Genomic DNA, 41,268 nt, shown 5'->3' on the forward strand with positions numbered 1-41,268 from the left:
CCTCTTCGGTGACCTCGAAGGTGCGAGCACCGCGGCGCTGGAGTTCACCGAACAGCCGATTCATGTGGCGCATCTGGTATTCCACGGTGTTAAACCACGATAATCCCACCCATGCGTACGGGCTCGCCATCGACAAGAAGTTCGGGAAGTGCGGCATCGAAATGCCCTCATAGGCCTGGAATTGCGTTTCCCGCCACCACTTTCCGAGGTTGCGGCCTTCGCGGCCGATCACCTCGATCGCCGGCAGGTTGGCCTCCCACACGTCGAACCCGGTCGCCAGAACTAGGGTGTCGATCAGCCGTTTGGTGCCGTCCCTGGCGATGATGCCATCGGGCTCGATCCGCTCGATGCCGTTGGTTTCCAGATGCACATGCTCCTTGGTGAAGGCCGGGTAGTAGGTGTTCGAGATCGTCGGGCGCTTGCAGCCAAAGTCGAAGTCCGGGTTGAGCTTTCTGGAGAGTTCCCGGTCGCGCACCAGCATCAGCCGGTATGCCCTCGAGAACTGCGAGATGGCTTTGTTGACCAGCTTGAAGTACCGGTACTTCCACATCGTAATGACCATGGAGAATTCCAGAATGGTGTCGGTATACCAGCGCAGCAGGCGCTGGGTTTTCGGGAACCGGGCGAAAAGCCGTTGCGTCAGTGGCGAGAACGGGACATCGACTTTGGGCAGCACCCAGATCGGCGTGCGCTGATACACGGTGAGCTCGGCAACTTCCTTAGCTAGCTCCGGAACGACTTGCACGCCGGTGGAACCGGTTCCGATGACTGCGGCCCGGCAACCGACGAGCGAAACACTGTCGTCCCACTGGGCGGTGTGCAGGACGCGTCCGGCGAACGTGTCGATGCCCGGAATGTCCGGGGTGCTTGGCTGGCACAGAAAGCCAGTGGCAGCGATCAGAAATTGCGCGCTCAGCGTCTCACCACCCGCGATGGCAACCCGCCAAACTTGAGCGTCCTCGTCCCACCGGGCGCCCTCAACGGTGGTGTTGAAGCGCATGTACCGGCGTACGTTGTACTTCTGCGCCACATCCACGGCGTAACGCTTCAGCTCGGCGCCGGGTGCATACATCCGCGACCAGTGCGGGTTCGGCTCAAACCAGTAGGAGAACGTGGGTGACGGTTGGTCGACGGCAAGCCCCGGATAGTGGTTGACGTGCCAGGTTCCGCCCAAGTCGTCCTCGCGGTCGACGATCAGGATGTTGTCATAGCCCAGCCGGCTGAGCTGGATGGCCGCGCCGATTCCACCGAACCCCGCCCCGACGATGATGACATCGAACTGCTCGCCCATAAGCATTAGACGGTACCCTCCGTCTCACCCAGACGACCGGCCGTCACCCCGATTGAGATACCGCCATCCCAACGGCGGCTTTGCTCGAACGCTTCGAATCCCCGGCTTGCCCTCCAGTGACCTAAAACTGTTCCCGCTTTCTGGTCAACGGGGTTCCGCAAGGCACCGACTCCGCCATCGCCGATCTGCCCAATCCGGCCCACTACCAAATCCCCTCAGTACTCGACAACCCGACGTTGACGCCGCTGGTGGATGCGGCATAGCCGGCTGGGCTGATCGGCACCCTGCAGCCAGGATCGCAAGAGCTCACACAACTGGCGATCCGATCGCGGCAGACTGCGCCTTGATGCCATTTGTGCTCTTCCTAGGTGCCGGCCCGATCGCGGATGGGATCGAAGGCACCCTGCTCAACGTTACGAAGCTGATCCCGTAGCGTAGGGGGCCGAGCAGCCAACCACTGGCCAGCGGCACGCCCCCTGTCTGATGGAAATGGCTGCTCGGGGGCACAATGGAAGGTGATTGCGGGCAGGGCTGACCTGGAAAATGGTCACGAGATTGAGGCCCTGCTGTGCTAGGTCTTTCACCTTTGCGCCGGTAGACTTCGGTCGCGATTGTGCCCAACGAAGCGCATGTGCCAAGCAAGCGCATCGACTCGAGCACCCGAGGGGAGGTTCGGATTGCCGGTCGTATTGGGCAACTTCTGCTGGCTACTGGGCGCCGTAATGTTGGTGAACCTGCTGCTCGTGGCGTGGATACGCATGGTCAGGCGGTGGCGACGCAATATGGACGTCAGCGACGACCCCGAGTACGTTGCGACCCTCGCGACCCTTTCCGAGGCTTCCGTGCGCCGCCACTTCAATCCCTACACCGATATCGACTGGGAAGCGCCGGAGCTCGCCGTCAACACGAATGACCCCCGCTGGGCTCTGTCAGCCACCGATGCGCTGGGACGACATCCGTGGTACCAGGCGCAACCATTGGAAAAGCAAATTGAGATCGGATTGTGGCGCCACGCCAACACCGCAAAGGTGTCCCTCCAATTGGAGAGCATCCTGATTCGCGGTCTGATGAACTACACGTTCTGGGTGCCCAACGGATCACCCGAATACCGTTACTGCGTGCACGAATCCACCGAAGAGTGCAACCACGCCATGATGTTCCAAGAACTGGTGAACCGCATCGGGGTGGATGCTCCGGGCATGCCGCGGTGGCTGCGATGGATATCACCCGCGATCCCGCTGTATGCGGGACCGCTGCCCGGCACATTTTTCTTCGGGGTCTTAGCCGGTGAGCTACCGATCCACAACATGCAGAAGAGCATGTTGCGAGAGGACAATTCGCTGCATCCCATCCTGGAGAAGGTGATGGCGATCCACGTCGCCGAGGAGGCCCGCCACATCTCCTTCGCCGATCAGTTCCTTAGCAAGCGTGTGCCCAATATGGTGCGGCGGAGCCGGTTTGCGCTATCGCTGTACGTGCCGATCGTGATGCGGGTGCTGTGCCAGGCGATCGTCGTGCCGTCGCGCAGCTTCTTCCGACAGTTCGACATCCCACGCTCGGTGCGCAAAGAGTTGTTCTTCGATGCGCTCGCCTCTCGTCAGGCGTTGCGCAACATGTACGGCGACGTGCGAATGTTGTGCGACGACGTGGGCCTGATGAATCCCGTTGCCCTGCTGCTGTGGCGCATTTGCAAGATCAACGGTCAACCGTCGCGCTACCGCGGCGAGCCACAGCGTGCGCACCTGCCGAGCACTGCCACCGCTGCCTGAATTTTCTTGCCCAGCACGTCGCGCAGCTTTACGGTGAGATCCACGAGCGCCGTTGTGCAGTAAAGCCGTTAAGAGTGCCATCCCACAACCGCGCCGTATCGTGCTGTGCGATACTTCCAGCATGGTTCGCAGCCCCTCCCTGGACAAAGTCGGCGCAGGCCTCGTCTACCGCATTGGCTCGACGGCGACTTACAAAAAAATCTTCCGGTACTGGTACCCGATGATGACCCGCCGGCTCGGTCAGCAGGATGATGTTCAATTCCTGAACTGGGGCTACGAGGAAGATCCGCCGTTAGGCCTGCCGCTTGACGAAGCCGACGAGCCGAACCGGTACAGCATTCAGCTTTACCACCAGACCGCGACGCAGGCCGATATCAGCGGCAAGAAAGTCCTGGAGTGCAGTTCTGGCCACGGCGGCGGCGCCTCCTACCTGACGCGCACGTTGAAGCCGGCTTCCTACACGGGGCTTGACTTCAACGCTGCGGGAGTCGAATTCTGCCAGAAGAGGCACAACCTACCCGGTCTCAACTTCGTCCACGGCGACGCCGAGAACCTGCCCTTCCCGGACGAATCCTTCGACGCGGTGATCAACGTTGAGGCCTCACACATCTACCCGCACTTCGAACGCTTCCTCAGCGAGGTAAAGCGGGTACTTCGCCCCGGAGGGCATTTCCTGTATGCCGATTTCCGCAACCGCGATGGCTTCGGCGACTGGGAAAAAGCAATGGCGGAATCCGGCCTGCGGCAGGTCTCCGAGCGGGTCATCAACACGGAGGTTTTGCGGGGTCTCAAGAATAACTCGCCGCGGTCCAACGAACTGATCAACAATCGCCTGCCGGCGTTCTTGCGCCGCTTTGGCCGTGAGTTCGCGGTAGTGGACGGCTCGTGGTTCTACAACGACCTCGAGCGCGGCGAAATCGACTACCGCGCATACCACTTCATCAAGGATTGAGGTCTGTTCGGCGGGCCCGGCAGACGCCGCAGCGTCATAGCCGGACACACTAGACGTGCGTTCGCCTCGGTACCTACAGCGATGCAACCATCGCCGAGAACGCTTGGGTCGAGGTCAGCTACCGAAAAGGGCAGTCATTCTAGCGCTCCGATGATTACTACGAGTGCCAATTTTGAACTCAATTCTTGCCGGTCCGGCGGTCCTAAAGGTGTCGGACAAAACCGCATACCCACAGCTCGGGCAATCGGATTAGCCGGGCTCGTTTTCGATCAGGGACACTGCTGAAACCGTAAGGGGCCGTCGGTTACGGTAGCTGCCGTAACTCGGCACGATTCCTCACGAAGGGGTGTAACCACATGTCGTTGGCTCGCATGCTCCGCTTCCGCGCCAGCCTCATGAAGGTCGGAGTCGACGGCCTGGTCGGGGTGGCTCGGGACAAAGCCACTTCGTACGGCTACACCTTGACCGGTCGGAAAACCGCACCCGCCACGGACTTCGACCCGTTCTCACGAAAGACGATGCGCGATCCGTACCCCGGCTATCGTGACTTGCTGACCGGGCCCGACGTGCCGAACGTGTGGTACAACCGCAAGCGCGGTATCTGGATCATCGCCGGTTACGACGATTTGCGAAAAGCGTTGCGCGACAACGAGGCATTGTCGTCGGCAGAGAGTCAAAGCCGTTTCCGCGTCCACCTGCCCTCGATGAATGCGGTCGACCCACCGGAACACACTCGACTTCGCAAATTCGTCTCCCGCGCTTTCACCCCACGGGCAATGGCGGCCTGGCAGGCCAACATCAACGAGGTCGCCGACGAGCTCGTGGACGGCGTCATCGCCCGCCGCCACACCGAGGCGGTGTCCGAGTTGGCCAAACCGCTGCCGACCCGGCTGATCGCGATGATGCTCGGCATACCGCGCCACGATCAGCCTCAATTCGTGGAATGGTCAGATGAGATGGTCGCGGGTTCCTTTGTGCCGTTGACCCCTCGCGGTATGACGCTCTCCGCGCGCTCAGGCTCCGCGACCGCGGCGATGCGCCGCAACCTCAATCCGCTCATCGCGCAGCGCCGCCGAAATCCCGGTGACGACCTAATCTCGATGATGACTCCCGCCGACGCCGACGACGTGCTTACCGATGACGAGATCTTTTGGAGCGCAGCGATGCTGATCGGCGCCGGCAGCGAGACGACAACAAATATGTTGTCGGGGCTGCTGTTAACCCTCGCTCAGCGCCCCGAACTGTATGCCCGGCTGCGCGCGCACCCTGAGCTGGTACCCGCCGCCATCGAGGAGCAGTTGCGCTTCGTTGCGCCGGTGCAAGGGTTCTACCGCACCGCAACTCGCGACTACACCGTCGGGGCGAACACGATTCCGGCCGGCGCGCGGGTGCTGCTGCTGTTCGCCGCGGCCAACCGCGACCCTCGTCACTACGACAATCCGGACACCTTCGACCTCGACCGCAACCCGACCGACCATCTGGCATTCGGTGGTGGCGTCCACTTCTGCCTTGGCGCACCATTGACCAGGTTGGAAGGCGCCCGGGTCTTCTCACAGTTGCTACCGAGGGTCGAGACGATCCGCCTCGCAGGGGACTACCGTTACCTCGACAACCCGACAATGCGCGGGCTGGAGCATCTTCCGCTGGAGTTGGTGCCCGCCTGAGCGGAAAGGCTCAGAGCCCGCGCTTGCTCAACCAGGTATCGATGCGTTCGGCAACAGCAGCCCATCCCGGCTCGAGCATCATGTTGTGGCCCATGTCGGGGAAGAACTCTGCTTCGGTGCCATATGCACGTGCGGTGGCGTGTATTTCGTTGCGGGTGTGCGCCCCATCCTCGTCGGCGCCGAGCACCAGCAGCGGCGTCGTCACGCGTTTGGGCCGGGGTAGGCACAGCAGCAGGCTGTCAATGCCGATGCGCGAGCTGTCTTCTTGCAGCCGGGCCGCGTACTTGCGGACGTCGGCCTCCGGTGTGTGCGCGGAGAAGAACCGCTCTCGGGCCAGGTGCGGAGGATTGATGTACGGCAACGCCTTGCCGGTCAACGTCATCCTGGCGAAATGTGACGGGCGATGCCTGATCCAACGCAGCGCATTTCCGAGGTTTCCCCGCGGCGGCACGGACGTCATCAAAATGCCAGCCGGAGCAGTGTGCGTCTCCAGATACTTCTGCACGACAAGACCGCCCATAGAGTGACCGATGACCACCGGTGGACTGGACAGACGGTCGGCAACCGAGCTGACATCCTGGACGTAATCGGCGACCGAACAGCGCCACAACGGCTTGTCACTCGAGCTCTCGCCGTGACCGCGGAAACTCAAGGCCAAAGCACGATAACCTTTATCGGCGAAAAAGCTGAGGAAGTTCTCGTCCCAGCACCATGCTGCATGCCAGACCCCGTGCACGAAGAGCAGCGGGACGGGATGCGCCTCGCTGACATACCCCTTTTCGATCACCTCGAGCACGGCGTTAGCCTATCTGTCCGCGTAGCTGGACCCCTGAGATGTCCAATAATCCAGATACCGTCGCGGCAAGCCATGCCGCTAATTGGGTTTCGGCGGCAGGGCGCGTCGCGCGAGCAGCGGCAAAAGCCGCTCCTGGGGCGCAACCCGACAAAATGCCGCAACGAGCCGATTGGCCCGACCCGGGACCACCCGCGGCTTATTGTCTGCCAAACCATCGATGGCAGCCCGTGCGACCTGATCGGCGGACTTCCACATGAAGCTGGGTAACACCGCTGCACGTTGCCCGGCGCTGAACCCGGCGACGTCGTCCAATCCGGTGGCGACCGGTCCCGGACACAGTGCGGTAGCCGTTACACCGGTGCCGCGCAATTCGCTGCGCAGGCTTTCGGTGTAAGACAAGATAAATGCCTTGGCAGCACCGTAAGCGGCTTGCCCGGGCAGGGGGTAGAAGCCCGCCAACGATGACACGTTCAGCACGGCGCCGCGTCCGCGCTCGACCATCCCCGGCAGGAACCTGGTGCACAAGTCCACCACGGCGACAACGTCAACTTCGACGAGGTTAAGTTGTTGTTCTGGAACTGATTCCGCTACGAGAGCGCCAACCGACAGGCCTGCGTTGTTGATCAGAATGTCCGGCGCCAGGCCCAGCGCCGCGACGCGGCCCGGCAGCTCGGCACGATCGGTCCGGCTGGATAGGTCGGCCGGTAGGACATGCGCGCAAGCCCTCAGCCTCTCGGCAAGCGCCTGAAGGCGGTCGGTACGTCGAGCGACCAACACCACTTGATGGCCGCGTTGCGCAAGCTCCCGGGCGATGGCCTCGCCGATACCTGACGATGCGCCGGTGACGATGGCAGCGCTTTTCTCTCCAGGTGTCGGAAACCCCACAAACCGACCTTAACCGGCTTGCCGAGCGCGCATGGACCAACCGCTGCCAAAAAGTGCTCCACAAAATTCCGACACGCCAATGTTGTCAATGTCTGCACGTGAACGCGCGACCGAATGCAAGATAGGCATCGGCTTCAGTGCTAGAACCAATCGGCTGCCTGCGGACGCTCGGCCGAGATCTACATGCTGAGCAGGGTTGTTGACGTGACATGAATCGAGGGGGCCATGACACGACGTAGCTTCCGTTGGCTGGGAGTGGGACTGCTGGCGAGTGCCGGCGCCGGTCTGCTGGAAGTGGCATCGACGCTGCACCCGGCGCCTGCCATCGGGGACGATACCGCGCTGATCATGGGCTACGCCGGCACGCCCGACCCGGACCAGACGTATGTATCACAGGTGATGGACCTTTTCGTAAACCCGACCCCGCCGGAATTCCCAGGACAACCGGTGTTCACCGGGTACTCCCCGGTCATTCAGACCACACCTGAGGGCGCTGATTTCCAGCAGGTCATGACCCAGGGCGCCAGCGAGTTGAACCAGGGGATCATGCAGCAACTCGGGGAAGGAAATAAAGTCGTCGTCTTCGGCTACTCCGAGAGCACCTCGATCGCCACCCAAGAGATGGTCAATCTCGCCGGCCTGCCTGCCGACCAACAGCCCAATCCGGCGGATCTGCAATTCGTGCTCCTCGAAGATCTCAACAACCCCAACGGCGGCTTCGGCAACCGGTTCCCGGATCTCCTCAACATGAGCTTTCCCGCAACCCCGGCAGACACTGCCTACACCACCGACATTTACACGATCGAGTACAGCGGAAGCTCCGACTTCCCCCAGTACCCCTCGGACCTGCTGGCCGACGCGAACGCCGTCGCCGGGTTTATTGACCTGCACCCCTGGTTATTGCCGGGCTGGCCAACGGGTTTCAACTCTTCAGAGATCGCTGGCGCTGTGTTAGAACCGACATCTCCCGGATATGCCGGCAACACCGACTACTTCTTGATTCCCACCCAGGATCTGCCGCTGCTGGACGGGCTGCGCGCGGTGAACCCTGCGATGGCAGACTTGATCCAACCCGACCTGCGGGTGATCATCGACCTGGGCTATGACCGGACCGGGGGTGCCGATATCACCACCCCTGCCGACATGTCAATGCCGAATATCGACTGGACAACCGTCAACGCTGAGCTTGCCCTCGGGGCGCAACAAGGAATGACGGCCGCCGAGGTCGACCTCGGAATGTTACCGACCTCCGACCTGCCGAATGCCTACCCTTACCTACCGGATATTCCGGGATTGCAATCTGGCTCGGTCGGGGCGGCCGCCTCAGTGCTGCCCGCCGCCAGTGCACTAGCCGGGGATATGAGCGGACAGCCGAACCTCAGCGCATTGCTAGCCGACCTCAGCACCTACACAACAACAGAGCTCAGTGCGCTGTTCGGGTCAAACACAGCGGCGGACGTCACCTCAGCGTTGAGCGCCGACCTGCTATCCAGCCTCACCGGGTTATTCGCGAACCCGGCTGACTTCCTTTCTTTCTGAGTCGGCGGTCCAACGGCATTTGAGGCCTTTGCACTCGCGCCGTCTCCATGCCCCGCGCGGTGACTAATTCGCTACGCTGACATCCGCACGCAACTCCGGATCGCCAAGTCGCCCGCCGGATTGTCGATATCGTTGCAAGGAGCCCTGATTCGATGACAGCCAAGTCAGTTGCTCTGGTCACGGGAGCGACGAGCGGTATCGGTGAGGCGACTGCTTACCTGCTGCATGCCCGGAACTATGTGGTGTTCGCGGTCGGCCGTAATCCGACTGCTCTGGAGAGCTTGCAGTCACGGGGCCTGCAGGCCCGCGCCCTCGACGTCACCGACGAGGCCGCGGTGACCCGACTTCTGGAAGAAATCCACACCGCCCACGGAGGCGTCGACGTTTTGGTCAATAGCGCCGGATTCCCGCTTCCCTGCCCTCTCGAGCAAGTGACGTTGGACCAATTGCGAAACCTTTTGGAGACCAACGTGATAGCGACGCTAAACCTCTCACAGGCCGTGCTACCGAGCATGCGCGCTCGAGGAACGGGCACCATCGTCACCATCGGGAGTACAGGCGGGCGGTTCACCAGTCCGGGCGCGGGCGCCTACCACATCGCCAAGTACGGCGTCGAGGCGCTTTCGCTTGCTCTCCGGGCCGAAGTAGCGCAGTTCGGGGTCCGCGTTGTGCTGATCGATCCGACCGGGGTGCGTACCAGGTTTGTCCAATCCCAACTCGAAGCCACGCACTCGTACTCCGATGACGATCCGTACGGCGAGTTCAAACGCCGCTACGCCGACACCACGCGGGCCCTGACCAAGATGCCGGGCATGATGGTCAGCGCCGACAGCGTCGCCCGCGCGGTGCTCCGGGCCATCGAGGCAAAAAACCCCAAGCCTCGCTACATCGTCGGCGCGTCGGGAAAGGCCTCTGTGCTTGCCCGAGCGCTACTGACCGACCGCATGTGGGATCGGGTCATGGGCAGGGGCTTGAGCGCGTAGCCCGTGAGCCACAGCGTGGTCGGACCCGCCGTGCGCTGTGCCCACCGCGGGTTGCGGCTTAGAACAACGTCAGCAGGTCTGCCGGCAAAGTGCTCGCGAAGTTGGCAGGCAGGTCTGCGGCGAGGGACGCCATCATTGCGCTGAGGTCCGCTTGCAGTTGCGTCGTGAGGTCCGCCGTCAGCGTCGATAAGAGGTCCGAAACCGCGGACGTACTGAACATCGCCGTCAGCGCGCTCATGTCCGCCGACAACGTGGTGGGATCGACGCTGGCCGCCGTCGCCGCCGGGTAGGCGCCCGGGTCGTCCAGCGGTGGAACGGTGAAGCCGAGTTGCTCCCAGAACTGGTGGAATTCGGGTGCCAGCGTGGCAAGATCGAAGGTCCCCGGCGTGTTGTTGCCAACGTAGGGCGCGTCTTGGAAGTCCCAGAAGTTGTGGTTCTGCAGCAGCGCGATGGAGTTCAGGATCGTTGCTTCGGAGGGAACGTTGGCTCCGCCGTCGGGTGCACCCGCGCCGCCGGCGTAGTCGGCCAGCCACTCGTTGATCACCGGGTTGCCCGGCATCATGTTCCCGATTTCCTTGATCAGGTCCGGGTAGTCCATATGAGCGCTGGTGATCGAAGAGCACGTGTCCGGGCAGAATGGGCTGCCCGGAGTGACCGGATCGAAGAACATCAAGCCCGCCAGGAAGGCCTGCATGGTCTGCGCGATCTCGGTCGGGTCGCCATAGATCGGGTCGATACCGGTGCCGTCTAGGCCGGTAGTCGTGGGCGCCGCCATCAAGCTGTTAAAGAAGTTCTCGAATGGCACCCAGGGCTGGAAGGTGTAGGTGTCCCCGGACCATGGCATCGAGTTAGGGATGCCGTCAACGGTAGTGGTGCCCGGGATACCTTGGCCGCCAAGAAGACCAGTCGAGGATGACCAACCGTCGAAGTTAAAAACCTGACCGCTGGCCACGCTGTTGGTTGGGTCAACGCTGCCGTCAGCATTGGGATTGAAATAGAACTCGCCGTTCGGGGTGTACTGGGCGTTGAACCAGTTGTCAAACAGCCCCATCTTCTCCTGCCCGGTCAGGATTTGGCCCAGCCATGCGTAGAAGTCGACCCCTTGCAACCCGGTGATGGGACTTGAGGGCTCAAAGGGCAGACAGGACGCCTCGGCGCAGCCCGAATTCGTCGGGAGCTCGGACGCCACGAAGCCCCACAGCTGCTGGCCGAGGCCCCCGCTGAAGTCGGTTTCGGGCGCATTCATGCCGCTCAGCTCGGGGAACGGAATCAAGAAGTTTTCGACCGACATGAAGTGGGTCGGGTCGCCGGGGTCGACTCCCCAAAGGTTCGTTGGGCTGACGACGAACCACGGGCCGGCCATAAACAGGTTGTCGGTGAAGAATTGCGTTGCATGAAGCTCGTTGGCCGGAATATTGACCAGGTCGTAGAACAAGTTCAGCGGGATGTTGGCGATGGATGAGTCGACCAGACGCGTCGCCATGCTGACGACGGGGAGCTCCGAGACCCGCGGCACGATCGGAGTGACGGCAACAACGCTGGTCGCCGCGAGTGCGGCAGCGGCCATGGCGTATCGACGCGAAACAGCCTGCATGACGCCCCCTACATCTGTTCGATTGATCCGTGAACGCTGAACTTACACTAAGAGAATCTAAGTCCGGACAAAAACTGAAGGAAATCGCTAAAACGCATCGTGATCAGGCTCACATAATATTTACGTGCTGTGCAATAAGTGATCGAATGTCCAACTTATTGGACAAATCATCTGGCTGATGCCGAGCCAGGATCGAACCAGGGGCGGTTGCCATAGACGTCGAGATGCGTCACCTGCTCAACCGGCTTGCGGCTGGTCGGGCCGTACCGACCGCGCGGCCAGCCGAGCGCTACCACGCAACACGGCTTCACCGAGCGTGGCAGGCCGAGAATTCTGCGTGCCCGCGCCGGCCGCCACAGCGGCAAGGTGATCAGCGACGCACCCAGCCCCATGGCCCGAGCGGCCAGTAACAAATTCTGCACGCTCGGATAGATCGATCCCCAGTATCCCGACACCGCGGCATGGGGCATGACCGAAAACGGCACCCGCCCTTCGCGAACGGTGAGCCGCAGGCAGGCCACCACCAAGACCGGGACCTCGGTGAAGTGGTCGACCTGCCATTGGGCTGCGCGGATGACCTTCGCTACCGACTCGTCGCGGTCGCCGGCACCCTTGAGCAACCCGCCGTAGGAGTACTTCCAGCCGTCGCGGTAGCGGCGCGCGAGCTTATCCATCACGCGACGGTCCTTGACGACAATGAATTCCCAATTTTGTCCATTGGCACCCGTCGGTGCGCGTAGCGCCAATTCGATGCACTTCAACACCACCGCGTCATCCACCGGGTCGGGATGAACGCGTCGCACGGCCCGCTGGGTCATCATCGCGTCAAGCATTGGCATGTTCAGGCCGGCGAGCGCCTCGGCGGTGGCTGGCGCTACCCGAAATGCATCGGAGTATGGAGAGCTGGAGCTCGGCGTGTCAGTCATGTCTGTCGTTTACTCCGTCACAAAATTCGAACTGCTTTCAGGCGTGCTCCGTTACCCACTTCGCGGTGAAATTTTGAATATTCGGAATCCCTTGGGAGAACTCCCGCACGATAAAGCTCTCGACTGTTCCGCCAACCAGCGGAACTTTAAATTCCACGGTCCCAGTAAAGGTCATCAGTGAGCCGCTCTGGGTGGGCGCGACCGCCGCGGCGCCAGAACCGGATCCCGGCGCCCCGAGCACCGCGACACTGATCTCCCCGCGAAGTTGACTGTCGACCGGTCGCCACATCTCGGTGTGCCGCACTTTCAGGTCGCGGCGATAGAACTTGGACACGATCCCGGGCAACAGGTCGCGGCCCAGATCCTGGGTGGTGACCACCCGAACGCTCTGGTCATCATCGACGTTTAAAGATTCCAGCGCGGTGGTGCCGTTAAGGGTCGCAAGCCGGGCCAGCCAATAGTCCTCGTCGCTAAACGCCGAATGAACCTGTTCGACAGTTGCTGGCGACTCGGCCGACAGATCGAACGAACGCGGCATAGTAAACCGAACTCCTTATCACTTAGCGAACAACCCGTCCGCCAGGCGGGCCGCGAAAGTCCGCGTCTGTTCCAACTGCTCGGGTTGCACATTGGTAGGCGGGATGCGAAGACCCAGGTATTTCTGGCGGTACTCACCTGAACCCAGGTAGCTGGTCAGCGACAGCATGGAGCGAAGCGAGTCGCCCGGATAGGTGAAATGAATTTCGTCGACGTACCGGCCGCCCTGCTGCCCAGCGAGCTCACGTACCGCTTCGAGATTTTCCCGCCAGTACTGGCGGCACACCACGAAAACGGCGAACGGCTTACCGGACAACAGCTTTCGCGCCTCATCCGATTTGAGGAAGGAGCGCATCGGCATGCTGACGGTCTGCCACCAGGTCGGCGAGCCGATGCAGATCAGGTCGTAGTCGGCGTTTCGCGCCTCGTCGGGAATTTTGATCTCACCTGTCTCACCGCGTTTCTGCGCCCCCAGCACACTCATCATGTCGGGCCACACCCGCCGCATCGGGAAGCGAGAGAACTTCTCCGCGTACCGCGGGTCGGTGAACTCGATCGCGGCCTCGTGCACCTCGCACCCGCGGGCACGCAAAACCTCCCCCGCCGCTTCGAGCACCTTTTGCGACTGCCCCGTGTAGGAGTAATAGAGCAGCAAAACCCGCGGTGGCCGTTCGCCGCCCCCGGCGCCGGTCGTATCCGTCATGCCACCTCCATCGTCAAATCTCGCACAGTAGTCTCTGCGTGGTGACCGACAAAGTTTCCGTCGACCTCAGCGGTCCAGCGCAGACTATGCTGACCACGCTGTACTGCAAGGCATTGGATGCCGATTGGGATCAACCGATCTTGGGCGACGGGTTCGCCAAAGATGCTGTGGCCCGAATCGACTACGACTGGGGCGAACTCAAGGTCACCGACCGCTGGACACCGCTGGTGACGGTGCGAACCGCCCAGTTCGACATCTGGGCCGCCCAGTTCCTGGCCGCTCATCCGCAAGCGACCGTGATCCACTTGGGCTGCGGCCTGGACAGCCGGGTTTTCCGGCTTGATCCCGGGCCCGGCGTGGAATGGTACGACGTCGACTACCCGGCGGTAATCTCGCTGCGCGAGAAAGTCTTTCCGAGCCGACCGCGATACCACCTGGTGGCCACTGCGGCCACCGATCCGTCCTGGCTCGACCAAATCCCGGCTGGCCGCCCGACACTGCTGTTGGCCGAGGGCATCAGCATGTACCTGACAGAGGACGATGGCGTCGCCTTGCTGCAACACGTCGTCGACCGGTTCGGATCGGGCGAATTGCAGATCGACTTTTACAACTGGGTGATAGTCCGGTCGCAGAAAACGCACCGGCTGCAGCGGCAATCCGGTTCGACGCTGCACTGGGCCGTCAATCGTCCGGCCGACATCACCACCCGAGTATCCGGAGTTCGATTGCTGTCCGCCGTGACATTCTTCGACGCCAACACATTCGGCCGGGCGTCGGGCGTCTTCCGGCTGATGAGGCAGTTGGTCCGCGCCTTTCCGCCGCTGCGCCGAACGTTCCAGTACCACCGTTACGCCTTCGGGCCAGTTAGCTAACACTCATGTGCTGCTCGGCCACAGTGCAGAGCAGCGAATGAATTGCCTCGATCGACTTTTCCGGCTCTGGCCCATGCGAGTGGTATTCGACGTTGAGCTGATCGGCGTAGATCTGGGTGAAGTAGATCTCGATTCCGGCACTCACGGCGAAGTACAGCTCGCCGTGCGTGGCTGTGACTTCCACCCCCGGAGGCGTACGGACGGGGGGCACCAGACCGTTGTCGGACAACAACACCACATCGGGCATCCCCGGTGCGTTGCCAACATATTGCGGGCTGAAGTGCAGCCGGGACTGCTGGATAACACCTTCCTCCAGGTCTGCGCGAAAGGTCTGGGCGATATCGCGGGCTAGGTCGATCACCGCTGTCTTGTGGTTGATCTCGGCCAGATATGTTCCCAACCCCACGGGGTTCGTGCATCCGGTCGCCGACACCGGCGGCGAAAGGAAATACCGCAGATCGACCGTGTAAATAAACGGCACCGGGATGTTCAGCTTGCCGCGAACCTGCCACTCCGCGACCAGGATCGCGGCGGAGAGCACGGAGTGCAGACCTATCTTTTCGGCGCGGCAGAGCTCGACGATGGCATGTGTCTGGCTCTCACTCAGCCGACACGACACCATCGGAACACGTACCGGCGACGTTGGTTTGACTCCGGTGTCGGCTCGCCGGGACGGCGGAAGATCGTAGGCGAACAACGCCGGCATGAACCGCTCGATACCCGAGCGCGGGCCTTTTTGGATACCCCGGTCGGCGAGCACGGTCTCGATCGATTCCGGCGCGGGCTGGGCGGCCACCGGGCCGGTGCGTCCATTGGTGACCAGATCGGTGTAGAAGGACAGCAACTCCTCGATGAGGCCGTACATGTGGTGACCGTCGGCGAGGGCGTGATGAACGTACAACGTGGGGTGCGCTTGTCCGTCCCGGATGAAGAGCCGCAGGTGCACCAGCGACTCGGCCTGGTCGAAATGTGGTGGGGGGGCTTGCACGCCCGGCCCCTCGACCTCCACCACTTCGAGTCCCGAGTGCAGAAGGTCATCGGTGACGAGTTCGTGACGGCCATCGGCGCCACGCTCCAGGCGCGCGGTGAGGACCGGGTGCGCCTCGAGCAAAAGATCGAAGGCGTCCGACAACGCGTCGGTATCGATCGGGCCCTCCAGGTGTGCGGCAAGGCCCACGAAATTGTGTGTCTCGGCGAGCATCTCCTCGCTGAGCGCCAGCTTCCGAATGACCGACGATGGAAACACTTTCAGACTCCCTGGCGGCTGGTATCGGTGTTGTGCATCCGCCTTGGCTATCCCGGCGTATCGATCGACGACAAATCCACCAGGGCCATTTCATCGCCCTCAGCGTCCAATTCGTCCTCGGCGAGCGCCTCTCGGGTCAGCTCCATCAACGCTTTGGCGAAGCCGTCCGCAAGCGATTGCGCAGTGGACGATTCGACCCTGCGGCTGTCATGCCACCAATCCAGGTTCAGCACACCGGCGCCGCGATACACCCGAAATTCGATCGCGTGCCCGAGGCCGGGAATTGTGTCTCGCACCGGCATCGCGATGTCGGGGTCGAATTGGACAGGCGCGGCTTCGGACGGCAACGACGGCAGGTCAGGAATCGTGCCGACATAGGAAAAGTAGATGTCGGCTGGGCGCGCCGCACCCAATAACCGCGCGGTCGGTGCGTACAGGTAACGCAGCAGCCCGTAGCCGATTCCATAGTGCGGCACGGCATTCAGCCTGCTGTGCACGTCGTCGAGCAATTGCTTTGCGCTGGTTCCATCGCCCTTTGCGCAGTCGAGAGCAACCGGGTAGACGGTGGTGAACCAGCCAACCGTCCGGCGCAGGTCGACATCCGGTTTCAGCACTGACCGGCCCGGTCCGCCGATGTCGACGGCGACCGACCCGTCGCCGACCGCGGCCGCGATCGTGCGGGTCAGCGCGGCGAGCAGGATCTGTTCGATCGGCACCCGCAGCCGGCGGCGCGCGTCATCGATCTCGGTAGTTTCGGCGACTGTCAGCGCCGAGTGCAACCGCACCAGATCGGCTACGCCCGGGCCTTCGGTGATATCCCGGTTGGCCACCGGCAGGCTAGATGCCGTCGCAGTCTCCAACCAGAAGTCGCGGCTCTCAACGACTGCCGGATGGATGGCCAGCCCGGCGCAACGCTGAGACCACTCGGTCCACGGCGTGCTGACCGGTTCGAGCGCAATCTCGTCGCCTGCCAACCGCTGGCCGAACGCGGTGAAGATGTCGGCAAGCAGAGTTTCACGCGACGTGATGTCTGCGGCGATCGCGTGCACGCTGATAGCCAGGTAGCACGAACCCCCCTGAACGCCACGGACATACGTGGCGGTCAGCGGAGGGCTGATGAGGTCCTGTTCGCGGATCTGCTCGTTCAGTATGCCCAGCAGCGCTTCTCGCTCCTGTGCGCTTGCCGGCGAGACGTCGTCGGGAAGCGACCTGGTGGCCAGTTCGGCGAGTTCTTGTGGTTCGCTGACAACCTGCTCCCACGTGCCCGCGCGTTCCACGATTTGCAGCCGCAGCGCATCGTGGTGGTTGGTCACGGCCGTGAGCACTGAGCGGACGTCGTCAACTGACACGTCGGGCCGCAGCTGCAACAGCAGGGGCACGCGCCACTGTCCGCGTTCTTTCACTCCGCGCTCGAGGAAGTAGGAGATGTTCGGCGGGACAGGCGGATGCGTGACGTCACTAAGCGATTGACGCGCCAACCCGCCGGCGGCGTATCGGGCAGTCAGCGCTTTGGCGAGCGCGGCGATGGTTTGGTTTTCGTAGAGGTCTTGGGGCGTGAGGTCCAGCCCTTCATTGCCGGCGGTCATCGCCACGCTGATCGCGACCAGTGAGTCGCCACCGAGTTCGAAGAAGTTGGCCTTGCGATCGACCGAACCGATACCGAGGCACTGCCCCCAAATACGTTGCAAGGTCGCTTCCATCGGCGATTTGCCGTTGCTGGCCGCGCCGGCGGCGTCGGCTGCCGCGGTCCCGGCCGGCGTCGCTGCTCCATTGACCGCAGCCGTGTCGGCCACCCACCCGCCGTGCGGCCGGTGATCCACCCAATGCCGTTGGCGTTCAAACGGATAGCCGGCAATCGTCAGCAGCCGTGGCTGCTGACCGCCACGCAGTGGCGTCCAGTCGACCTCGACTCCCGAGGACCAAAGCTGCCCGAGCGCCAGCAGAAACGCGTCCCGGTCGTCACGGTTCTGGGCGTGATGGCGCATCAACCGAATGGCGTGGTGGCCTGTTGACCACTTAGGGTGCCGCATCGCCGAAGCGGTCAAGGTGCCGCCCGGGCCAACCTCAACCACGATCCGATCAGGATCGGTAAGCAACACGTCGATTTCGTCGGAGAAGCGGACCGTCGACCGGACCTGACGTGCCCACGTCGCGGCATTGGTGGCTTCGCTGGGGGCCAGCCAGGTGCCGGTGACGTTGGACAGCAACGGAATTTGCGGCTCGTGCAGGGTCAGTCGAGACAAAAAGCCGGTGAACTCCGGAATCATCGAATCCATCAACCGTGAGTGGAACGCATGCGATGTGCGGACCCGACGCGCGACGATCCCCTTTTCGGTGAGGCGTTCGCTGAACTTACGAATGTTCTCCTCAGATCCCGCAACCACGCAGCCGCCTGGCTCATTGATCGCCGCGACGTCGACATCGCCGGACAGGTGCTCGGCGATGGCATCGGGGCTCAGCGCTACCGCGACCATGACCCCGCGAGGCGCGGCGTGCATCAGGCGAGCCCGCATCGATACCACTTTGATGGCCGTGGCAATGTCGAAGACGCCCGCGATGGTGCCCGCGACATACTCGCCAATGCTGTGCCCTGCCAACGCTGCCGGGCGAATACCGTAGGTTTCGATCAGCTTTGCCAGCGCATACTCGACGGTGAACAGTGCGGGTTGGGTGCGGTCGGTGCGCTCCAAATTGCGGGCGGTCCCGTCGAAGATCTCCGCGCGCAGGTCAACGCCGAGTTCCTCGCCGAACCCCGCGGCGCACTGGTCGAAGTGCTCGGCAAAAACCGGCTCAGACTCGTAGAGTCCGCGTGCCATCCCGATGTGCTGAGCGCCTTGACCCGGAAACAGGAATACGACGCGATCGGAAACATCGGCCTTTGGCGCGGATTCGCCGATGAATATGTTGTCGTGCTCGGCAGCCTCCAACACCGCCGTCGCGTCCTGCTGGTCTTTGACGACCGCCGCGATACGAATGTTCTCTTTGCGGCGACGGGTAAGTGTGTACGCCACATCGGAGAGACTGACGTCGTCACCGGACAACTCGGCAGCCAATGCCGAACGCGACTGCTGCAGCGCCTCGGCGCTTCGGGCCGACATCAACAGCACCTGCGGACCGGGCTTGGGCGCCGAGACCGGGACCGATGGCGCCTCTTCAAGTACCACATGTGCGTTGGTGCCACCGACACCGAACGAGCTGACCCCGGCGCGCAGGATGCCGTCCCATTCCCACGGGCCGTATTCGCTGCGCACGACGAACGGCCCACGGTCGAGGTGCAATTCCGGGTTCGGGCTGGTGTAGTGCAGCGTCGGCGGAATTGCCCGATGCTCGAGGCACAGGATCGCCTTGATCAGGCTGGCGATCCCGGCGGCCGACTCCAGGTGACCGATATTGGACTTGACCGACCCGATGAAACATGGTGCAGCACGGTCCATTTCGGAAACAGCGAATGCCTGTCGCAGGCCTTCGATTTCAATCGGGTCACCCAACGGTGTGCCGGTTCCATGCGTCTCGATATAGCTCACAGTCGACGAGTCGACGTCGGCGATCGCCTGTGCCTCGGCGATGACGTCGGCCTGCCCGGCCGCGTTGGGAGCGGCATAGGTCATCTTCGTCGAGCCGTCGTTGTTCAGCGCCGATCCGCGAATGACGGCGTGAATCCGGTCGCCGTCATCGACGGCATCCTGCAGCGCCTTCAGCACCACCACGCCGACTCCGCTTCCGAAAATCGTGCCGTCGGAGCGGACGTCGAATGGCCGACAGTGGCCAGTCGGCGAGACCATCGATCCGGGGGCGTACCAGTACCCGACGTGGTGCGGGATACGCAGCGATGCGCCGCCGGCCAGTGCCATCTCACACTCGCCGTTCAGAATGCTCTGACACGCCAGGTGCAGCGCGACCAAGGCAGACGAGCAGGCCGTCTGCACCGAGAGCGCCGGCCCGCGCAGGTTGAACGCGTGCGCCACTTTGGTGGCCAGGTAATCCTTGTCGTTCTGCAACGACAGATTGACCATATCGAATGTAATGCCTTGTCCCATAACCACATTAGGGTCATGGTTGGACATGATGTTGTGCAGGAGGTACCCGCTGGTGGTACTCGTCGCGTACACGCCGACCGAGCCCTCTATTTCGGCAGGGTCGTAGCCCGCATCTTCGACCGCGTGAAACGCGGTCTGCAAAAAAAGGCGATGCTGCGGATCGGTCGAGCGCGCCACGTGCGGGGTGAAGCCGAAGAAGTCGGCGTCGAATTCGTCTATCCCGTCCAGCAATGCGGCACGCCGCACGTACGCGTGATTCGCCAATGCCTTCTCGGGGATGCCCTCGGCCAGCAGGTCGTCTTCGGCCAGCGTGACGATCGACTCCTCGCCACGGCGCAGGTTGTCCCAGAATGCCGACAGCGTGTTGGCACCAGGAAACCTGGCCGCCATGCCGACGACCGCAATCGCGTTGGGCGGCAGTTCGCTGTTGCTGGTCACACTCGATCTCCTACCTTCCGCCGAGCCGCGGCTCGCTGCCGGGCTGCGGCGCGTTGCTTGGCTCTGTCACGAACCGCGTTGCCGGTGTCGGCGGCCTTCTCGGTGTCAAGACCCAGTTGGCGGATGAGATCGGTCGTCAGCGCAGCCAACGACGCACCTTGTAGCAACAGGGCCACCGGCGGTTCCACGCCGAAGTCCCCCCGAACAGTGTTGCGGATTCGCACAGCCATAAGCGAATCCATTCCCAATTCGGTCAGCGGCTGATCGACGTCAATCGTGCTGTCTTTCGGATATCCCATGATGGCCAGGATGCGACCGCCCAGTCGTCCGAGGACGACCCGGTTGACTTCGGCGGCGTCCATCTCGCGCAACGCATCGGGTCCCGCCCAATCGTCGTCAGCGCTGTCGGTGTCGAGTTCCTCGGCCAACTTCGTGAAATAGCCGAGCTGGGCAATCTCCGGGAACGCAGCCGCGGCGCGGTCCAGCCGCAGGCGGGCCACCCCGATCCGGGTGGGCGCAGTGGCGAGGATGGCCTCCAGCGCCTCGATGCCTTCGGCCGGCGCGATGGGATCCAGCGCGCTGAACGTCAATGAGCGCGCGACACCGATGTCGGACCACTGGCCCCAATTGATCGTGGTGGCGGGCAAGCCAGATGCGCGACGCCAGTCGACCAGGCCATCGAGCCAGGCACTCGCTGCGGCGTAGGCGCCCTGTCCTGGGGCGCCCAGCAATGACGACGTCGACGAAAAGCCGACCCACCAGTCGAGTTCGCGCTCGGCGGTCGCGACATGCAGCCGCAGTGCGCCAATGGCTTTCGGCGCCCATACTCGTTCCAGGCTCTCCCTGGAGAGGCCGACGACGATTTGATCGTCCAGTACGACAGCGCTGTGCAAGAGGCCTCGCAACGCCAGCCCGGTCTCTTCCGCGGCGCTCACCAGCCGCTCGGCGACTCCGGGTGCGGCGATATCGCCAGACACCACAACGATTTGCGCTCGCTGCTCAAGGTCGGCGAGCATCGTTTGCGCCTCCTCGGACGGCGCGGACCGGCCGTTGAGGATGACGCGTCCGGCGCCGCTGTCGACCAGCCAACGGGCCATGGCCAAGCCAATCCCGCCGAGTCCGCCCGTAAGAATGTACGACCCGTCACGCCGAACGACCGCATCGAACTTAGCCTCACCGAGCGTCGCACGGGAAAGCCGCTTCGCATAACGATTTTCGCCGCGCCACGCGATGATGTCATCGGTGGAAGCCAGCCCGAGTTCGCCTGCCAGCGACATCAGGGTGTCGCCGGCGAGATCGACCAACGTGGTGCGAAGGTCGGGATGTTCGTAGGCGAGAACCCGGATCAACCCGGTCAGGCCGCTGATCGACGGGTCGCCCCGTTCTCCGTCGTTGACGGCCAGGCCGTCGCGGGAAACCAGCCACAGTCGCGGCGACTTGCCGTGCCACCCGCTGAGGATTGTGCGGACCGTCGAGGCGACGCCCCAGGCCAGGTCGCGGCCGTGCGCCGGCGCATCACCGGATTCGGTCCCGTCGAATGACTGCCGACCCGCGAAGATGACCACGCCGACCGGCGGGAGCTCGGGGTCTCCCGCGGCTTGCGAGAAGGCTTCGAGGACGGCCGATTCGTGTGAAAGCTCGGCGGTGATCACCCGTCGGGTCGCGGAGCCGAATCCGGCGATGAATTCCTTTGCAGCCGCCTCGGTCTCGGCACCGTCTGTCAGCACCAGCCAACTGCCCTCGGGCGCGGGCGCCGCAGCGTCGACGGGAGTCTCGACCCACTCGGTGTCAAAAATCTTCTGCGTCAGTGGCAGTGGCACACTGCGGCGTTGCACACGTTGCAGGTAGATGCCGGTGATCTCCGCGGTCGGTGTGCCGTTCTCGTCGGTCAATAGGACACGGCCCGTCAGCCCGGCACCGTCGCCGTCAGGGTTGACCAGCTCGGCGCGGCATCGGGCGCGACGCCCGACATCGCCGAACACCCGGATCTTCTCGAACGAAACCGGCAGATAAGTGGCCTCATTGGCGTCGGCCAGCGATTCGCTCGACATCGCGGCGGCCAGCCCCTGCAACGCCGCGTCCAGCAGCACCGGGTGGATGCGATAAGCACGATGCGCGGTCGCCTCGTCTGGCAGCACGATCTCGGTCTCCGACGAACCGCCTGCCCGGCGCACAATGCGAGTCAGGGCAGCAAACGCCTGCCCGTGATGCAAACCGGTGGTGCGTAACGCGGAGTACAGATCCGCCGGCGAAATCACGGTACCGGGATCTGTGAAAGTGGTTGGCGTGGCAGGTGCCTCGGGCTGCGCGACCTCGACGTGGGCAACGGCATGGCGGGTCCAGGCGCCGGCGGCCGAGCGGGAGTGGATTTCGATGCGAATGTCGTCGCCGTCTTCTGCGCCTCGGGAGAGCTGCGTCGTGAGAGGCGTTTGGGCGCCCAGCGGGAGCATCTGTTCGACTTCGACTCGGACGGTTACCGACTGCGCCGGCAGGCCGAGGGCTTCGCTGGCGGCCGCCAACGCTATTTCGCCGAAACCGGTTCCCGGCATGACCGGCTGACCATGCACCTTGTGGTCGGCCATCCAGGGCAGCGATTCGGTGCCGACATCGGCCTGCCACACATGATCGCGGCCGGAAGGCATCTCGACGTGGGTTCCCAGCAGCGGGTGAGTGCTGGCGGACTGCCGAGTTGCCGAAAATGGCGCCGCCCAATAGCGGGAATGCAACCACGGAGTCGGCGGAAGATCGACGAACTTTACTGTGCCGCTTGCCATCTGCGCGGATGTGACTGACGGCGGCCGAACCGTAGCCAACTGGGTGTGGAAGGCGAGCGTCTCTGGGTTATCCCGGTTCAACGTCGCCGCGACGTGGGCACCGCCGCGCGGCCGGGCCGATTCCAACGTGCCGTTAATGGCGTGGCTCAGCAGTGGGTGCGGGCTGACTTCGATGAAGAAGTGGTTCTGCGCAGCAGATGTCACCGCCTGGCTGAACCGCACCGGGTTACGCAGATTGACCACCCAGTAGTCGGCGTCGAATGCCGGTGCTACACCATTGGTTTGACCGACGGTGCTGATCAACGGGATCTTCGGCATCATCGGATTCAAACCCGCCAGCGCAGTGCGCAACTCGGGCAGGATCGGGTCAACCGTGGGGTGGTGCGAGGCCACGTCCACTTCGATGCGACGCGCCAACCGGCCCTGCGCATCCACCACCGCAACCACCGCGTCGACCTGCTCGGGCGGGCCGGCGATCACCGTCTGCTCCGGGGCGGCATACACCGCGACGGTGATATCCGGATAGTCGGCGATCAACTTCTCGACGGCCTCGGCATCCAGTTCGAGCAGCGCCATCGCGCCCTGACCGGACAGCCGCGACATCAGCTTCGACCGGGTCGAGATCACCTTCAAGCCATCAGCCGGGCTCAGCGCCCCGGCCACGACGGCCGCGGTCACCTCCCCCATCGAATGCCCGATCACCGCATCCGGTTGCACCCCATACGAGCGCCACAACGCGGTCAACGCCAACTGCATACCGACCAACGCCGGCTGGATACGCTCGATACCGACCACCGGCTCACCGGCAACCAGCACATCGCGCAGCGAAAAACCGGCTTGCGCAACGAAATCCGGCTCCAACTCGTCGATCGCGGCAGCGAAAGCGGGTTCGTCGGTCAACAACTGGCGGCCCATGCCGGCCCACTGTGAACCCTGGCCTGAATACAAAAACACCGTGCCTGATCCGCGTGGCGCCTCACGCGGGCCGACCACCCCCGGCGTCGGTTGCCCGGCGGCCAGTGCCCGCAGTCCCGCCACGGACTCGGCCCGATCGCGCGCGGACACCGTGGCGAATTTGTTGTGGTGGCTTCGGTAGTGGTTGACGGTGTGTGCGATATCTGCCAGCGGCACGCCGGCACCCTCATCGACCATCCAATCGGCGAGGGCCGTCGCCCACGACGCGATCCGTTGTTCCGTCTTGCCGTAAACCGCCAATGTCGTTATCGGCGAGGCATCGGCATGCGAGGCCGGCGCCGGATCCGGCCCTTGTTCGATCACGACGTGTGCGTTTGTGCCACCGATGCCGAACGACGACACGGCGGCCCGCCGCGGGCCTTCCTCGGCGGGCCATGGGCTGAGCTCAGTGGGGACGAACAGCCTCGTGGGTGACGGATCGATCGCCGGATTCCATTGCGAAAAGTTGAGATTGGGCGGTATCTGCGCCCGCTGCACCGACAACGCGGCCTTGATGAACCCGGCAATGCCGGCCGCAGCCTCCAAGTGGCCGAAGTTGGATTTCACCGCACCCAGGGCGCAGCGACTCTCGCCGCGCCCGTACTGATCGGCCAACGCTTCGAATTCGATCGGGTCGCCCAACGCGGTGCCGGTGCCGTGCGCCTCGATGAAGTTCACCGAGCCCGCGGTGACGTCGGCGCTGCGCAATGCGCGCGTGATGACGTCAACCTGGGCGATGGTGTTGGGCGCGGTCAGGCCATTGGACCGGCCGTCCTGGTTCACCGCCGAACCGCGCACAACGGCTAACACCCTGTCGCCGTCACGCACCGCGTCGGTGAGCCGCTTGAGCACCACCACCCCACAACCTTCGCCGCGGACGAAGCCATCGGCTCTGGAGTCAAAGGAGTGACACCGGCCCCGCGGAGACAGCATTCCCCACTTGGCCATGGCGATCTGAGTTTCCGGGCGCAAGATCAGACTGACCCCGCCGGCCAGGGCGAGGTCGCTTTCCCGCAATCGCAGGCTCTGGCAAGCCAGATGGATAGTGACCAGCGACGACGAACACGCGGAATCGATCGCAACCGCCGGACCGCGCAGCCCTAGCAGGTACGAGATGCGCCCGACCGCGACGGCGTGGGCGTTGCCCGTCGCGGAGTAGGCATCGATGGTGTCGGGGTTGGCCGCCGAAATCGTTTGATACTCACCGTAATACACGCCCATCATCACGGCGGCACGCACACCGGACAGTTTGTCTGTCGCGATCCCCGCGTGCTCGAGCGCTTCGTAGGCCACCTCCAGCATCAGCCGTTGCTGGGGGTCCATCGCTTCGGCCTCACGCGGGGAAATACCGAAGTAGTCGGCGTCGAAGCCGGCCACGTCGGACAAGAAGCCGCCCCACTTCGACGACATCCGGCCGGGCGCGAATTGGTCCGGGTCGTAATATTCGTCGGCATTCCAACGGTCAGAAGGGATTTCGCTGATGCCATCCCCGCCGTTAGCCAAGAAGTTCCAGTAACCCTGCGGTCCTACCGCACCACCGGGGAAACGGCAGCCGATCCCCACCACCGCCACCGGTTCGGCGGCGGCGATCCGCGAAGCCTTGTCGAACTGCTGCGTCAGCGCGTCCCGCTTGTCGGCGGGCATCGCCGAAACCCTGTCGAAGATCGTTCCCATTAAAAAATACCGCTCTCACTGCCCGCCGAAGCCGACTCCACCTGATCGAACAACTCATCCAACACCCCGCCGGGCGACTCCAGCTCAAGATCGTCGGTTTCGTCCGGCGCGACTTCTTGGGGTGCCAACAGGCCCACCACGTACGTCGCCAGTGACGAGATGGTCGGGTGGTTAAACAGCATATTCGCCGACAGGTCGATACCCACCAGCTTCTGAGTCTCTCGCAGGACCGTCATCGCCATCATCGAGTCCAGTCCCAGCTCGGGGAACGGCTGATCGGTGTTGATCGCTGACGCCGACATTCGCAATTCGCGGGCCAACATGCTCCGCAGCCTGGCCTCGAGTTCGCTGAGCCGGTCCTCGGCCGACAACTGCGACCAGTCCGGGGCGGAGACGTGCGCCTGGTCCCCGTCCACCATGGCCGGCCGTTGGTCGACGGTGACAACGTCGAACGCCTTGTCGAATTCGGCCACCACATTTTCGAAGTAGTTGAGTTCGCGGAACTCGGGGGTGGTGGCAAAGGCGCGATCAAGGCGCAGCCGTCCCACACCGACCCGAGCCAGCGCGCCGCCGACCAGCGACTCGAGCGCTTCGACGCCTTCGTCGGGAGTGATCGGATCGAGAACGCTGTAGGTCAGCGCGTGGCTCATCCCGACGTCGGACCACTGGCCCCAGTTGATCGCGGTCGCGGGCAGCCCCGATGCGCGTCGCCATGCCATCAACGCATCGAGCCACGCGTTGGCCGTCGCATACGCCAATTGACCGGGCAGACCCAGCAGGGTGGCCATCGAGGAGAAGCCAACCCACCAGTCGACCTCGCGGGTCGAAGTCGCGGCGTGCAGCCGCAATGCGCCGCCCACCTTCGGCGCCCACACCCGTTGCATGCCTTCGGAGGTGAGCGCAGTCACCAGACCATCACCGGTCACACCGGCCGCATGCACGACTCCGCGCAGTGGGCGTCCAGTCTCTTCGGCGGCCGCCACCAGCCGATCTGCTACTCCCGCCGAAGCGATATCTCCTGAGACAAAGACGATTTCGGTGTCGTGGCCAAGCTCGGCAAGAGCTTGTTGCTGAACATCTGACGGCTGGCTTCGGCCGTTGAGCACAATCCGCCCCGCACCGCGCTCGACAAGCCAACGGGTGACGACTGTGCCGAGCCCCCCCAGGCCGCCGGTGACGATGTATGACGCGTCGGGGTGAACAACCGCCTCCCGGCGGCCACCATCGAGCGCCGCGCGCGAGAGCCGTTCCACATATCGGCCGTCGCTACGCCACGCGATCACGTCATCGCCGGCGGGCGAACCGAGTTCGGTGAGCAACGCCGCGATCGACGACTCCGGATCGTTCGCTGTGCCCAGGTCGACCAGCGTGGTCCCGAGATCTGGCTCACCCGCCAGGACGCGCGCCGCTTCGCCGGGGAACCGCCAGTTACGAATGAGACCCTTAAGAGCACCGATTGCCGGATCACCCGGCTCATCATCGCGAACCGAAAGCCCGTCACGGGTTACCAGCCACAGCCGCGGCGGATGCCCCTTTCCACCGTCGGCGACGGCGTGCGCCGCAGCTGAGATTGCCCCGATCAACTCCTGGGCGCGCCGAAGCGCCCCGTCGGCGTCGGTACCGTCAAACGACGGCGATCCGAGGAACACGACCACACCTGCGGGCGAAAGCTTTTCATCCGCCGCGGTCTTAACGAAGGTCTCCACAACTGCCGACTCATCCGACAATGCGCCAGTGACGACCCGCCTGGTCGGTGAGCTCAGCCTGGCGGCGACGTCGGCCGCGAGCGCCGCTGTCTCGGCATCGGAATCGGCCAGAAGGAGCCAGCTACCGCCGGCCACCTGGTCGGTATCCGAACCAGTTGGCGGCGTCGAACTTTGCACCCACACAGCGTCGAAGATCTTCTGCTCCAACGGCAGCCGCAACGCTTCGACCGGTCGCAGCTCGAGATCGGTGAGCTCCGCCGTGACCGTCCCCGCGTCGTCGGTGAGAGCGATTCGGCCGCGGAAGTCGCCGGGCGCTTGCTCGACCAGATCGGCGTGACACCGGGCGCGGCGCCGACTCGGACCGAACACCCGGATCGACGCGACCGACACCGGCAGATACGACGTCGAACCGTCTGACGCGTCGACCGGGATGGCGGCAGCCAGCTGCCGCAACGCCGCATCGAGCAGCACCGGGTGAATGCAGTATTCGGGATGGTCCGCAGCGTCGTCGGGCAGCTCGATGTCGTGGCCCGACTCGGGGTCGCGCAGCTCGGCAGGTGCCTTCTGGTCGGTCACATCGATGTCGGCTACGGCATATCGGGACCACTTGCCGTCCGCCGAACTGGCATGGATCTCAACGCGATTCCCGTCAGCGCCGGAAGCGAACTGGGTGGTGACCCGCGTGTGGCCGTCCAAAACAAGCGCCTGCTCGATCTCGAGTCGGTTGACCCCGATCGCGTCGACGGGCTGGCCAAGGGCCTGGCGGCCCGCGGCCAACGCCATCTCGGCAAAGCCCGCCGCTGGCATGACGGCCCGGCCATGAACCATGTGGTCGGCCAGCCACGGAATTGTCTCGGTTCCAATGTCGGCCTGCCACACATGTTCACGGCCAGAAGGCATTTCAACGTGCACCCCGAGCAACGGGTGCACATCCGGCAGCCGCTGCACGCCGGATTTCTTCTCGACCCAATAGCTGGCATGCAGCCACGGCGACGGCGGAATGTCTGCGCGCCGAACCCCACCGGCCGTCGGGGTCACACCGAGAGTGGCGAGTTGAGTGTGGACCGAAAGAGTTTCGTCGTCGCCGCGCTTCATCGCCGAAGTGACGACAAATCGGTCGCTCGACGGCTCCGAGGCGAGCGTTTCGCCGATGGCGTGGGTGAGCAGTGGGTGCGGGCTGACTTCGACGAAGGTGGCGTGATTCTGCGCAGCGGCCGCCACTGCCTGGCTGAACCGCACGGGGTTACGGAGATTGACCACCCAGTAGTCGGCAGCAAACGCCGGTGCCGCGCCGTTGGTTTGGCCGACCGTGCTGATCAACGGAATCCGCGGCGCGGTCGGTGCCAGATCAGCCAGCGCAGTACGCAAGGCCGGCAAGATCGGATCGACGGTCGGATGGTGTGAGGCCACATCGACCTCGACGCGCCGGGCTAACAGACCTTGCGCGTCCACCACCGCGATCACCGCGTCGACCTGCTCCGGCGGTCCGGCGATCACGGTCTGCTGGGGGGCGGCATAGACCGCCACCGTGATGTCTGGATAGTCCGCGACCAACTTCTCGGCGTCCTCGGCCCCCAACTCGAGCAGCGCCATCGCGCCCTGCCCGGACAACTGCGACATCAACTTCGACCGGGTCGCGATGACTTTGAGTCCATCGGCCGGGCTCAGCGCGCCAGCCACGACGGCAGCAGTCACCTCGCCCATCGAATGCCCAATCACCGCATCCGGTTCCACTCCATACGAGCGCCACAACGCGGTCAACGCCAACTGCATACCCACCAACACCGGCTGGATCCGCTCGATGCCCACCACCGGCTCACCGGCAACCAGCACATCCCGCAGCGAAAACCCCGCCTGCGGGGCGAAAGCCGGCTCCAACTCGTCGACCGCCGCGGCAAACGCCGGCTCCTCGGTCAGCAACCGCTGGCCCATGCCCGGCCACTGCGAACCCTGACCCGAATACACAAATACCGTGCCCGACGCCAGGACTCGGGTGGCCTGTTCCACAACACCCGGCGCGGGCTCGCCGTCCGCCAACGCACGCAAGCCGGCCACCGCCTGGTCGCGATCACGCGCGCACACCGCGGCGAAGCTCTTGTAACGGGCGCGGTGTTGGTTGAAGGTCTGGGCGACATCGGCTAACGGGACGTCGGCGCCGGCGCCGGCCATCCAGTCGGCCAGCATCGCGGCCAACGGCGCGATCCGGACCGGGGTCTTCCCCGAGATCACCAAAGTTTGGACTACTGGTTCTGGTTGCAACGCAACAGGTTCCGTGGCGGGCGCCTGCTCGACGACCACGTGCGCGTTGGTGCCACTAACGCCGAACGACGACACCCCAGCGCGCCGGGGCCGTCCCACCTCCGGCCACTGCATCCCCTGCGGGGCGATGGTGAATCGCGATGCGCCCGCGCTGGCGTTGGGAGTCAACTGCTTGAAGTGCAGATGCGGCGGAATGTAGCCGTGGCCAAGGCTCAGCACGGTCTTGATGAACCCGGCGATACCGGCCGAGTTCTCCAAATGACCCATGTTGGTCTTCACCGAACCCAGTACCAGCGGAGCCGTGCGGTCCTGCTCAGGAAAAACCCGGTTCAACGCCTCGAGTTCGATCGGATCGCCCAACGCGGTGCCGGTGCCGTGCGCCTCGATGTAGTCGATCTCCGAGGGCTCCAGTCGCGCCGATGCCAAGGCCGCGCGCAGTACCGCCTGCTGGGCCGGCCCGCTGGGCACGGTCTGCCCGCTGCTTGGGCCATCCTGGTTGACGGCCGAACCGCGTACCACGGCCCACACCGAGTCCCCGTCGCGCAGCGCATCGCTGAGCCGCTTGAGCACGACCACTGCGCAACCCTCGCTGCGGACATAGCCATTGGCGGCTGCGTCAAAGGTCTTGCATTGACCGTCGGGGGCCAGCATTCCCCACCGCGAACAGGCGATGCTGTTTTCCGGACTCATGATCAGGTTGCTTCCGGCGGCCAACGCCTGATCACTTTCCCGCCGGCGCAGGCTTTGGCACGCCAGATGAATGGCGACCAGCGATGACGAGCACGCGGTATCGAGGACCACCGCCGGGCCGTGCACGCCCAGGAAATACGACAACCGACCCGCGGCGAAGTTAGACGCATTCCCGAACGGGAGATACGGGTCGAATTCTTCTGGGCGCACCCCTCCGGCGATGCTGAGCCAGTAGTAGTCGCTGGTCGTCAGGCCGACATAAATCCCGGTCTGCGTACTGCGAATGGCCTCTGGTGTGACGCCCGCGTTTTCCAGTGCCTCCCAAGCGACTTCGAGCAGCAGCCGATGCTGAGGATCCATCGCGACTGCCTCACGCGGAGAGATCCCGAAGAATTCGGCGTCGAATTGGTCGGGCTGCCAGGACGTCAGGAACCCGCCCTCACGGTTGCAGATCGTGCCAGGCCGGGTGTGGTCCTCGGAGTAGTACGCGTCGGCGTCCCAGCGGTCCGCAGGGACCCGGATGACGCCGCTCTGTCCATCCTTGAGGAACTGCCAGTACTCCGCGGGGGTATCCACCCCGCCGGGGAGCCGACACGCCATCCCCACCACGGCAATTGGCTCGGTATCAGCCTTTTCCGCGATCGCCAGGCGTGCAGTCAAATCGTCGATCTTGCGCAGCGCCTCGGTGATGATCGCCCGACGATCCGGCGATGCAGCAGTCATTGCGCTCAACCCAGCCTTTCGGAAAGTTCTTTGAGCAGGTCGTCATCACTGAGGTCTTGATAAGCGTCGACGCTCTCCTGATCGGCAACCTCGACCAGCTCCGGAAGGATCGTGGCCAAGTGGTCGGCGAGCGCCTCCACCGTCGGGTAGTCGAACACCACCGACGCGGGTAGCGACTCGCCCAGGCTGTCGGAAAGGGCACGCTGAAGCGTCACACTCATCAGCGAGTCCATCCCGGACTGGAAGAAACCCATCAACGGGTCCAGCAGCTGCGGTGACGCCAACCCCATCGCCGCGACCACCTGCGCGGCGACGTGATCAACCAGCAGGCTGCGCCGGCGTTCCGGTTCGCAGTCCCGCAACGTTTCCCGGAACTCGGTGACCAGCGTCGATAACGTCGGCCCCGCGGTCTCGGTCGGCAGCAGCTCGTCCACGACGCGTAGCGCCGCACGGGTACTGCGGTACGCCGTGGCGAGCCGGGCCCAGTCGGCCGCGACGATCGTGGAGCGCACCGGCGTGCCGGGACCAGTGACCCACGGCAGCGCCTGGATAGCGACATCATCGGGCAGAGGCTCAAGACCGGAATCGAGAGTCACCTGCCGTTCGGCATCGGATTGGCTATCGGACAATGATTTCCAGAGCCCCCAGTTAATTGCGGTAGCCGGAAGTCCAGCCGCTCGGCGGGCGAACGCGAACGTGTCCAGGAATGTCGTGGTGGCCGCATAGTGGGCCAGCCAGCGCGAGCCGGTCACTCCGGAAATCGACGAGAACAGCACGAACTGGCGCACCGGGTGACGCACGGACAGCTTATGCAGCAACGCCACCACATCCAGTTTCGGCCGGAACATCGCGGTGACATCGTCATCGGTCATGTCGCGCAAGGTGATCGGCCCGCCCGCGAATGCCGCCCCGTAGATGCCGCCCAGCGGTGGAAGATCTGCGCCGAAGCGGTCGAACATCGCACTCATCGCGGTTTCATCAGCCGCGTCAGCAGCCACCGTCACCAAGGTGGTGCCGGTCGCCGACAGTTCGGCAGCCAACTCGTCCAACAGTGAACCGGGATTGCGGGACACCGCGACGACGGTGCCGGCCCCGGCGGCTGCAAGTTGCCGAATCAGATACGGCCCGATGTTCCCGGTTGCGCCGATGACCAGATAGCTACTGTCGCTGTCCAATTCAGCCGGGGCCGCCGCCGGCAGGTGACGGCTTTGCAGTCGTGGGACACGACGAACGCCAGCCCGGTATACGACCTGATCTTCTCCGTCGCCGCCGTGAGCTTCGTCGACCACATATCGGGCGGCCAAGCCGGCGGGCACCGATTCGTCGACATCGATGATGCCGCCCCAGATTTCGGGATGCTCCAGTGCCAGCGTGCGACCCAATCCCCATAGCACCGCCTGGCCGGGGTTGGCCCGATCGCCCTCATCGACAGGCTGGGCATTGCGGGTGAGCAGAAACAGCCGCGGCCCCACCCCCATCGCGGTCACCGCTGCGGTCAGCTTTCGCGCAGCGTTGAACAACGCATATCCCGATTCGGCGTCGAAATGGTCAGAAAGCACAGGGGGTGCGTAGAGCACATGCGTGGCTCCGGCGAGGGCGTCGGTGATCGCTTCAACCTCGCCGGCTTCGGCCAGCAGTGACGCGGGCAGCACCGTCACGTCAGACCCGTCACCGAGAACATGGCCGAGTTCGGCGCCAAGCTCGGAATCGGTGATCACCATCCACGAGCTATCCGCGTCTGCCCGCTCTGCGGACAATGCCCCCGCCGGCCAGGCCAGCTGGCTGTACCACTGCGACGGAATCGGTCCATCGACGACCTGGCCGTTCGAAATGCCGGCATGCACAACATGTTTGGCCGGAGCCGATGGCCTAACCGTGGTCCAGTGTTTGCTGTGGTGCCAGGGGGTGGTGGGCAGTACCGGTGCCGGTTCTGCCGGGTGGTGCGTCTCCGGCGGCTGGCTGGTGTGGACGGCGTTGACGTTGGTATGGAAAGTGACCGTGTCATCACCGTCGCGCCACAACGTCCCGACCGCGTGGTGATGGGTCACCGATTCCAGCGTGTCGCTGACGGCGTGGGTCAAGATCGGGTGAGCGCTGACCTCGACGAAGGTGCCGTGGTCTTCGGCGGCTGCGGTAATGGCCTGGGTCAGCAGCGCCGGCTGGCGCACATTGGCCACCCAGTACTCGGCATCCAAGACCGGCGACGTGGTGCCTTCCACGACGGTCGAAATGAATGGAATCGCCGGCATCGAGGGCACCAGATCCGCCAGCGCAGAGCGCAGCTCAGGCAAGATCGGATCCATCAACGCGGTATGCGAGGCGACCTCCATGTTGACCCGACGCGCGAACTTGTTCTGCGCGCTCACCGCGGCGATCACCGCATCGACCGGAGCCACCGGCCCAGCGATCACCGTCTGCTGCGGTGAGACATAGCCCGCCACACTGACATTGGGATAGTCGGCAATCAACGCCGCGGTAGTCTCGGCGTCCAGTTTGAGTAGTCCCACCGCACCTTGCCCCGCGAGCTGCGACATCAGCCGCGAGCGGATAGCGATCACCCGTAGTCCGTCGGCCACCGTCAGCGCCCCGGCCACCACCGCGGCGGTGACTTCACCCATCGAATGACCGATCACGGCATCCGGGTGCACTCCATACGAGCGCCACAATTCGGTCAGCGCAAGTTGCAAACCCATCAGCACCGGTTGCACTTGCGCATCGCCGCTCACCGGCTCGCCGCCGGCGATCACTTGTTGCAGCGAAAACCCAACGTGGGAAACGAAATCGTGCTCCAGATCGGCGATGGCCTCGGCGAACACCGGCTCGTCGGCAAGCAATTGGCGGCCCATGCCCGCCCAGTGCGAGCCCTGACCCGAGTACACGAACACCGTGCCGGGATTGCACGGGCCGTCGTGCGGACCCACGACTCCCTCGGCATGCCGACCGTCGGCCAGCGCTCGCAGACCGGTGATCGCGTCAGCGCGATCGCGGGCGCAAACCGTGGCGAAGTGAGCGTGTCGTTCTCGGTGGTGATTGAGCCCGTGGGCCACATCGGCCAACCGAACTGCGGAACCTGCATCGCCCATCCACTCGGCCAGCGCCCCGGCCATCGATGCAATCCGCTCGGGCGTCTTGCCCGACACCACCAAGGTGGTCGCAACCGGATCGGTTTCACGCAGAACGGGGACTGCCGCAGGAGCCTGCTCGATCACCGCATGTGCATTGGTGCCGCCGAACCCGAACGACGACACACCGGCCCGCCGTGGGTGCGGTGTGTGCGGCCAATTGCGTTGTTCAGCAACCACTTTCAGATGTAGCTGATCGAACGGGATATGCGGGTTCGGGTTGTGGAAGTGCAAATTCGCCGGAATACTCGCCCGCTGCACGGCGAGCACCGCCTTGATCAGACCGGCCATCCCAGCAGCTGCCTCGAGATGCCCGAGGTTCGACTTCGCCGTGCCGATCAACAAAGGCGACTGCTCCGGACGGCCCTTGCCCAAAACGGTGCCGAGCGCACGCGCCTCGATGGGATCCCCAAGCAGAGTCCCCGTGCCATGGGCCTCGACATAATCCACTTCGTGCGGCGGCACTCCCGCATTGGCGTACGCAGCGCGCAGTACCGCCATCTGGGCGGCGGGATTCGGGGCCAACAGGCCGTTGGACCGACCGTCCTGGTTGACGGCTGAACCCCGCACCAACGCCAGTACCCGGTCTCCGTCGTGCAATGCATCGCTGAGTCGCTTGAGCACCACGACACCGCAGCCCTCGCCACGGACGAACCCGTCAGCCTCGGCGTCGAACGCATGGCACGCACCGGTTGGCGACAATGCACCGGTTTGATCAAAGGCACGAAAAACGCCGGGCGCCAATAGCAAATTCACGCCAGCCGCAAGCGCCACATCCGAATCCCCGATCCGCAAACTCTGGCACGCCAGGTGCAAAGCGACGATCGACGATGAACAAGCAGTATCCACCGTCAACGACGGTCCACGCAGGTCCAGGAAGTACGACAGCCGATTGGCGATGATGCTCAGCGCGCCGCCGGCGTTACTCCACGCGTCGATGCCGGGGAGATCGAGGCCTGCGAGGTATCCGTAGTCGGTGTAGCACGCGCCGGCGAAGACCCCGGTCGGCGAGCGCCGCAGCGAACTCGGCGGAATTCCGGCGTGTTCCAATGCCTCCCACGCGACTTCCAGTAGCAGACGCTGCTGGGGGTCCATCTTGACGGCTTCGCGGCTTGAGATTTCAAAGAAATCCGCGTCAAAGTCGTCGACGTCGGCTAAGAACGACCCCGAACGAGTAGTGCGGGCCAACGCCGCCGCGACCTCAGGGGAGCCGTCGTCGAACGGCGCCCACCGTTCCGGCGGCAGCTCTCCCACCGCGGACCGACCTTCAGACAAGAACTGCCAGTAGTCCTCCGGTCCGTGGATCCCACCGGGGAATCGGCATCCCAGGCCGATGATCGCGATTGGCTCGTCCATGCGGCTTCGATGCTCGGCCTCGAGAGCCGGCTCGGCGTCGGATGGCGACCCGCTGAGGAACTGCGCCAAGTCGGCGATCGACGGGTGCTCCCAGAATTCCACCGGCGAAACTTTCCGACCGAGCAGCTCGGAGAGCTCACCGGACAGCACGACCGCGTCGCGCGAGCCCAAACCAAGATCGCTCATGGACGCGTCAAAGTCGATCTCGTAGGGACTCACACCCACGTTGGTCACCAGGTAGTCGGCCAGCCAGTGCCGAAGGGTCTCTTCGTCGAAAGGCGCGGTCATATCAGATACCCCTCTCACTACCAGCCGGCGCCGACTCCACGCTGTCGAACAGGTCGTCCAAAACACTGCTGTCCGTGCCGCGCAGCGCGTCGACGTCGTTGTCCGAATCTGTCTGCGGTAGAAGCTTCTTGGCCAGATGCTCGGCTAACGTAAGGATTGTCGGATAGTTGAAAAGCATCGTCGCTGACAGCTCGATGCCGACGAACTGCTCGGTGTCTCGGCGAACCGACATTGCCATCACCGAGTTGAGGCCCAGCTCCGCAAACGGCAGGTCCAGTGCGAGCTCGGCTTCCGGCATTTGCAGTTCACGGGCAAGGATGGTTCGCAGCCCGGCCTCGAGTTCGCGCAGGACCTCCTCGGCGGGCATTTCCGACCATCTCGGGGATATCGCCGGCGCGTCTTCCGCCGCCGGTGCGTCGGACGACGGCAGAGGAGCCATCACGGCTTGAGCGACGTCGTAGCGCTCCAGGTACTCCCATGCCGCGAAGGCTTCGTCCGGGGTGACGGGCCGTGAGCCCAAGCGCTCGAGTTCCTGCATCGCGATTTGAGCGTCCGTGCCGAACCCGAGTCCCCGCCAGACCACCCAATCCAAGCTGACAGTGTGGCAGCCCTGGCGGTGACGCGCGTGGGCCAGCCCGTCCAGGTAGGCATTGGCCGCGGCGTAGGCGCCCTGCCCAGGGACACCGAACACCGCCCCGGCCGCGGCAGTCATGAACAAGAAGTCGAGGCTACCGGGCGGGAAAACCTCGTGCAACGCCTGCGCACCGGCGATTTTCGGCGACATGGTGTGGCGAAGACGGCTCTCGGTAACCTCGGTCAAAAGTTGGGCGTCGGTGATTCCGGCAGCGTGGACGACGCCGCGGATCAGCGGGGCGCCGTCGGCGTCCCGCTTGGCAACAAGCTCTCGCACCGCATCAGGCGAACCCACGTCGAGGGCCACCGCATCCACCGTTACCCCCCGCGATTCCAGCGCGCGGATAGCGGCGATCTTGCGCCTCGTGTCGGCGTCAGCGATGTCGTCCCACTCACGACGTGGTGGCAGCGGCGTGCGGCCGGCCAGTATCACACGACGCGCGCCACGATCCGCGAGCCAACCTGCGATCAGCAGACCCAGCGCACCCATGCCGCCGGTGACCAGGTAAGCCGCGTCCGGGCGGCACCGCAGCGGCTCGCGGGCCGGCTCCCCGGAGATCGGCGCCATCACCTGCGTGAGGAATTCGCCGTCGCGCAGCGCCAGGATGGACTTGGTCGGCGTCCGCAGGATCGTGGATAGCGGCACTACCCAATCAACGAGGTTTACTCCGTCCGGCACGTCGATCAGGCCGCCCCACAACTGCGGCTGCTCGGCCCGGATGACCCCCGCGGTCCCCCAGAGGCAACTTTGCCGCACGGCCGTGGCGGAGGAACCCTCCCGAACGCCGCGGGTGACGATCCACAACGTGACCGGCTGGTCATCGTCGCGCTTGGCGAGCCTTCGGACCAGATCGGCCACTTCGGTCGACAGCCGAACCGCGCAGTCGAGATCGGTAGTATCCGAACCGGATTCCGCTACATACAGCACGTAGCGCGCCTCAGCGGCATCGGCCGACGGGTAACCAGCATCGGCCAGCCGATCACGCAAAGTGCCGACCATGCTTTCGTCACCGAGCACCGCGATGGTGGCCAATCCATCTGATGAGTCGGCACCACCCTCGGCCCGGAAGGGTTGCCAATCGATCGCGTGCACCATCGTCGACGGGTCGTCGTTGGCCGACGCCGCCATATTCGAGTCCACCACTGCGTAGCGAAGTCCCTGGACTTCGATGCAGGTGCTGCCGTCCGGCGCCGTTACCGCAAGGTCGACGATCAGCTCGTCGTCGTTGCCGCCGCGCCGATGCACCTCGATGTGTCCATGCTGCTCAACAAGTTCGGCTTCAAACCGGACACTTGCTGCCGCGGCCGGAATCATCAGCCGCGGGTTGTCGCTGTCCAGCAGCCGGGCGAGGTGGATGGCGGCATCGAGCAGCGCGACCGCCGAGGGTGTAGACAGCTCGACCTCGGCATCCAATCGATCGGCCGACGACCGGCAGGAGCGGACCGACCACTCGAACGGCCGCCCTTCGCTGCCCCAGGTCCGCCACAGCGACGTAACCGACTCGTCGACGAACTCGGTGTCCGCCGTGTCAACGGCGTGCAGGGACTGGCGTGCCGCCGCCTGGTCGGGCAGCTCGCGAGAGATTCGGGCATGGCAGTGCTTGACCCACCGTTGCGCGGTGCTCTCGGCGCCGGCACTCGCGGAACTCGATGACACCGTGACCGATTGGCCGTCGGCAACCACCTGGATCACCCGCGGTTCGTCGACGACGATCGGATATTCGAATCGGACGTCGGAGGTTATCCATGTCCCATATTCAGCGGCCGCGGCCGAAAGCGTCTGCAACAGAACCGATATCGGAACTATCTCGACACCATTGTTGTGATGAGATCCCGGATACGGCTTGTTGGCCGGGGTCAGCCGCGCCTGCCACATATGCGTTGGCGGCGTGGTGGTGACGGCGATGTGCTCACCGAGCAGGGTGCCGGGCTTGGGCGCGGATTCGGCTGCTTTGACGTAATTCTCGGCGCTGATCCAGTGCTGGGTGTGGTGCCAAGGCGCGCTGGGCAGCACCGGATGCGGCTCGGGCGGATGCGGCACCTGCGGGGGACGGAAGACACAAGTGCTGTTGAAGTTGGTGTGGAAGCTGACCGTGTCATCACCATCGCGCGTCAGCGTTCCGATGCTGTGATGATGAGTGGATTCCAGCGTTTCGGTCACGGCGTGCGCCAGCGTGGGATGTGGGCTGACTTCGATGAAAGTCGCGTGCTGCTCGGCCGCGGTGGCGATGGCTTGGTGTAGCCGCACCGGCTGACGCACATTGGCGACCCAGTACTGTGCATCCAAAGGCGGCAGTGCGGCACCGTCGCCGTCGACGATGGTGGAGATGAAGGGAATCGTCGGCGCCTTGGGCGCCAGATCCGAAAGCGCCGAGCGCAATTCGGCCAAGATGGGATCCATCAGTGCGGTATGCGAGGCGACTTCCATGTTCACTCGCTTCGCGAATCGTTCTTGTGCCGTTACCGCGGCGATCACCACATCAACCTGCGTCACCGACCCGGCGACCACGGTCTGGCGCGGCGAGAGGTAACCCGCCAAACTCACTTCGGGATAGTCGACGATTAGCTTTTCGGCCGCGTTGGCGTCAAGCTCCAGCAGCGCCACGGCCCCTTGGCCGGCCAGCCGCGACATCAAGCGCGACCGGATCGCGATAACCCGCAGCCCCTCAGCCGGGCTCAGCGCCCCGGCAACTACCGCCGCGGTCACCTCTCCCATCGAATGCCCAATCACCGCATCGGGTTCCACGCCATACGAGCGCCACAAGGCCGTCAACGCCAACTGCAAACCCATCAACACCGGCTGCACCCGCGCGTCGCCGGCCACTGGCTGGCCCTCAGCGAGCACCTGCCGCAGCGAAAATCCGACGTGCTCGACGAACAACGGCTCCAACTCGTCCACCGCAGCGGCGAAAGTCGGCTCATCCGTTAACAATTGCCGGCCCATGCCCGCCCACTGCGAGCCCTGACCCGAATACACGAAGACGGTGCCCGGTTTACACAACCCGGCGTGGGCGCCCACCACACCGACTGCTGATTCACCGTTCGCCAACGCCTGCAGGCCAGCGACGGCCTGGGCACGATCGCGCGCGCAGACCGTGGCGAAAACCTTGTGGTGGGTGCGGTGATGGTTAAGGGTGTGGGCGACATCAGCCAGTGAAGCGCCGGCGCCGTCGGCGATCATCCAGTCGGCGAGCATCGCGGCCGTCGAGGCGATCCGTGCGCGGGTCTTCCCTGAGATCACCAAGGTGGTCAGCACCGGTTCCGGTTGCGCGGCCGCCGGCTCGGCGGCCGGGGCCTCCTCGATCACCACGTGCGCGTTGGTTCCACTGACGCCGAATGACGAAACTGCCGCCCGTCGGGCGCGCGCCACGCCGGGCCATTGCATGCCCTGATCGGCGATTGTGAACCGGGAAGCGCCCTCGACCGCATTCGGAGTCAGCTGCTTGAAGTGCAGATGCCGCGGGATGTAGCCATGCTGCACGGTCAACACAGTCTTGATAAACCCGGCGATCCCGGCCGCTGATTCCAGATGACCCAGGTTTGTCTTCACTGAACCCAACACCAGCGGCGCCGAGCCGTTCCGGTCGCCGAAGATGTTGCTCAACGCCCCCAACTCGATCGGATCACCCAACGCGGTGCCGGTGCCGTGCGCCTCGATGTAGTCAATCTCCCAAGGCTCCAACCGTGCGGCCGCCAGCGCGGCACGCATCACAGCTTGCTGGGCCGGTCCGCTGGGCACCGTCTGCCCGCTGCTGGGACCATCCTGGTTGACCGCCGAACCACGCACCACAGCCGACACCGAATCCCCGTCGCGCAGCGCATCGCTGAGCCGCTTGAGCACGACCACTCCGCAACCCTCGCTGCGGACATAGCCGTCCGCATCTGCATCGAAGGTTTTGCACCGGCCGTCGGGAGCCAACATTCCCCACCGCGAGGTGGCGACGCTGTTTTCCGGGCTCAGCATCAGGTTGACCCCGGCGGCCAACGCCTGGTCGCTTTCGCGTCGGCGCAGGCTTTGACATGCCAAATGAATGCTGACCAGCGACGACGAGCACGCGGTGTCGACTACGACCGCCGGGCCGTGCACACCCAGGAAATAGGACAACCGCCCGGCGGCGAAGTTCGCCGCGTTCCCGAACGGAAGGTGTGGGTCGACCTGGTCTGGCGGCAACTTGCCGGCCAAGGTCAGCGTGTAGTCATTGGTGGTCATCCCGACGAAGACCGAAGTTTGCGTGCCGCGGATCATCTGTGCGGTGACGCCCGCGTTTTCTAATGCCTCCCAGCTGACTTCGAGCAACAGCCGCTGCTGAGGATCCATTGCGGCTGCCTCGCGCGGTGAGATGCCGAAGAACTCAGCGTCGAATTCGTCGGGTCGCCACGACGTGAGGAAACCGCCCTCAGGGCAGCAGATCGTGCCCGGCACGGAGTGGTCGTCGGAGTAGAAGGCGTCGGCGTCCCAACGCTCCGCGGGCACCCGCACGATGCCGCTGGCGCCGTCTTGCAGCAACCGCCAGTACTGGGTTGTGTTGTTCGCCCCACCTGGAAAACGGCAGCCCATCCCCACCACGGCGATCGGCTCGGTGTCGCCCTTTTGAGCAATTTCCAGCTGCGCCGTTAGATCATCGATCTTGCGCAACGCCTCGGTGATGATCGCACGACGATCCGGCGGCGCACCAGTCATCGCGCTCCCCCCAATCTGCCAGAAAGCTCTGCGAGGTACTCAGCCCCGCCCCGAGATGTCATCCGGTCTTGTTCCGGCGCCCGGCGCGCTCCTTTAGCACAGCGGGTGCAAAACATTCGGTTGATGGCATTGGCTTTACTCTCGCTGAGTGTAAAGCCGTCTGAAGACCACTAGTC

General features: G+C 64.1%; 19 protein-coding genes. 6 read left to right on the forward strand and 13 right to left on the reverse strand.

What is annotated here, in order from left to right:
* On the reverse strand, positions 1–1,291 hold a 1,291-nt coding region (locus WBF82_RS23335), incomplete at its 3' end, for a flavin-containing monooxygenase (RefSeq protein WP_424385300.1).
* A 722-nt stretch (positions 1,292–2,013) separates the two neighbouring features.
* Between WBF82_RS23335 and WBF82_RS23340 the strand changes: the two genes are divergently transcribed.
* The 3 genes from WBF82_RS23340 (at position 2,014) to WBF82_RS23350 (ending at position 5,676) form a co-directional block, all read left to right on the forward strand.
* The gene (locus tag WBF82_RS23340) at positions 2,014–3,060 is read left to right on the forward strand and encodes an AurF N-oxygenase family protein (protein ID WP_424385317.1); all 1,047 of its coding nucleotides are present in this window, start codon (positions 2,014–2,016) and stop codon (positions 3,058–3,060) included.
* A gap of 121 nt (positions 3,061–3,181) precedes the next feature.
* Complete coding sequence (locus WBF82_RS23345) at positions 3,182–4,012, forward strand: phthiotriol/phenolphthiotriol dimycocerosates methyltransferase (protein ID WP_424385318.1); 831 nt, start codon at positions 3,182–3,184, stop codon at positions 4,010–4,012.
* A 356-nt stretch (positions 4,013–4,368) separates the two neighbouring features.
* Positions 4,369–5,676 (forward strand): cytochrome P450, encoded by a 1,308-nt coding sequence (locus tag WBF82_RS23350; protein WP_424385301.1) that lies wholly within the window; start codon positions 4,369–4,371, stop codon positions 5,674–5,676.
* 10 nt (positions 5,677–5,686) lie between these two features.
* Here the strand turns inward: WBF82_RS23350 and WBF82_RS23355 are convergent, their stop codons facing one another.
* The gene (locus WBF82_RS23355) at positions 5,687–6,472 is read right to left on the reverse strand and encodes an alpha/beta hydrolase (RefSeq protein WP_424385302.1); all 786 of its coding nucleotides are present in this window, start codon (positions 6,470–6,472) and stop codon (positions 5,687–5,689) included.
* A gap of 78 nt (positions 6,473–6,550) precedes the next feature.
* A complete protein-coding gene (locus tag WBF82_RS23360) occupies positions 6,551–7,357 on the reverse strand; it encodes an SDR family NAD(P)-dependent oxidoreductase (protein WP_424385303.1) in 807 nt (268 codons plus the stop codon).
* A gap of 225 nt (positions 7,358–7,582) precedes the next feature.
* Here WBF82_RS23360 and WBF82_RS23365 point away from each other — a divergent pair, with 225 nt between their 5' ends.
* Together WBF82_RS23365 and WBF82_RS23370 are read left to right on the forward strand one after the other, a co-directional pair.
* Positions 7,583–8,896, forward strand: a complete 1,314-nt coding sequence (locus tag WBF82_RS23365; protein ID WP_424385304.1) for a PE-PPE domain-containing protein — start codon at positions 7,583–7,585, stop codon at positions 8,894–8,896.
* A 152-nt stretch (positions 8,897–9,048) separates the two neighbouring features.
* On the forward strand, positions 9,049–9,879 hold the full coding sequence (locus WBF82_RS23370) for an SDR family NAD(P)-dependent oxidoreductase (RefSeq protein ID WP_424385305.1): 831 nt from the start codon (positions 9,049–9,051) through the stop codon (positions 9,877–9,879).
* A 58-nt stretch (positions 9,880–9,937) separates the two neighbouring features.
* Here the strand turns inward: WBF82_RS23370 and WBF82_RS23375 are convergent, their stop codons facing one another.
* The 4 genes from WBF82_RS23375 to WBF82_RS23390 form a co-directional block, all read right to left on the reverse strand.
* Positions 9,938–11,473, reverse strand: a complete 1,536-nt coding sequence (locus WBF82_RS23375) for a hypothetical protein (RefSeq protein WP_424385306.1) — start codon at positions 11,471–11,473, stop codon at positions 9,938–9,940.
* 167 nt (positions 11,474–11,640) lie between these two features.
* A complete protein-coding gene (locus tag WBF82_RS23380) occupies positions 11,641–12,399 on the reverse strand; it encodes a nitroreductase family protein (protein WP_424385307.1) in 759 nt (252 codons plus the stop codon).
* A 37-nt stretch (positions 12,400–12,436) separates the two neighbouring features.
* Positions 12,437–12,937, reverse strand: a complete 501-nt coding sequence (locus WBF82_RS23385) for a DUF2505 domain-containing protein (protein ID WP_424385308.1) — start codon at positions 12,935–12,937, stop codon at positions 12,437–12,439.
* 18 nt (positions 12,938–12,955) lie between these two features.
* Positions 12,956–13,639, reverse strand: coding sequence for a flavodoxin family protein (locus tag WBF82_RS23390; RefSeq protein WP_424385309.1), 684 nt, complete (start codon positions 13,637–13,639; stop codon positions 12,956–12,958).
* A gap of 41 nt (positions 13,640–13,680) precedes the next feature.
* Here WBF82_RS23390 and WBF82_RS23395 point away from each other — a divergent pair, with 41 nt between their 5' ends.
* Positions 13,681–14,511 (forward strand): class I SAM-dependent methyltransferase, encoded by an 831-nt coding sequence (locus WBF82_RS23395; RefSeq protein ID WP_424385310.1) that lies wholly within the window; start codon positions 13,681–13,683, stop codon positions 14,509–14,511.
* Here the strand turns inward: WBF82_RS23395 and WBF82_RS23400 are convergent.
* The 6 genes from WBF82_RS23400 to WBF82_RS23425 are packed head-to-tail and all read right to left on the reverse strand — an operon-like array spanning position 14,504 to position 41,092.
* Complete coding sequence (locus WBF82_RS23400; protein ID WP_424385311.1) at positions 14,504–15,757, reverse strand: phthiocerol/phthiodiolone dimycocerosyl transferase family protein; 1,254 nt, start codon at positions 15,755–15,757, stop codon at positions 14,504–14,506. The two genes, WBF82_RS23395 and WBF82_RS23400, sit on opposite strands and share 8 nt — an antisense overlap.
* Before the next feature lie 47 nt (positions 15,758–15,804).
* The gene (locus tag WBF82_RS23405; protein WP_424385312.1) at positions 15,805–20,232 is read right to left on the reverse strand and encodes a type I polyketide synthase; all 4,428 of its coding nucleotides are present in this window, start codon (positions 20,230–20,232) and stop codon (positions 15,805–15,807) included.
* The gene (locus tag WBF82_RS23410; RefSeq protein ID WP_424385313.1) at positions 20,229–25,634 is read right to left on the reverse strand and encodes a type I polyketide synthase; all 5,406 of its coding nucleotides are present in this window, start codon (positions 25,632–25,634) and stop codon (positions 20,229–20,231) included. The genes WBF82_RS23405 and WBF82_RS23410 overlap by 4 nt, the downstream gene beginning before the upstream one ends.
* Positions 25,634–31,012: a type I polyketide synthase gene (locus WBF82_RS23415; RefSeq protein WP_424385314.1), complete on the reverse strand. Its 5,379-nt coding sequence runs from the start codon at positions 31,010–31,012 to the stop codon at positions 25,634–25,636. The genes WBF82_RS23410 and WBF82_RS23415 overlap by 1 nt, the downstream gene beginning before the upstream one ends.
* Before the next feature lie 5 nt (positions 31,013–31,017).
* Positions 31,018–35,778, reverse strand: a complete 4,761-nt coding sequence (locus WBF82_RS23420; RefSeq protein ID WP_424385315.1) for an SDR family NAD(P)-dependent oxidoreductase — start codon at positions 35,776–35,778, stop codon at positions 31,018–31,020.
* 1 nt (position 35,779) lies between these two features.
* A complete protein-coding gene (locus tag WBF82_RS23425) occupies positions 35,780–41,092 on the reverse strand; it encodes a type I polyketide synthase (protein WP_424385316.1) in 5,313 nt (1,770 codons plus the stop codon).
* Positions 41,093–41,268: the final 176 nt, after the last annotated feature.

This window comes from Mycobacterium sp., from assembly GCF_049673265.1.
Taxonomy (GTDB): domain Bacteria; phylum Actinomycetota; class Actinomycetes; order Mycobacteriales; family Mycobacteriaceae; genus Mycobacterium.

Bases quoted from the DNA above. Each gene is read 5' to 3' on its own strand.
- WBF82_RS23340 (WP_424385317.1), top strand. From the start codon at position 2,014: ATGTTGGTGAACCTGCTGCTCGTGGCGTGGATACGCATGGTCAGGCGG.
- WBF82_RS23345 (WP_424385318.1), top strand. From the start codon at position 3,182: ATGGTTCGCAGCCCCTCCCTGGACAAAGTCGGCGCAGGCCTCGTCTAC.
- WBF82_RS23350 (WP_424385301.1), top strand. From the start codon at position 4,369: ATGTCGTTGGCTCGCATGCTCCGCTTCCGCGCCAGCCTCATGAAGGTC.
- WBF82_RS23365 (WP_424385304.1), top strand. From the start codon at position 7,583: ATGACACGACGTAGCTTCCGTTGGCTGGGAGTGGGACTGCTGGCGAGT.
- WBF82_RS23370 (WP_424385305.1), top strand. From the start codon at position 9,049: ATGACAGCCAAGTCAGTTGCTCTGGTCACGGGAGCGACGAGCGGTATC.
- WBF82_RS23375 (WP_424385306.1), bottom strand. From the start codon at position 11,473: ATGCAGGCTGTTTCGCGTCGATACGCCATGGCCGCTGCCGCACTCGCG.
- WBF82_RS23380 (WP_424385307.1), bottom strand. From the start codon at position 12,399: ATGACTGACACGCCGAGCTCCAGCTCTCCATACTCCGATGCATTTCGG.
- WBF82_RS23385 (WP_424385308.1), bottom strand. From the start codon at position 12,937: ATGCCGCGTTCGTTCGATCTGTCGGCCGAGTCGCCAGCAACTGTCGAA.
- WBF82_RS23390 (WP_424385309.1), bottom strand. From the start codon at position 13,639: ATGACGGATACGACCGGCGCCGGGGGCGGCGAACGGCCACCGCGGGTT.
- WBF82_RS23410 (WP_424385313.1), bottom strand. From the start codon at position 25,634: ATGGGAACGATCTTCGACAGGGTTTCGGCGATGCCCGCCGACAAGCGG.
- WBF82_RS23415 (WP_424385314.1), bottom strand. From the start codon at position 31,012: ATGACTGCTGCATCGCCGGATCGTCGGGCGATCATCACCGAGGCGCTG.
- WBF82_RS23420 (WP_424385315.1), bottom strand. From the start codon at position 35,778: ATGACCGCGCCTTTCGACGAAGAGACCCTTCGGCACTGGCTGGCCGAC.
- WBF82_RS23425 (WP_424385316.1), bottom strand. From the start codon at position 41,092: ATGACTGGTGCGCCGCCGGATCGTCGTGCGATCATCACCGAGGCGTTG.